This window comes from Bacillus sp. 3255 (genome assembly GCF_031456485.1).
Lineage (GTDB): Bacteria > Bacillota > Bacilli > Paenibacillales > NBRC-103111 > Paenibacillus_E.
Map to the genome: position 1 here is coordinate 56211 of NZ_JAVDUS010000026.1, position 57671 is coordinate 113881.

Consider the following 57671-nt stretch of genomic DNA (forward strand, 5'->3'; position numbering starts at 1 on the left):
AATGCTGAAGAAAACGCCTCTCAAGAACTACATCTACAAGTATCAGTCCGTGAAAACGAACGTCAACGCCATCGTGCAATCTCTGCGCAACGGCAAAGAAACGCTCGAAGAAAATATGGCTTATATGAAGACCTTGAAGAAAAACTCACTGGAATCCGTCTATAACCTGCAAATGCGGATCGCCATGGGCGAGAATTTGAAGCAGCTCTTCGAACAGGAGATTGCCAAGCCGGAGAACGAACACCGCAGAACGCACCTTGAGAGAGGGCTTCGCAAGGTCGTGACGCGTATACAATCGTTCCAAGAGATGGTCATTCTGTACCAGCAGGCCATTGCCGGCACGGACATTATTAACGACAATAACGATAAACTGATTGATGCCGTCGATGCGACCATCGACAAAACGCAAAATCTGCTTACCGTATCCGCGATGATCTCTATGGCCATCGATGATCAAGTGCAGACGATCGATGCCGTCAACTCGGCGAACGCTACCTTGAACAAGATGTTTGAGGACAACTCGCGCTTGCTCAAAGAAACGACGCAGAGAACGAACGAGCTCCTCGGGAAGCCTGGGCTGCAAATGGACTCCATCGAGCGGGGGATGAACGACCTATTTACGGCATTGGATATGTTCGAGCAGTCCAACCGGACGATCATCCAGTCGGCGACGGAGCATACCAAACGCCTCGGGGATATCAGCTCGCAGATGACGCAGCGGCTTGGCTTACTTCCCGGGAACAAACCGGAGGCGGTCAAATCGCCGGAGCTGAGCGGACTTTTAGATTAAATCATGAGAAAAGAGCCTGCGAAGGCTCTTTTTTCTGTGAGCGGTATTTTTTAGAATTTATTTCTCATCTGGCAGCTCTTTCGGCACCAAGTTGTAAATATCCCCGTTTTCAAAAGAGTCGATAAGCCGGTCAAGCCACCGGTAATATCGAATCGCCTCATCGATTTTGGCTATATCCGTTTGCAAGACGGCATGCAGCTCTGTATCGTCCGGGAACTGCTGACCAAGCTGGCTAAGTTCAAGCCTGGATTTGCGGAGAGTGCTAAGATTGATTTCCAACGCTTTGCGCCACTTCAATGAGAAATAATCGGCAAACGTTTGGAACCAGTCCAACTCCACCTCATAAAGATCTTTGCGAGATCCTTTCTCCCAAACTTTATTTACCATTTTCAAATCAACCAGCGTACGCACGCCTGTGCTCATGCTGGTTTTACTCATTTCCATCGCTTCTCCCATGGCGTCCAGGGTCATCGGTTTGTTTTGAAAGAAGAGCAGTCCGTATAAATGTCCGATTGATTGGGAGATGCCATAGAGATCCATATTCTTGCCAATAGATTCAATGACGCGTTTGCGAGCTTTGTGAATAACCAGTTCCTGTTCGGAGCTGATGTTGTGTAGTTGTTCCATGCCATCATTCACCCTGCCTTCATGTGTACAACGTTATTGTAAAAAACAAATTTAATAAAGTAAAGAATGTCATCGAATAGCATACTGGAGCTTGATGGAGAATACAGTTTATAACGTACAGTTTTTTCTGTACAAACGGATTAAACTGAATTTACGGTTGACATAACGCAATTTAGTTCTATACACTTAAGAAGGATGCAGGGCATTAACGCATACAGAAAGGAGTGAGCGTGTGGCAATTATTGATGTGCATCAGGTAACCAAAGTATTTGGGCCAGATCCCAAGTCTGTTCTTCCGCTAATGACCAAGGCGTATTCCAAAGAGCAGATTTACAGGGAAACGAAGCATACAGTGGGGGTCAACGAAGTCAGCTTTTCCGTACAACCTGGTGAAATCTTTGTCATCATGGGGCTGTCAGGCAGCGGCAAATCAACACTTGTCCGGCTGTTAAACAGGTTAATTGAACCTACCAAAGGGATCATCAACATTCTCGGCAAAAATATTGTCGAAATGAACGATGAGGAGCTTCGCCGTGTTCGTAGAGAGACGATTAGCATGGTATTTCAGAAATTCGCCTTATTTCCTCACAGAACCGTTGTGCAGAATGTGGAGTACGGACTCGAAGTTCAAGGGAAGAGCAAGAAGGAGAGGCGCTCGAAAGCGATGGAAGCGCTGAGTCTTGTCGGATTGCAAGAATGGGCGGACAGTATGCCGTCCCAGTTAAGCGGCGGCATGCAGCAAAGGGTAGGACTGGCCAGAGCGCTGGCGAATGATCCCGATATTCTTTTGATGGATGAGGCCTTCAGCGCCTTGGATCCTCTGATCCGCAAAGACATGCAGGACGAACTGCTGGAGCTGCAGGATAAAATGAAGAAAACGATCATTTTCATCACGCACGATCTGGATGAAGCCCTTCGGATCGGAGATCGAATCGCGCTCATGAAGGATGGGAGCGTCGTTCAGATCGGGACACCGGAAGAAATTATGATGAACCCTGCGAATGAATACGTAGAGCGATTCGTTGAAGACGTGGACCTGTCCAAAGTCTTGACGGCCTCGTCCGTCATGCGCAGACCGGAAACGGTTGGTTTGGACAGAGGCCCTAGGGTAGCACTTCAACTGATGCGTGAGAGCGGCATTTCCAACTTGTTTGTCGTTGACCGCGGTAAAAAACTGCTAGGTGTCATCACGGCCGAGGACGCCTCCGAAGCTGTGCGGCTCGGGAAAACGCTCGAGGACATCGTAATCCGGGAAGTTCCCACCGTTTCGCCTGAGCAAATGTTATATGAACTATTTGAAATATGCGGCACTTCGAAATATCCCGTAGCTGTCGTTGATAGAACGAATCGAATTATTGGCGTAATCGTTCGGGGCGCCGTTCTTGGTGCATTAGCCGGACAGCCTGTCATGAAAGAGGAGGGAAACAGGGATGATCAACAAGATACCGCTCGATGAATGGGTGGAGTTCGGCGTAGATCAACTGGAAGCGCATCTGGCTGGCCTCTTTCAATTCATCTCCACTTGCATTGAAGGCTGCGTGAACGCCTTATCGTTAGTCTTTCAGGGCATACCGGTTTTCATACTCATCGGATTCGTAACCATATTGGCTTTTTATTTGGGGCGGTGGACATTCGCCATTTTCGCGGCGCTAGGTCTATGGCTGATTCATAATTTAGGCTTCTGGAGCCATACGATGGATACGTTGGCACTCGTGCTCACTTCCGCACTGATTTCCATCATCATCGGCATTCCCTTTGGCGTCTGGTGTGCACAAAGCGATAAGGTTCGCAGTATCGTCACACCGCTCTTGGATTTCATGCAGACGATGCCGGCCTTCGTCTATCTGATTCCAGCCGTTACCTTCTTTGGGCTTGGAGTCGTTCCCGGCGTCATTGCTTCCGTTATTTTCGCAGTGCCGCCAACGATCAGACTGACCAATCTGGGGATTCGTCAAGTAGCGGAGGACTTAGTGGAAGCCGCGGATGCTTATGGCTCCACACCTGCGCAGAAGTTGTTCAAACTTCAATTCCCGCTAGCGATGCCGTCGATTCTGGCTGGCATCAACCAAACCATCATGCTGTCCTTATCGATGGTCGTTATCGCTTCCATGATTGGAGCTCAAGGCATCGGAGCCGATGTGTATCGCGCTGTCACGCAAATTCGGACAGGCCAGGGGTTCGAAGCAGGCTTAGCCATTGTCGTATTAGCCATACTTCTCGATCGTATGACCCAGTATATGTTGAAAAGAAAAAGGAGCGTGTAAGAATGCTGAAAAATAAAATCAAAGCTATGGCATGTTTAAGTATATTAGCCGTCGTTGTGATGACAGGGTGCGCCAAGGAAGCATCGACATCGTCCGAGGCGAGCATCGGCAGCCAGGTTGACCATGAAATTATCGGAATCGATCCCGGAGCAGGCTTGATGAAGCAAACCGCTCAGGCGATCAAGGATTACGATCTGAAGGAGTGGAAGCTGGTTGAGGGATCAAGCGCGGCCATGACCGCGGCTCTTGATAAGGCTTATAAAGCGAAGAAGGCCATTATCGTGACAGGCTGGACACCTCATTGGATGTTCGCCAAATACGAGCTCAAATACTTGAGCGACCCTAAAGGGGTCTATGGCAAAGATGAAGAAATTCACACCATCGTACGCAGTAATTTGAAAAAGGATGCCCCATCGGCCTATACCATGCTGGATCGATTCGAATGGACGCCGGAGGAAATGGCCGTCGTCATGTCCGCGATCACCGATGGCAATAAGCCGGAAGAAGCTGCGTCCGCATGGGTGAAAGACAATGCCGCCAAAGTGGATGGCTGGGTGAAAGATCTCGCCCAAGAGAAGGGCAAAAAGCTGAAATTGGCCTATGTGGCATGGGATTCCGAGATTGCTAGCACAAATGTCGTGAAAACGGTGCTGGAAGAGAAGCTGGGCTACAAAGTGGATATGCTTCAAGTAGAAGCGGGTCCAATGTGGGCAGGCATCTCGGACGGAAGCGCCGACGCTTTGGTAGCGGCTTGGCTGCCGACGACGCATAAGGATTATTTCGATAAGTTCTCAGGGAAATTTGAGGATTTGGGGGCTAATCTCAAAGGCACTAAATTAGGATTAGTTGTTCCTTCTTATATGAATATTGAATCGATTGAGGATTTGAAATCGAAATAAGGGAGAAAGATGAGCCAGTATGCAGCTGGCTCTTTTTTGTTTGTGATTGTATTGATAAGTCTTCATTAAGATGGATGTTATTGTAAGGGGGAGTTGACAGCGATTCAACGAGGAATTATACTTTAAACAAACGTTTAATTAAAACGGTCATTTAATTTTTAGGGAGTGGTATATCATATGAAGCATGCAGTGGGAGCATTCCTGAAGCAGGCCACGACGAAGGTCGGAATTATTACGGCAATTACGTTTCAATTGCTGTTCAGCTTGATTTGGATGACGGGATACGACGGTGTCACGGACAACACGAAAAATTTGAAGATTGCCATTGTGAACGAGGATCAGGGGTTGGGCAGCAAAGTGGTAAGCAACTTGCAAGGGAACCTGCCGTTCCAGACGGAGCTGATAGCTTCGAACGACCAGGCGCAAGAGATGCTGAATAACCGCGACGTTCAGATGGTCATGCACATCGCAGCGGACTTCTCCAAAAAGCTGCAAACACCGGGGCAAACGGCTCCGATCTCTTATACAATCAATGAGTCGAACCCTTCAATGACGAAGTCCGTCATGCAGGCAGTAGCCGCCAATATTACGGCAACCGTGAATAAAGAAGCTGTAGCGGCAGGAGCTACCGCAGTGCTTACTCAGATGAACCCGAATCTTCCTGCCGATCAAGCGGGGACCATTGCGCAGGGCTTGGCTGCGAAAGTAACCTCCGATATTCAAAGCACGAATAAGGTAAAAGATATGCCTAATCAGATGCTTCCTATGATGCTTGTGCTGGCATCGATCGTAGGTACTATGATTATGGGAATGAATTTCAGCGTTTCTACGAATATACTTGGGGCTTCCGTAAGCAAACGGGGTAAACTGGGAGCACGTTTGGCTTTGACCGTTGTCGCCGCGGTGGTGGTAGGCCTGATCAGCGCCTCGATGGTCGTTGCTTTGGGCGGACATGTGGAGAAGGGGTTCTTGGCGCTTTGGGGATTCGAATCCTTGTTCCTGCTGACCTTCGCTTTTGTTGCTCAGATGTTTTTGACTTTGTTTGGGAACGCAGGTATGCTATTTAACATCGCGATGTTGTCTCTGCAGCTCGTATCGTCCGGAGCCATCGTACCGAGAGAGCTATTGTCGAGCTTCTATCATTCTTTAAGCAATGCTTTTCCCGCAACGTATGCGGTCAACGGATTAATGAACATTTTGTTCGGCGGACCCGGCGTAGGGACAGAGGTTGGGTTCCTGCTTATGATCGCGGCTATTGCACTCGTAGTTGATATTATCGTTGTATTTGCGAAAAAAGCAAAGGCAGCGCCTGCGATGGCCCATCGTTCACAAACTGCATAACATTATTCAGTAGGAAGGGGCGCTATCGTATGGCACAACAAGTAACGGACATGAAGGTGAAGATTGTACTGGCTGCCAAAAAGCTGTTCGCCCAACACGGTTACGATGCTACTAGCGTCCGTCAAATATGTGAGGAAGCCGGGGCCAATGTGGCTCTGGTTTCCTATTATTTTGGCGGAAAAGAGAGCGTTTTCTACGAGATTTTTCATCAGTATTTTCCGTCTCACAAGCTTGGGGACTTCCTGGACATTCAAGACCCTGTAGAAGGAATCAAAGCGATAATCAGAGAAGTTATTTTAATCCGGAATCAGGATCCGCAAATGATCAGCATTTTGCAGATGGAGATCATCACCTTAACCCCGCGGATGGAGAAAATGAGAGATCTGGTTTTCCCCGTCTGGTCCAAGGTGAGAGCACTACTGGAGAAAGGCCGGCAGGAGGGGCTATATCATTTTGAATCGCTGGATAGTACGCTCATGTTTGTATTGGGCTCGATCTTCTTCTATAAGCAAAGAGATTTCTTCGAGCCGTTATTTACGGACCCTCGCCCGGATATCGACATGCTTATTCGACAAACAACAACCTATGTGATGAACGCATTGGGATACCACAGTAAAGGGGAATAATTAATGGGAAAAACCTGTATCGTATGCTTGGGTGAGCTGCTTATTGATTTCGTGCCGGACGTCAACGGACAAGCCTTGGCCGACGTCGCGAGCTTCCAGCGGGCGGCCGGCGGAGCACCGGCCAATGTTGCTGCGGCGGTCGCCAAGCTGGGCGGCGACGCCAGGTTTATCGGCAAAATCGGCCGGGATCCTTTCGGCGATTTTCTCGTACGCACACTGGACGAAGTAGGTGTGCAAACGGCTGTGATCCAGACCGACGAGGCGAAGACCGGTCTGGCATTCGTATCGCTGCGCGCGGATGGTGAGCGCGATTTCTTGTTTTTCCGAGATCCGGCGGCGGACATGCTGCTGCGCGCTGACGAAGTGAAGGCGCAGTGGCTTGAGGACGCTGCGGTCTTTCACTTCGGCTCGGTGTCGCTGATCGCCGAGCCTTGCCGCACCGCAACGCTGGACGCCGCGCGCCGCGCCAAAGCTCTTGGCGCACTGGTGTCGTACGACCCCAATGTGCGCCTGGCGCTCTGGCCGAGCGCTGACGCGGCTCGGTCGGAAATCCTTGCGCAGCTGGAGCTTGCGGATGTGGTCAAGGTCAGCGAGGAGGAGATCGAATTCCTCCTCGGCGTGGACGCGACCACGGGGGCGCAGCAGCTGCTGCAGCGCGGACCTAAAGTGATTATCATCACTTTAGGTCCTGACGGCTGCCGCGTGGTGAGCGCGCGGCAGGACGTCGTGATCCCCGGCACGCCTGTGGCTTCCGTGGACACGACGGGTGCCGGCGACAGCTTTGTCGGCGGCATGCTTTACCAGCTGGCGTCGCTGGGCGTGACGCCAGCTGGTATCGTTGATGCGCTCGCTGAGGCGGGTGTCGCCGAGCGCGTATTTGGCTTCGCCAATCGCGTTGGTGCTATCACTACAACGCGCCGCGGTGCTATACCTGCGCTGCCGACGCTTGCGGAAGTGCAATAAAGCACAATAATTTTTGGCTCGAGTTGGGTAGGGGCTCCGTTTCTCCGCACTGCTCTTTCTGTTGTATCTGCAATGGAAGGGGAGTTGTGCTGTGAGGAATGGGGCTTTTTGTGTTCGGGGCTTGAGGAAGAGCAGAGGCTTGGCTGCGTTGTAGTTGGCGTTTGTTTTTTTCTGTTGTATCTACAAAGTGATGAGGTTGAGGAAGGTGGTCACGAAAGTGAAGGGGGAAGTATTGAGGGGAGAGCCTTGTAACCAAAGGATTGAAAGCGCTTTAATATTTTGATGTGATAATGCTTTAGATGGCTAATTCTGTGATACATACAAAAGGGGATGAAGCAATAGACATGAAGCCATGGAAAGAGATTCCCTGAATGAAAGGGATAGTGCCCGAAGGAGGGCAGCAGAGGTTGTTGTCAGCATGGGCAATTGCGTTCGGGGGCATAGAGCCACATGAATAGGAGTCCCTGAGTGGAAGGGATAGTGTTCGAAGGAGGGGCAGCAGAGGTTGTTGTCAGCATGGGCAGTTGCGTTCGTGGCATAGAGCCCGTGAATAGAGAGTTTCTGAGTGGAAGGGATAATGTCCGAAGGGAAGGGGGAACAGAGAGAGTTGGGACTGTGAGGCGGCTGCGTTTTTAGGGTGCGGTCGGGTCATAGAGCCCAAGGGTAGAGAGTTTTCTGAGTGAAAGGGATCGTGCCGGAAAAACGTAATATTTTTCTATTGAAAAATGGCAGTTTCTGTGATATTTTTATTTTGCGAAGAACGCAAATTTCGGATGAATCTCCGGGGTTTGCGTTTTTTTGTTTTTGTTAGAAAATGCAGCGTTTGAGGGAAGGGAGGTGATAGGTTGAATCGCAGAAGAAGTTTACTGATCGCATTGGTGTCTGCAGTATTGGCGGCGTTGCTTGTATATGGCCTATATTTGCTGCAAGTCCATCAGGTGGAGATGCAGCAGACTGTTCAGGTGGCGGTTCCGAGGGATTTTATCAGGGCGGGCGTTTTGATTCAAGAGGATATGGTGGAGCTTAGGTCTATACAGAAAGGAAGTTATACAAGTAGTATGCTATCCCGATTGGAGGAGATTGTTGGGCAGGAGACGCTGATTCCGCTGGGGAAGGAGGAGCCGATTCTGAAGTGGAAGGTGAACCGCTACCATCTGCTGCCGAACGAATTGCAAGCCACATTTCAAATTCCAAAAGAGTATGTGTTGTCGGTGTCGAATGGAATTCGCGCGGGTGACCGAGTCCGGCTGTATGTGTCGGGGACTGACGGCAGTTCACGGCGGCTTTTTGATGAGAAGGAGATTAAGGTCGCGTCTGTCAAATCATCATCGAACGTGGAGGTGGATAATCCGAAGAATCCCAATCTTCTGTCCAAGGTAGAGGGAGATCAAGAGAAAATGTATGCGTCCCGGTTGGAGGCTAACGGTGCGATTGATCAAATTAACCTGAATTTAACGGAGAATGAGTGGTTGGAGATCGACCGTTTGTGCAGCCCGAAGAAAGCCAAGCTGGTCATTGCGTTCAGCTCCTCTTCGATTTTGCGGGAAGAATGAAGCCTAACTAGAGGGGGGAAAGGTGGGATGGAGCTTGGATGGAAAGTGGAATGTCGGATTACTTTCAACGGATGAACGATTAATTGACGAAATTATTCATGTGGTTTATGAACAGCCCTTGAGCTGGGTGGTGGCATCTACGGCGGCTGAGTTGGAGGCTCGTTTGGCGGAGATGACGTTATCGCATGCGATTATCTCCGATCGGGTGCTTGACTTCGGCGGTCTGGAAGAGCTGCTTGAACGGATGCTGCAGATGAACGGCGAGATGAAAGTTATTGTCCTGCTCTCGAACTATCATGACGTTACAATCAATGAGAAGTATGTCAAAATGTGCAAATGGATGCGGCTGGACTATATTCAGCCAGGGCGCAGCACGGCAGTAATCGCAGACGATATTCGGGCTTGGGTGGATGGTGGAGCAGGCGACCGGGAGCTTCAAGAGCCGGCAGGTAAGCTGATTACTTTCATCGGTTCTACCCCGAATATAGGAACAACGATTGCCTCTTTTGGAGTGGCGTATTTGCTTGCGTTGGAGACCGGCCTTAAGGTTGGCTACCTGTGTTTGAATTTGAAAAGCTCCAAGCTTCACCGTTATTTAGGCAAAGATAAGCAAGTGTTCACGCTCGATGGACTGCGTGCGGAGTTAAAGGCGCAGAGTCTCACGGCGGAAAGGCTGCTGCTTGTATGCGACCAACCCAAGGAAGCGCATGGGCTTCATGTGCTGTACGGAAATATGCTCCGGGAGCAGGCGGAATTTTTCACACCCTCGGAAATTGTACATTTGCTTCGCGTGGCGCGGCGTGCCTTTGATATCTGCATCATTGAGGTTAATGCGTATTGGGACAATGCGGCGACGGTGTGCGGATTATTGGAGGCCGATAGCAAGGTTGTCGTTACTACGGCAGACATCGCCCATTTCCAAGAGGATTTCTCGCGGTGGATCCGGCAGGTTGGTTCGGTTTTTGGGCTCCAGCCGAATAGTTTCGAGTTAATGGCGGTTCAGATGGAGCGGCACTCCAGAAATCATGAGTTTTCGATTAAAGATATTCGCAAAGAAACACAGCTGCCATTGGTCGGGCAAATATCCAGGCATGCGGATGCGCTGTCTCGATGCAATCAAGGGAAGCTGCTTGAGATGTTCAGTCCCAATCATCCCATGTATGAGGAGATCAAAGTTGCGGCCCTGAAGCTCGCAGATTACTACCACCTATCGAGGAAAGTGAATGTTAGGCAGATCACATGGCTGCAGAAGCTGATGGCAGGAAGAAGAACGGCAAGCTGAAGAAGGGGGGATGAGATGAAGGGAGTGAACGAGGAAAGGTTTTCGATTATTACTTATATGCATGAACGAAAGAGCGATGCCAATGATGACGGGTTAGCTTCGAGAATAAGTCCCCAACACCTGTCTGATGGAACTGGCAGGTCCGGCCGTGCGGAGATGGAAGATAGCTTGTTTTATCAATGGGTGCAGGAGATACGGGGCGAACTTGTCGCGATCAAGGGGAGGACGGACGAGGAGAAGCAGAGCTATAACGAAACGCTGAATCGGGCCATTCTCGGATATGAGGAAGAGCGTGGAAAGCTGCTTGCCATGATTGACGATATAGTTTCCAAAAGAAGCCTGAAAGGCAGACCTCCTAGATTTAGCGGATATACGTCGCTGCCGGAGGCGGTTTTTGCAGAAATTATAGGGATGAATGTGCTTGAGCTTGTTTTGAAGCGAAAGGAGGGACTTGAGGAGATACAGGTAGTGGGTAGGCAGATCTTCGAGGTGCGGGGCGGATGCGCTCTTCCTTCTGCTTATACGCTGCCGTCCGTGCGAGAATTGGAAAGAATTCAGCAAAACCTGGTGCTTTTTAATAACGATACGTTGAGTCCTAGGAAAAAGTGGGCGGAGGTCGTGCTGCGGGACGGGTCGCGGGTTACGATGACAGGGTTCGGGTTCACGTCGGAGCCGACGTTGACGATCCGCTTTTACACGGTGAAAAAGTTTGATTTGGCTTCGTTGGCTACTGCAGAGCTTGCGACGATGGATGCACGGATGGAACAACTGATTCGCTGCCTGGTCCGGTCGTATTTCAATATGGTCGTGATTGGTCCGACGAATTCAGGGAAAACGAACCTGATTAAGGCAATCATTGCGGAGATGGATGATAACGAAAGGATTATCACGATCGAATCTAGGTTCGAACTAAATTTGAAGAAGGATTTCCCGTACAAAAATATCGTCGAATATGAAATTGACGAGGAGGATTCCCGGCATTCCGGATTGCAGGCTTTTAAGTTGGCGCTTAGGCAATCGCCGAAACGGATTTGTCATGCGGAAATTCGGGATGAGGATGCGAATCTGTATGTCAGAGCTTGTACGCGCGGGCATGAGGGCAGCATTACATCCGTCCATGTTAGTGAATTGGAGGATGTTCCCGATGCGCTCACGGATATGTGCATGTTGGATGGCCGAGGGATGGATCCTTTGCGGTTAACGAAACGGATCACGGAGTTTGTGACACAAATCGGGATGGAAATGGCTGTCGTTCACGGGAGACGAAAAATTGTGCGGATCGTCGAATATCGTTTCGAGAATGGGGAGGTTTGCGTCACGGATCTCGCAGTTTATGACAAGTCGACAGATGGATGGAAATTTCCCGGGAAATTGTCGCAACCTGCATCGCGGAAAATCAGCAAGTCTGACCAAGAGGGACATGCTGTGCTGTCGAAGCTCGGTTTTATTGAGAAAGAAGGCGAGTAATGGAATGATTGTCGCCAAATATGTCTTTGTTTTACTGCTGTTTCTATTGGTTTTTGTGGTTGTGCGATCCGTTTTACACGCCGCTATCCGACAGCGTGAATCCAGGTGGAGGCTGCAATATGTCAAAACGGCTGCGATTAACCATCGTTTCAGCGAATTTTTGGGAAATAGGAGCCGGCTGTTTCGGCATGTGAGGGAGTTGATGGAATCCGTCGAAACGGGCTTCAGTGTACAAGCGATGCTGATGTTCAGTGTGATTTTATCTCTGGCCGGGCTGCTGACAGGGCTGTTGTTTTTTCAGTCTTTCAAAGGAGTGACGGTGTTGACACTGATTGGCGCATCGTTCCCTTACTTCATGCTTCGGCTCAAATTGGTCAGTATCCGGCTGCAAACCAGGCTGGAGTTTCTGCCTGCAGTGGAAATATTTTATCAGTACTACATGGTGGATCCGAATAAAAATTTGAAGTCCGCATTGAAGTACTGTTTGGAGGAAAATCGTATTTTATACCCGATCAAGCCCGTATTTGAGCAGCTATACCGCAATTTAATGACTCAAAGGGACACGGAGGAGAGTTTGCGTATTTTCTCGCTTACACTCGGCCATACCTGGGGGGATTATTTCATTGGTATTGTACGCGTTGCTCTGGCAGAAGGATGTTATGTCGGGGATAGCTTGAAGGATTTGATAGCCGCCATGAGAAAAGCGCAGCGTTTCGATCAAATGGAGCGCAACCGGTTATTGGAGATTCGGATTGCCAATTTCTCGCCGATTTTGTTTCTCGGTTTGTTTCTGTTTATTAATTTCAAGGTTAATGCAGACAATGCTTATTTGTATTACATTGTTGACCCGGTAGGGCGAAATATGCTGCTCGATGCGCTTTTGTTAATTTTCGTATCCTTTTTGATGGGGATTTACTTGTCAATGCGGAGAATGTGAGGTCCGGCATGATGCCAATCGCATCTAATTTGCTGCTATTCGTATTTGTTTTGATGGCTCTATATCACGGTTTTCATCTTGTTCCTGTCCGTGTGAGAAGGTGGAGACCTTTAGAGCGCATGACCTTGGTGAAGGACGCGAAGCTCCCGTCCTGGTTGTTTAAGCTGTTAGGTTTGAAAGCGAAGATGGTGGAAGAGAAGCAACAGCTTCTGTTGGGCTGCGGCATTCGCATAAACGGCGGCCTATATGAAGGCGTTAGAAGACTTCTGGTATGCGGCGCATTCATGATGATCGGCGCAGGATATGCCGCGTGGAAGCGGCCGATGTTCACTTTACACATAGAACCCGCCTTTGTTATGGCAGGAGGTGCGTGCCTGCTCGTTCTTCTGTTATTCGATAGAAGGGTATTGATGCAATTGAAGGCCAGAAGGGCGCATCGCATTGTTCGGGAGATTTATGTCATTAGTCATCATTTGCTGTATTACAATGAATCCCGAATGAGTTTACACACCAAGCTGTCGCTATGCTCGTCTCAGGTGCGGACAATCCGGACGCAGTTCGGACTTCTGCTGAATGAGTGGTACGAAGGTTCTGAGGCGGCGATTGTGCGGTTTAAAATGAGGCTCGGAACTGACGAAGCGCACAGCTTCGGGGAGACGCTGAATGCGCTAAGACTGAACGAGCATGCCCGTTATTATGAGCTGCTGCAACAGCGCGTTCAGGATTACAAGGAAAAGATGGATCTCGTCCGGGACAGCCGAAAGGAAACTGTGTCGTATGTGTTGTTCGTGCTTGCCGGCCTGCCGATTATGAATACGTTTCGGGTATTCATGTATCCGTGGATTGCGGAAGGCCAACGTTTATTTGATGCGATTAATTAAGGAGCGTGAGGGGTAGGTATGAGAAATATTTTGATCACCGTTATGATGCTGATTGTGGTGGCTTTTCTTTTTACGACAATTGTCAACGACGGTTCGACAGGGTTAAGACGGAATATTTCAACACACGGCAGCAAAGCGAATACGGAAATTTCGGCATTGAAACCTTAGGCATAGAGGACATTTTGTTATGAGGTCGATTCTAATGACGGTAATGCTGATTATGGTGGTAATCGTAATTTATAACCATTCGCTTGGGGGAAGCGCGGGTACGCGTGCCCAGGTGCATACGAGCGGTGCAAGATTGAATGGGACGATTGAGCGGATTGATCCATGAAGCAGATTTTGGTGTTCGTTCTGCTTGCTGCAGTGATTTGCTGGCTTATGTTTGCACCGGTGTATAAGCATGTGCTGATTGTCAGGCAGGCCGTTTTGCAAAAGGAGGTTGACTATTTGCTGGAGATTGGTGCTAATGGAATGCACGGTTATATTGATAGCGTGATGATTCGGGATTCGAAAGCCCGTATGGAGGCCAGAGGGTTCATTGCTGAAGATCTCGTGTACACCGTTGACACGACGGACGGTAACTGGGGCACAGACCGCAATTCGCCGGTTAGGCGAGGGACCGGATTGCGGCTAAAGTTGACGTATCCGTATCATCGACTTTTCGTCATTGACCGATTGATCGGCATACCCGTTCCTTCCGAGCTGGACCGGATGGGAGCAAGCGGCATGAAGATGAGCGAATATGTGCCTTAAGGTTTGAGGGGATGCCATGTATAAGCTACTGTTGATGGTGCTGCTGAGTGCAGTCATCATGTCGATGTTTGCCTTACAAGCGGATGAGGAAGTGGCGTTGCACACGCTGTTTCGCGGCAAGCACGCTTTGAACCGGGCAGTACATGCCGCCGCCCAGCAAAGCGATCAGTCGAAGCTGGCCAGAGGCATTCCTGCGATCGATGAGAGCAAGGCAAAAACTGCGGCTCTGCAATATTTGCAGGCGAATCTGAGGCTGGACGCAGCGAATGATCCGCTGCCCGGAACGTTTCTGCAGCAGAGAGTTGAGGTGGAGGTATTTAAGATCGTTAATGACGGGGAAGTCTTTCCATATACATATACCAATCCGGTTTATGGGTATTCGGTCACGCTGGAGCGGCCTGGCGTCATCATGTTCATTCGTTTGAACTATCCGCGGACCTATACAATCATGCAGCCGATTACGTGGACGATTAAGGGGTCTGCGGAAATGGTCTTTTGAATGTATAATAGAAGGTGAGGTGTACATTAGGCCGAGTTAGGAGAGGTAGGCATGACAATTTATCGACAAAGGCAGCAGCTGCTGCAGGTGGAGCTGTTGAAGCGGGGGTGGTCGGGCTTCCTGGTCACTCACCACGTGGATATATATTATTATTGCGGTTCGATGCAAACGGGGTATTTGTTCATCCCGGCGGAGGGCGAGGCGCTGTATCTCGTCCGCCGCAGCCTGATCCGCGCTTCGGAGGAAGCGTTTGCGGACGTACAGTCGCTGGGGTCCTGGAAGACGCTGGCTGAGCGTCTTCGCGCGCGCAGCGCGAACGGCTCCGCAGCGGACACCCCGCTGCGGGTTGCAACCGAGCTGGACGTTCTACCGGTCCAGCTGTATAGCAAGCTCCAGACCGCGCTGCCCGGCGCGGTCTGGGAGGACGGCTCGCTGCTCGTGCGCGAGCAGCGAATGATCAAATCGCCGGACGAAGTCACGGCGATTCGCGAGGCCGCGCGCATCGTCGATGCGGCGCTGGAGGCGGTCATCCCCCTCGTGCGCGAGGGGATGGCGGAGTTTGAGCTGATGGCGCTCATTGAGCATCAGCTCCGGCTGCGCGGGCACCAAGGGCTGATGCGCATGCGCGCGTACAATTCCGAGTTGATCACCGGAATGGTGGCGGCTGGCGCATCGGCGGCGGTGCCCACTTATTTCGACGGGCCGGCCGGGGGCACGGGGCTTCACCCGTCCAGCCCGCAGAGCTCAGGCCGCGCGCTCATACGCCGCGGCGAACCGATCCTCGTCGACATCGGGTGCATGACGGACGGCTATTTAATCGATCAGACGCGCACGCTGGTGATCGGCGATTTGGACCCGGAGCTGCAGAAGGCTTATGACGCGGCGGAGGCGGTACTCCGTGCTACGGAAGCCAGGCTGCAGCCTGGGGCGATCGCCGAGCATCTGTATCTGCTCGCGCTGGATCAAGTGCAGGAAGCGGGGCTGAGCGACCACTTCATGGGGTACGGCGCCGACCAAGTGAAATTCCTAGGTCACGGCATCGGGCTCGAGATCGACGAGCTGCCCGTTCTCGCCAAGGGCTTCAAATATCCGTTGGCCCCCGGCATGGTCATCGCGATCGAGCCTAAGTTCACCTTCCCCGGGCGCGGTGTAGTCGGCATCGAGGACACGTATCTGATTACGGATACCGGCTGGGAGAAGCTGACGGTATCGCGGGGCGGCTTGATCCGGGTTTGAGTGGAGTGGATGCCGCGTATCGGCTGACCAATAGACTTGCAAATAAACCCGGAGATGGATGAACATCCCCGGGTTTATTGTTGTGCCGTTTTGTTTTTTCTAGGCAAGCAAGTATACTAGACGCATATTAGACGGAATAAGGGGACACGGACGTGCGACATTGGATACCGCAAACTTTAAAGTACAGGCTGTTCTTAGCTTTCCTGTTAATTATTCTACTGCCGATCATCCTTCTGAACATGACGCATGTTCAAAAGTTCGAGACGTTAATGAGAGAGCAAGTCAGTTCGCAAAACCTCGAACAGATGACAACGATTACGTCGTCATTGGGAAATTTATTAAGCGTTTCCGAGAAAACGTTTACGCTCATTGAACAAGATTCTTTCCTGACGGCGATGCTCAAAAATCCGGAATCCGGCCTCTCCTATACGGCTGTTCAGCAGAAGCTGAAAATCGAAGAGAAATTCAATGCCATTAACAATAGCGTGTTTCTAGCGAATTCTTATGTGTATTACACCATTCTAGATGCCGATCGGCATGTGTACATGTCGTATGGACCTAACCGTATTCTAAATTATGAGACAATTGCTGCTCAGCCGAGAGTGCAGGAGGCTTTCCAAGGGAAATCGTTGTCCAGCTGGCTGCTGGAGGAAGGGGGGCCTGACTCTGTGTTTGGCATTAACCCTTCCTTGCTGACGATGTATAAAGTGCTGCGGGACGAAAATAATCGCATCTACGCCGTGATCCGCATCGGCGTTGACTTTCGCAGCTGGCTGAGAAGCGCCATTCCCAGCCAAGTTAACGAAGAGCAGTACGTCTTGGCTTCCTCGGAAGGCCAAATCCATGCGCGCAGCTCGGAGGGAAATAACGACGCGATCCCCAATCCGCTTCAAGTCGCGAGTTGGGAGCCGACGGGCTCGCAGGTGGAGAATAATCATATTATCAGCTATTCGAAAATTCCGAATTTGAACTGGTTCTTGATCAAGAGTGTTCCAACGAAATATTTATTCCAAAAAGTAAATCAATTGCAGCAATCATACATCTTAACAACGCTGTTCATTGCGGTGCTGTTCATTGTGATGACCTTTCTCATATCGACGACCATCACCCGGCCGCTGCAGCTGTTGCAGCGCAAAATGTCCGACGTGGTGCGCCGGAATTTGAAGATCCAACTGCCTGAGGAGAGCTACAAGGGAGAGATTCTCACCTTTGTTCAGGCTTTTAACAACATGGTCCGGGATGTGGAAAATCTGCTGCACCGGCTGAAGGAAGAGGAGCGCAACAAGGAATCCATGCGGTTCCAAATGCTGCTCTCGCAGATGAATCCGCACTTTTTGTTAAATACGTTAAATACGGTGAAATGGCTGGCTATCGAGATTGGCAACAAGCAAATTCCCGAGGTATGCGAGTCGCTGGGGAAGCTGCTGGAGGCGGGGATTCGGCTAGACGTGGATTTGATTCATCTGGAGCATGAAATCGAGCTCGCTCAAAGCTATATCAGCATCCAGAAACTTCGTTACGACCGGGAATTCGATGTGGCCATTTCCTACGACCCGGAGCTCAGATTTGCCCTCGTCCCCAAGCTAAGTTTGCAGCCGCTGATTGAGAACAGCATTTACCACGGGTTTGCGAACTTGGACAGAGTAGGCCGAATCGACATTCGGTTCCGCAGGGAGGAAGATGAGCTCGTCATCGAGGTTGAGGATAACGGCGTCGGGCTGAAGAACAGCGGCAGCCTCTCTTCGACCAAGAAGGGAAACGGCATTGCACTGAAAAATCTGGAAGAGCGGCTGGCGCTCTTGTACCGGAAGCAGGGGAAGATCACGCTGGAGAGACTGGAGATGGGAACGCTCGTAAGGCTTCGCATGCTTCTCCTGCTGTCGCCACCATATTTGAAGGGGGAAAGCTTGCATGTGGACGGTTCTCTTGGTTGAGGATGAGGCCTTCGTAAGACGCAGCATTCGCAAAGGGATGCCGTGGGAGGCTAACGGCTTTAAAGTGATCGGGGAGTGCGGCAACGGGCAGGAAGCTTTGGATTTTATTCGCGCGTACCAGCCGGATCTGGTGATTTGCGATATTATGATGCCGGTGATGAACGGCGTTGAGCTGCTCGCCCAGGTACGCGAGGATCAGCTCGGAACAAGCTTCATTATGCTCACGGTCATGAACGAGTTTGCCTATATTCAACAAGCGATGGAGCTTGGAGCCTCCGGCTATGTCCTGAAGCTGTATTTGACTCCCGATAAAATGTCCGAAGCGCTTGCAAAGGTGAAAGTCGAGTTGGAACGCAGTACCCGTCTAATGACGAAAGAGTTGGACGATTATTGCGAAGCGCTGTATCACGTAACCCCCGCACAAGAGCGGACCGCAGCCGGCCCTAATCAGTTTGACGAAACGTTTCGTCCGAATATGCTGCTTCTTATCCTGCATGGTCAAGCCGATTTCGATAAAAAGGATTTGGCGCGTCTGCCGGTCTTGGACTTGGAGCATGCTTCTCCTGGCAGCAGGGCTCATCTGTATACGAAACATGGCTTAACAACGGTGTTCCTCAGCATGCCTGAAGGTATCCGGCCTAGCCTGCAAACCGGCGAGCAGCGCAGCTGCGATGCCATTGTCGTTGTTGCGTCCGGATTCAAGCCCGATGACCTGCAGCAGGTATGGCAGGGGATGCTTGTCCGTGTAACGGAGTTATGGTATGGCGGCCGGAAGGGCGTCTACCTCTATCAGCCGAAAGTGGAGAGCCCACAAGGACATGCTTCTTCCAATGTACCGTGGCTGCTAGAGAAGAATCTGATTCAGGCGTTCGAACAAAGAAATCAAGCTAATTTACTTCACGCCTGGCAGGAGATTTGGTCGTGGATGGCGGAGGCCCAGCTGTCGGTGCTGCGGGTGAAGGAGTTCGCTATGCGGCTTGACCGTCTGTTCGCGGATCTTGCCGGCGCTCCGGTCTCACAAACCCAGGTGTATGCAGAGGCGGTTTCGCATGAAGCGGCCGGCTTGCTATTCAAGCATAGGATCGAAATGTATGTGGCATACTGGAAGGAATCTAGTTATGAAGTTACGGACCATGCCGAAATTAATAAAGTCATCGCCTACCTGAACCAGCATTATGAGGAAGATTTACCTCTATCTTTGCTCGCGGGGGTTGCCATGATGGACGACAAGTATCTCAGCGTTCTGTTTAAGAAAAAAACCGGGAAAACGATCACCGAATATTTGACGGGCATTCGTATGGAGAAGGCGTGCGAGCTGCTGCTGCAAACGGATGAGCCCATCGCACTTATCGGTGCTAAGGTCGGCTTTTCCAATGAGAATTATTTTGCCCGGATTTTTCGCAGGGAAGTCGGCAAGCCCCCAAGCGTGTTTCGGCAGCAAGGCTGAAATCAAACTTTTGTGCTATAAGAACAAGAATTTGTTCCTTCGAACTGAATAGCCCTGATGCTATAGTTACCTTATAGCCAGACGACATCAGAAATTCAGGAGGGTCAAATGAAGAAGAATATGAAAACCACCATGCTAAGTCTTCTGTCCGCAACGGTCTTGCTGAGCATCACCGCAGGGTGCGGGGCATCCGGTGAGAAGGCGGTTGGCTCCAATACGTCAGGTGCGGCTCCCGATGCGAAGAAATCCGTGACATTAACGTTGTGGGGCGGTGTGCCGGCAGAATCCGGTCCGCAGGCCGTGATTGATAATTGGAATGCCAAGAACCCTGATGTTCAGGTCAAATATGAGCGGTTTGTGAATGACGATGCCGGAAATCTGAAGCTGGATACCGCGCTGACAACGAATCAAGGCATTGATTTGTATGTGAACTATGCGTTGCCTCTGTTGACGAAGCGGGTTGAAGCGGGGACTGCTCTCGATTTGAGCGAATTTAAGGATTACAACATCGATGAGAAAATGGGCGCGGACGCGAAGGACTGGAAAGTGAAGGACAAGTATTACGGACTTCCTACCAAAAAGAACGTCTCGTTCATCTGGTTGAACAAAAATGCACTGGATGAAGCTGATCTTGCTGTCCCTTCCTTGGATTGGACAATGGAAGATCTGCAGCAGTATGCCGCTAAGCTGAAAAAAGGCACACGTTGGGGCTTCACGCAGCATATCTCCGGCTACACGAATTTCTTCGACGGTTCGAATGCGGGAGCAGGGTTTACGAAAGCGGACGGCACCTCCAATTTGGACGAGCCTTCGGTTCGCAAAGCGTATGAGTCGATGTTTAACATGATGTATACCGACAAATCGATGCCGCTTCTCGGCGAGCAGATTACGAGCAAAATGCCGACGGATACGATGTTCCTGAAAGGTGAAACCGCGATGCTGGGCGCAGGCGAGTTCGTTTTCCGCTCATCCAACAACATGAAAGACTTCCCGCGCGACTTCAAGATTGCTTTCGCTACCGTTCCGAAAGTAACGAAGGATCAAACGACTTTTAAATATCCGGGCGGACTTGGCGATGTGATCTCCATTAACCCGAATTCGAAGAATAAAGATGCGGCCTGGAAGTTCCTGAAATGGTACGCAGACGGGGGCATGCTGCCGCTTGCATCCGGCGGACGCCTCCCATCCTCGAAGGATGCGAATGTGGAAGAAGCCTTGAAATTGCTGCTGGGCGACAATGAGAAGACCTACGATGTCGACTCGCTCAAAAAAGTCGTATTCGGCAAGTTCCCGACATTCACGGCGACGATTCCTCAACAAGTTGTCGATGCAAGAAGAGAAGAATACGAGAAGTATTTCTTGAAGGCACAATCTTTGGACGATACCTTGAAAAATACGGTCAAACGCCATAACGATTATTTGGCTAAAAATAAGAAATAAGCTAGAAAAAAGGGGAGCTGCATCAGGCAAAGAGGCACCTCCCCTTTTTCGTTCAAAAAGGAGGGGCTAGACGCATGAACTGGGCAAAAAAACAACAGAGATTAGGCTACTTGTTCATTTTACCTAATATGTTGGGCGTCATTTTATTCTTTGTGATTCCTGCGATTTTCTCATTGGGCATTATGTTTACGAATTATAAATATACATCCCCGGATATCCAATGGGTGGGACTGGATAACTTTACGAGACTGTTTCAAGATCCTATTTTTTATGTTTCTTTGAAGAAAACGGCACTATTCCTTGCGGCAGTCCCGATTTCCATCGGTTTGGCGTTTGTGGTAGCCCTTGTGCTAAACCGCAGTGTGTATGTCAAAAGCCTGCTTCGGGCTATGTTTTTCATGCCCTACATTACAAGCGGTGTCGCCGTATCGTTCGTCTGGATGCTGTTGTTTCAACCGACGCAAGGACCGATTAACGGCTTTCTTCGCTCTATAGGGATTGAACACCCGCCGGGCTGGATGTCGACAACGACATCTTCCATGTATGCGATAGACATCATATGGGTGTGGTTTTTACTCGGGTACAATATGATCATTTATTTGGCTGCTATTCAAGAAATTCCGCAGGAGCAGATGGAAGCGGCCAAAATTGACGGCGCTAATACGTGGACGACGGTATGGAAAATTATTTTCCCGTTGGTCAGTCCCTCTACGTTCCTGCTGCTGATTACAGGACTTATTACGTCTATGAAAACATTCGGAATGATTGAAGCGGTCACGCAAGGGGGACCCGGCGGCAGCACGACGATTTTATCCCTCTTCATCTATCACAACGCTTTCCGCTATTACGAAATGGGATATGCCTCCGCCATCTCATGGGTGCTGTTCGCCATCATTTTTATTATAACAATGGTTCAGTGGGTCGGTCAGAAGCGCTGGGTTCATTATTAAGTCAATCGACCGGGGTGATACAAATATGGAGATGAAATCAACGAAGATCCTTACAACGATTATTATGCTTTTTCTGGGCTTTTTCATGATCATGCCGTTTCTGTGGATGATCAGCACCTCGTTCAAAACGCCGAACGAAGTGTTTCAATATCCGATCCAGTGGATTCCCGATAAAGTGACATTAGAACACCATATGAAAGTGTGGACAGGCAAGGAAAGTTTCGTTACGTATTACTGGAACTCTTTGAAAATCGCGGTCATTTGCACGATCGGGGCTACATTCTTATCGTCACTGGCTGCCTATGGATTCTCGCGCGTTGAATTCAAAGGAAGAAACGCGTTATTCATGTTCTATCTGTCCATGATGATGGTGCCGCCTCAGGTGTTATTTGTTCCTAAGTTTATTCTGTTTGATAAAGTGGGCATTTATAACACGCATTGGGCTTTGATTTTACCTGGATTGTTCACAATATTCGGCGTATTTCTGATGAGACAGTTTTTCATGTCGATTCCTCATGAGATTACGGAGTCCGCATTCGTGGACGGGGCGGGGCACTTCCGCATTTTCTTTCAGCTGATGCTGCCTCTGGCCAAACCGGCGCTCGCGACGCTGGCCATTATCGATTTCTCCTGGCATTGGAACGATTACGAGAACGCGCTCGTTTTCCTGTTAGATCGCGATCTGTACACGGTGCCGCTAGGGATGCAAAACTTCATTCTGGAATTCAATATCGATTATAACGGGATGATGGCTGCGACGTCTGCAGGTATTGTTCCTATGCTGCTCGTATTCTTGATCGGACAGAAATATATTATTCAAGGCATAACAGGTTCTGCGGTAAAAGGTTAATGCCGTTCCGGGACGGACATTGTACATCCGCATAGCACAAAGGGCTGACCCAGGTAGATGTGTCTACTTCGGATCAGCCCTTCGTGTTTAATAGAAGGATGTTAAATTTTCTCGATAACCTTATCGATCAAGCCATAAGCTTTGGCCGCTTCGGCATCCAAATAGTAGTCGCGGTCCGAATCGAGTTCGATTTTCTCAATCGGCTGTTTCGATGTATCCGCTAGAATGCGGTTCAAGGTTTGGCGCGTCTTGAGAATGTGCTGGGCGCGAATATGGATGTCGCTGGCCTGCCCTTGGGCGCCGCCCCACGGTTGGTGGATCATGACTTCGGCATTGGGCAGCGCGAACCGTTTGCCCGGTGCTCCGGCGGTTAACAGAATGGCGCCCATCGATGCCGCCATGCCGACGCAGATTGTAGACACGTCAGGTTTAATGAAGTTCATCGTATCGTAAATGGCCAATCCCGCAGAAGTGGAGCCGCCAGGCGAGTTGATGTACAGTGAAATGTCCTTCTCCGGATCCTCGGCGGAAAGGAACAGCAGCTGCGCAATGATGGCATTGGCTACCTGGTCGTTCACTTCGGTTCCAAGGAACACGATTCTGTCTTTGAGCAAGCGGGAATAGATATCGTAAGAACGCTCGCCGCGCGAGGTTTGTTCAACAACCATAGGTATGAAACTCATAGGAATCATCCTTTCTGTTATTAAGGTGGTTAATACGATTAAGCAGCGGCCATTCCTTGTACCGTGCTGCGGTGTGCAGGCAGTTGTTGGCCAAATCCGGACGAGATGACGATGAGACGAACGGGCTCCTCACCATGCAGGGAAGGGATTTCGCGAACGGTGATGGTAGCTTCAGACTCTTGTACGCCTTGGCGGCGCTTAGCGTCGAAGGGAATGACCTGGGTGTTCGAGCTGTTCGTTTGCTTCGGGCGTCGTGCAGACCGTTCCCATGTTATCACAGGCGTCGGCGGTGCCACAGGCGGCGCAGGCGACACAGGGGCCGTAGGGGCTTCCTCTTTGGGCGGTACATTCGTTTCTTGTTCACGTTGATTGCTCATCGCAGTGGCCTCCTCATTCTTTCGGTTTGGGATACACGGCTACTAGTACATGGTAGGACTCATGTTCTTCTTCACCCGCAGGGGCGGAATAACGCTCTACAAGCTGCTGCACCATGGCGGCATACTCCTCGACGAACGCTTGACGCTGCTGCTCATTGGGTAATTGAACTTGCAGTTGAAGCGTTGCGCTGGGAATGGTTGCCCCGACATCGGACTGCTCCATCAGCAGCATGGCGTCCCTCCGAATTCGCTCCGAAGTAGTGACGAGATGGGCTAGCGAGCTTTGATCCTTCAGCTTCTGCACCGTTTCGGGCTTCATGCTGAGCGAGTCTGCCAGCACGAAGGTCTTGGCGATGGATCGGTAGAGCACCTCCACGAGATTGCGGACTTGGCGAGTGCCGACTCGCCGAACGAGTCCGGCTTTCTCCAGCGCCTTCAAATGGTAATTGATACGCTGGGCCGTCTCTCCCAATGTCCGAGCGACCTCAGCGGCGGATCCCGGTTCGAGAAGCTGTGCGATAATTTCGCCGCGAATCGGGTTCAGCAGGACCGTGGCCTGTTCCGGGGACTCGATGTAATAGCTGTCTTGAATATCGTTTAGCATGGAGAGGTTGCCTCCAATACAATGAATATGTTACGTAAAAACATTTTATTACGTGGGGGATGGAAAGTCAATGGGCGCTGTTGTCGGGTTGGTTGTTGACGGGTGACAAATAAGTTTTGAAGTAGACAATAAAGTTATGAAGTGACAAATAAAGTTGGATATTTCCAAGTTGGATTACTTTGCAATTGGCTCGCTTGATATCTGGAGCGGGACGAAACGTGAGCCATTGTTAATGCACCAGAAGTGGTGGTCTATAAACATGACGTCAAATACCCATATTGCCAAGAATAGGGAGTACGAACACAATGGGCGACTTTGAAAACGGTCAAAATGTATTGATTGATTACGGTTCATTTCAAAAAGTAGCGACTTATTTAGCCTCAGACAACGGCAATAATGTATTTGTCGATACAAGTGGAAAGTTTGTTTTAACAGATCGCTATTTAATGAAAGGCTCTGTAAGCATAACAGCAATTGAAGAAGATTAAGAACTCCGTTGTCACTAAAAGATAAATCATGCTTCAACGGCTATAAGAAATTTTGGCCACTTAAGTGATGGTTTGCGTGAAGTCGAAGGACCATATGGGTTTATTAGTCACGCGTGTGGGAGGAGGTGAAGGGATTAAATTAACGGGCAGCATAGCGTGGAAGAAAATTGTTTACAGGAATATCCGGACATTATATACTTTAATACATAAAAGCGTTTAAGTGATAAAGTGTGATTTAGGAGGCGCATCTGATGAAATTCATCGTTTCAGCGAGTGTAATTGTACTCAATGAAAATAACGAAATTCTATTAATGCGAGGTCGTCGTGGATGGGAGATGCCACAAGGATGTGTCGAAGAAGGGGAAACTATTCGGGAAGCCGCTGTCCGTGAAGTGAAAGAAGAAACAGGAATCGAAGTTGAATTAATTAATTTCTGTGGATTGTATCAGAACATAACTCGGGGGGTATGTAATAACATTTTTACAGGTAAACCAGTTGACGGTTCATTAACAACAAGTATTGAGAGTGATGAGGTAGGTTACTTTTCATTGGAAGAGGCAAGGAAAATGATAACTTGGGGTAATTTCATGGACAGAGTAGATATGGCGTTAAACAATCAAACTCATCCTTTTCTCGTTGAATTTCGAGAATCATAAAAAGAAATGTACTCATCTTAAGTTCATCATTAAAGAAACGGCGAACGATAGCTTCATAGTAAAGGTCAGGCAATGCTCTGCCTGCGGAGGTGAATCTGCAATGCGGATTTTTCACAATCTTCTATACCGCCTGAATCGGGTAGTTCTAAACAACATTCACAGTAGGGGAGAAGAGTAACTATGGATGGCGTACATTTTGTTCTGGGGTCACCGAATGGCTATATTCAAGAACCGGGAATCGTTCGAAAAGCGGGAGAGTGGATCGCCAAGTTCGCCAAATCCATTTTATTCAGCGGAATGGTCGGCGGACTCGGGGAGGATAACTGCCGCTCTGCAGCGGCCCATGCCATTCATAACGGATTGACGGTCATCCCGGAGACACACGAAGCTTATCATGGAGAAAAAGTGGCATATGGAATTCTCGTTCAGGTCGTACTTGAAGATCGCTCGAAGCAGGAGATTAAGGAGCTTTGTGATTTTTACAGATCGATCGGGCTGCCGCTTAAGCTAAATGAGCTTGGTATCCATCGCGAATTATCACAGGAAGAATTGAATGAAATTTCGAGAATTTCCCTTCTGCCAGAAAGCACAATGGGGAATATGAACTTTCCTGTTACTTCAGACATGATCATTCGCGCTATTCGTACAGTAGAGAGTTTTTAGATGCAAAGGGTCCACATCATCCAATTTGAAAAAAAGCTTGAGAAATCAGGCCTTTTTTTGGGGGAATGGCTTCGCGCGCCTGTATCCATTACTACATTTTATCATCCTACAAAAACGTTTTATGAGGAGCTCTCCTTAATAATGGTATGATGGTAGGCAAACGGAAGAAAAGGGAGTGCTTCTTTGATCGACAATTCTTGGAAACGTAATCTTTTCGTACTGTGGGTAGGGACTTTTCTCGTTAGTATGGCCTATACGGTATCCATACCGTTTATGTCAATATTTTTGCAGGATGATCTAGGTGTACGAAGCCATCTGGAGCTATGGACAGGTGTCGTATTCGCCATTACGTTTTTAGCCGCGGCACTGATCGCTCCGTTCTGGGGCTCCATGGCCGATAAGTATGGCAGGAAGCCTATGATGCTTCGCGCAGGGATTTGTCTGTCGATCGCGTATTTTCTATATTTCATCGTCCAAAATCCTTATGAGCTTATCCTTGTAAGAATTATGGAAGGTTTACTTGCGGGATACATTCCGTCCGCCATCGCCGTGGTAGCCACCAATACGCCGGAGAAACATGTTGGTTATGCTCTTGGCATCATCTCCACTTCCAGCGCAGCTGCTTCCGTATTAGGACCGCTTGTGGGAGGGGTTGTAAGTCACCTGATCGGCACACGTGAAACTTTTTTAATGGCCGGCGTGATGGTACTGATCGCCTTTATCATTGCATGGGTTTGGGTCAAGGAGCCTTCCTTTATTAAATCCGAAGCGAAGCGGTCCGCAGTGCTTAACGACCTGAAGGATGCGGCGGCCAATCGGACGCTCGTTTCCGCGCTGTTCATTGTCTTCATTACATCGACGTCGATCATGATTGTGGAGCCGCTGCTTACGATCTATGTGCTTGAGCTGGGCTCCAGCCAGTCGTCCGCATCGCTTTATGCAGGTATTATTTTCTCTGCGGTAGGCATCGCTACATTGATCGCAGCGCCGCGTTGGGGCAAGCTCGGAAGTAAGTGGGGCTACGAGAAGGTGCTGTTCATCGGGCTCATCGGCGGTGGGATCGGAAATTTACTGCAATTATGGTTTCATGATCTGATCGGATTCGGTGCTTTGCGGTTTGTATACGGCCTCTTTTTCGCTGGTGTATTTCCGGCGCTTAATGCCTTTATCGCTATCCATACGGAACCTGGCTTTCGCAGTCGCGCTTTCAGTCTGAATCAATCGGCCAATCAACTAGGCCTGCTGATGGGTCCGCTAATTGGAGGCTTTCTCGCAACGCAATTGTCCATTCCCGTCGTGTTCGTTATCAACGGCAGTCTGTTATTGCTGGTGGCTGTTCTGCTTAAGCTTCCGAAGTTTGCTTTCCAGCCCAGTCCATCCGCATTCAAGGAAATGTCGAAATAAGCTTATTTAGAAAAAATAGCAGGAGTATCTTTTTAGGTGAGCCACTATTCTCACGAGAAATCTTTGGGATGGACAGTTGTTGATTTTATCATCGATTCTCTCCAGCGTCTTTTCAAGCTCCTTCATTTGATCGATAACTTTCCCGCGATACGTTTCTATAAATCCTCGTCTTGCTGTTATTGTAGAGACTTCACTATTCTGCAACGCGACAAACTGCTGCATCTCCTGAATAGGCATCCCAATCGCTCAGTTTATAAATGAGGTCGATTGGCTAGACATCTCAGAAGAGATGTCCATGACCTCCTCTTTTCACATGCGTATTACAGAAAGCAAGACTATTGACTCAGCTTCTTTAATATGTATAATAAAAATGTACAATTTATGGAATCAACAAACTGTTAAACTGTGGTTATCCCACTCTCATTATTGATGAGCCGGTTTTCGTATCTCTTGCAGATATGAACCGGCTCTTTATTTTTTGCCAAAGGAGAATTCAAATGTATCTTTTCAATCAGATCAATGAATACTTTGATCCTTTCTATCAGATCCAAATTCAGGTGTTTCCATGGGAGATGGAGCTGATCCAGACTTCTGCTGTTCGAAGGCTGAAGTTTTTATCCCATTACGGAACAGGCTCGTTCATCACATCCGCTAAGCATAGCAGATTTGAACATACGATTGGAGTCTGGACAATTGTTTCTACTTTCTTCCCGAAGGATGAGGAGTTGCGCATTGCCTCCCTACTTCATGACATTGGGCATCTGCCTTTCTCACACGCGGTAGAAAATACGCTTGGTTTTAACCACCATACAATTACAGAAGAAAGGATCTATGGGAATGAAGTCTCAACTATATTGAAAAAGTATGGATTTTCACCCGATCGCATCATTGAAATCTTAAATATTGATTCTCCGCTCTCACATAAAACACCGTTTTTAAGCGCGGATCATTTGGACAGCTTTTTACGTGATTCATACATGCTTGGGGGGGCATCAATCCATCCGGCTTCTATTTTGAAGCGCATCCGTTTTAATGGTAATTTTGTTGAGGCGGATCTAGCTACTAGCAAAAGTATTCTGAGCGCGATTCATTACGATCATATTACTTTTCTTCACCCGCTTACGTTAGCATTGGATGCGCTTTTGTCTAAAGCAATCGCGATCTTCGCTAAAAATCAACGAGTGGGTTTACAATTTATTGTTCCTCTGACCAATAACGAATTACTTGATCTTCTACTGAGTTCTGGGATCGAAGAGGTCCGGAAAATAATGTCAATAATAATGTGTTATCCTGAGAAAGTAGTCATTCATTCCGGGGATTTTGAAGGTGCCGAGAAGGTTGAGGTACGGAAGGTGTATGATAAGACGCCTCTCGTTGACGGGAAAGCGCTTATCTCAATCTGTCAAGAGAGCCGAGAGCTGATAGATAATATTTGTTCTTTGAAAAAGTGTTATTATTATTCTTACTCGTAACAAATACGACAGAATTAGCAAAGCTCGAACTTAAGCTGCTGTTAACACAGTACGAGTTGCATTAAAGGTATTGGTCGGGTTAGCATAGCTGGATTTCTGGCTGAAGTTGGCGACATTGTGCGTTACCGGCATCCTAATCAAATCATAAAGCTAGCGGGCTTGAACTTAAAAGAAAATACGTCCGGTAAACACAAGGGACAGACAAAGATCACCAAGCGTGGTCGTAAGCGGCTACGAGCACTACTATTTCGCGTCATCATGCCACTGGTGGCTAAGAACCGAGCATTTAAGGCCTTACATCAGTACTACACCAAACGGTCAGATAATCCCTTGACAAAGATGCAGTCGCGCATTGCGCTATGCAATAAGCTGATTCGAGTTCTCTTTGGTGTCCTAAAAAAGGGTCATCGGTTTTGTGAAAAAAAGATGTTGCAGGATATCCCCCAATTCACGGCAGTGTCGTTAGCGGCTTAGATTCAATGTTTTCATAGAAGTCGAAATATTAGAAGGGATAGACAATTGAAGCACATCAATAGACCATTGCACTGGGAGACTATAGTTCAATCAAGAAATGAAGGCAGCAAGAGCGACGTATAGGATAATGCACAGGGTCTAGGAGTGATGAACATGTCTGTACCTGATGTAGAAGCGAAAATAACTTTTTTAAAGAATGGCGTAAGAACAAGACCTGTGTTCACAGGGTACCGTCCTAACCATCTGGTTACTGACAATTATCTAACTTCTGGAGCACACCATCATTATGAAAAAGACAAAGTTGAAATGGGTGAGACTGTATTAGGAACGATTACCTTCATTTCTCCAGAAGCTTATCCGAATACTTTGTGGATTGGTAAAATAATAAATATTCAAGAAGGGTCTAGAATTGTAGGCCATGCCGAGATTACAAAGGTTTTCAATTTACAATTGTTAAAAAATTGACAGCAGTAGAATCGGATGATTAACCTAACGGGAGAACGATAGTTGAATAAGCAACCAGGTTAAAGCTGCCGATCTGATCGGCAGCTTTATTACGTTAACTGGCAGGAATATGCAACTTTCTCTTTTGTTATAATGTCTAATATTATGTAGAAAAAACAAGGAAGTCGGTGGTGGGAAATATGCGTAGGACCTTGAATTTTAAATTAATTTTGCCAAGCATCCAAATCATTCTCACTATTATTTCTGTACTAATAGATCAAAGTTTCAACCATGGGCGTGGCGAGGGTGTTAATCAAGTAACAGCCAATTATGTAAGCAATATCGAATTTTTCATTAAGTTCTTACTTGGATACGATGATATCGTCAATTACAATTTCAGATTAATCACAGTATTATTGGCTATTGGCTTTTGGTATTTAGTCGGCTTTGCGGTTAATAAATCGATAAAACATTTCAGATAAAAACTATATTAGTCGTTCAACTAACGAATACGATAGCAATAACTAGGGGTTATAATTTGGGTTTGAACTTTACAACGAAAGGATGAATTCTCTGTGGATCTCCAGGTGAAAAATATTTCGGATAACCAAGTAGCGGATTTTTGTTCAATTCTAAAAGAAGTAGTTATGTGGCTGCATACTCAAGGTCAAGGTATGTGGAGTCTTGAACAGGTATCCAGGGAAAAAATATTAAGTGAGTATTCGATTGAAGAAATGTTTCTGGGTTACATGGAGGATGTTCCTGTATCAACAATGATTCTACAGGAAGAAGATGATGTATTTTGGCCATCAGTGGTTAAAAATGAGTCGCTTTTTCTACACAAGCTTAGTGTACGACGTCAGTTTGCCAATTTTGGATTGGCTAGGGATATGGTCAAGTGGGCAAAACAAGAGGCACAGAATCGGAATAAAAGATACCTCCGATTGGATTGTGCAGCTGATAGACCTAAGTTGTGCTCATTTTATGAGTCCATTGGTTTTAGTAAGGTAAGGGAACAAGTGTTGTTTAGAACGTATCCAACAGCCTTTTATGAAATAGAAGTTTGATTATCATCTAGGCATTGAACTATGTCGGATTCGAGCGCATGCTGAAGCTACATCGGAATTTGATCACCATGCATGCCTATAACGTCGCCAATCCGGAAAAGTTAAGACATCAATAGATTCACTACTTTAATGCTCGAAGGGAGCTGCCGCCGTCAGCTCCCTTGCGTGAAAAGACAGATGCGTAAAGGGATCTGAGAGCCCGAATAGGCGCTTTAAGCAGCGTTCTTCTGGACCTCAGCCAAGAAGAACACTTCCGTCAAGAAACTCGTGGCTATATATGTCCGAAATTCTGTCCAGTACACGCTGCGCATGTTCTACAAATTTCAAGTCCGCAATCCGACTTTTTAACAAAAATACGCCACTCTCATTGCGGTGTTTGCCGAGGGCCCCCTCATATAATTGATCGGCGCCGTGGGTAGGCGGAGAGGAAAGAACCTTAAAAAGCAGTTCAAACCATACGGGCATTCCCGAGTCTTTTCCTTTTCTTAGAGTATTGTTTAGTCCCGGGTCAACGCTGCGGATCTTGATGCCTTCCTTGGCAAGTTGCGGCGCCACGGCTTGTGTCCACAACGATAGCGCCATCTTTGAGGCCGCATAAGGGCCGACCATTTTACGGAAAATTTTGGGATGCTCTAAGTTTTCGATTGAGAACTCCTTCGTAAATCTAAGCACCTGTGATGAAGTGTTAATAACCGTTTTTAATCGACCGTTTTTCAACAGTTCCTTCAATTCCATCAGAATGATGTAAGGAACGACCGTCAATAATTCATAATGCTTTTCGCGGCCTTGTTTCGAATAGCTCAGCTCACTTAAGCCACCTCCGGCGTTGTTGAACAAAATATCGATCTGCCGCTCCTTTCCTTTGATCTCTTCCAAAGAGCGTCTCAAGCTGTCATAATCGGCGAGATCCGTCACTTTATAGGCTCGAAGCGATCCGTTCTTGAGGGCATTTCGAATGAACGTATCGTCCGCCGGAAAATCGGAACGGTTCAAAGTAATCACCTGCCAGCCCTGCGACAGAAATTTCCGGGCTAATGCCAATCCGATCCCCTGGCTTGCGCCTGTAATCAGTGCGATATGTTCTCGTTGGTTCGTATTCAATGGATGTCCCCCCTTCATATTTCAAAACTCTCCGCTTATTTGAGCACATCAGTCGGCGGCGGGCAGGAGAATCAGTTTGCCGTGGGCACGCTTGCTCTGACTGATCTCCAGGGCTGTACGCCAGTCGTCGAGTGAGAAAGTCCGGGCGACCGGGATCGTGAACTTGCCCTCTGCGGTATACTGGGCAAAGTCGCCGACAACGTCATAACGCAGGGTGTGTACTTCTCCGTAGCTGGCGCGAACGCCAAGTTCGGCGGCCGCGGCAAAATCGCTGACGGTTAGCACGCGCTGGGGAAGCCCATTGACGATATGAATCAGATCTTTCATGGCTCCCCCGATCGGTGCGGCATCCAGGACGAGGTCAACAGGCTGCTTCGCTAGTTCTGCTACTCGCTCAACTAATCCATCACCGTACGAGGTCACCATCGCTCCCATGGCGCGGAGTTGGTCGGCGTAGGTGGAACCAGCGGTTGCGACCACATGAGCGCCGCGCATAAGGGCAATCTGGACGGCGGCGAAGCCTACGGTTGTGCCGGCTCCGTGAACGAGTACGGTCTGGCCCGACCTCACCCCGAGAGTATCAATCCCCCGGTAGGCGGTTTCGACCGCCATTGGCAGCGCTGCAGCCTGTACAAAGTCGAGTCCGGCCGGCATGCGGAACCAGTAGTACATAATCGCTCGGTCGGACGCGCCGGCGCTCGATCCGTCCATGAAATCTGCGGCACCAAGGACGGCATCGCCAATGGCGACATTGGTTACGCCTTCTCCAACTGCGTCTACAATCCCCGACACGTCCAGTCCAATACCGCGAGGAACCGGCAGTTGACTGGCAAAGTGTCCTCGGCACATCGCCCAGTCAACCGGATTTAACCCGCAAGCGCGTACGCTCACGCGAATGCGTCCCGGTCCTGGTTCTGGGATCGCCGCCTCCTCCAAATGTAAGACATCGGTCGGCTCGCCGTAGTCGCGGAAGCGGATCGTCCGCATGGTAACAGGGTTAGATGCCTGATTCTTCACATCTTTGCTCAAATTGTCCATTGCGATGTTCCCTCCATTTCTGCTCAGATCTGGGAGCCGCCTCCGTCAACAGGGAACTCAGCCCCAGTGGTATAGGTGGCGTCAAAGGCTAGGAAGGCTACGACTTTGGCGACCTCGACTGGATCGCCCAAACGCAACATCGGGATCTGCTGCGTCATCTGTGCCTTTGTCTGTTGGGCAGCTTCTATCGGCATTGACTTCTCCAAAATACCTGTATCAATGACGCCAGGACTGACTGCGTTGACGCGAATATTTCGAGATAATAACTCGCGTGCCAGACTTCGAGTCATGGAGCGCAGCGCAGCTTTACTAGCTGCGTACGCACTGAGCATGGGGAGACCCACTACGTTCACGATTGACGTAGTAAGGACTACCCCGCTTCCTGCGCTCAGGAGCGGAACGAGTTTTTGTACGGTAAAGTACGGCCCTTTGGCGTTGATTGTATGTATCTCGTCGTATGCTTCTTCGGTCGTTGACTCGAAAGAAGTAAAGCCCGTGACACCTGCGTTAACGAACAGGGCGTCTATTGTTCCAAATTCAGCCTTCACTCGATCGGCTAACGCGTCGATATCCTTCAATGAGGCGGCATCGCTCAAGAACGGGATTGCGTTGTAGCCGAGTTGTTGTCGAGCCGCGTCAAGCGTCGCCTGAGTACGTCCAGTAATCAGAACGCGTGCTCCTTCATCCACTAGCAACTTCGCTGTCGCGAGGCCGATTCCGCTGCTACCTCCCGTGATCACGACGTTCTTGCCGGAGAATTTGCCTTTGCCGATTGGTTCCATTTGAATCGTCCTCCCTTTGTATAATCCGCAATCGGATGATTAGGTACAGGAACGATTATACAACAATTAATTAACAAAATAAACTACTTTAATTAAATTAGTTAATTTAATTCATTTGATTATGGGTGTAAATAAAAGGCGGTAAATTTGTTATAATGTGTTTGACACGTATCAAAGGGAGGCACTAATTTGTGAGAAAAGCCGCGAGTGTGGAGACATATGTCGAAAAAATAAAACCCGTTATAAGAAGAACAAAATTCAGCCAACTGAAAGTCGACGATCTCGCAAAATATATGGATATCAGCAAAGTGACACTATATAAGCATTTTGCCTCCAAAGATGACATCATCGAACAAGTTGTAAATTACTACATTGATTACTCGAAGCAAGCCGACACCGTGGTCAAAGATGATTCCGTCTCTTTTTTGGATCGGTTTCAAATCACATTTGTACAATCTTTGATGTGTGCCGCGTATATCTCCGATTTGTTCTTGCAAGATCTGAAGGAATTTTATCCGCACCATTTGGAGAATCTGTCTTTTGCCCTGCAAAGTCGGAATAAAAGCTTACAAACATTTTTTGAATCCGGAATGGAGCAACAGATTTTCAACAGATTGAATGCCGTGTTGTCTATGGTTCAAGATGACGCTGTGCTGCGACGCTTTATCGAGCCATCATTTTCGATTCAGTATGATATCACCTTGAAACAAGCAATTATGGATTTCTACCACATGAAGAAGTATCAACTGCTAAAACCTGAATATCTGAACCGAATAGACGACTCCGATATGGAAAGAAAAATCGTTCATATTCTGCAAACAATCTCATAAGCGAATCGCCTGAGCATGTCGAAGCGGGGAATGAGGGTTAGATCCATTGTGAAAAACAAATAGCCCCTACAGCGTTTAGCAGTGTAAGGGGCTAAAAAACTCTCCTGCACGTTAAAAAACCGCCATTAACACGTAGTGTTTGACCCGTTACCCACTGCGATTCTTCGCTCGCAAGAAAGAGGATCACGCCTGCAATGTCTTCGGTCTCCCCGAGACGGCCGAATGCGTTCATGTTAGCAAGCCCCTCGGGTGTTTTGCCAACCGTGAACAGCTCGGTATTGACAGGACCTGGCGCTACGACATTAATCGTGATAAGTCTCTTTCCAAGCTCTTTGGCCAAATGGCGCTTAATTGTTCGACGGCTCCTTTAGAGCCGGCGTACGGACTGTAAGCCGGAAACATCTGACCGGTCGCCGAAGTGGAGAAGTTGATGATGCGGCCATTGGGATTTAGAATGCTTGGCCGCAAGCTGGCATGAAAAGTAGATCCCTTTGACATTAATCGCAAACAACTGGTCGTAATCCGCTTCCTTTACATCGCCAATAGGTTTTGTGACGACGATCCCCGCATTATTCACTACAATATCTACTTTGCCGGCAAGCTTCTTATCCATTTCCGCGAATCCCCTTTCTAATGTGGTTTAGAGGTTAAAGGGGAACATCAGGCAAACGGGTAATCCACAACGGCGACCCCTTCGACAAATGGGCCGATGGATTGCAATAAATTTTGATGCAGGGGGTGCTGAACATAATTCCGGCAAGCCTGCTGATCCTCAAAAGTAACTCGGATCCCCAGCGTAAAACCTTGTGCGTGGTCGATTTCCTCCGTCATGTTAATCCCGGCACTAAGATCGACGATTCCCGGAATTTTCCCCTTAAAGTCATGCGCACGCATGACCGCCCTTTCTTTCACTTCAATAGAAACATCGGGCTTGAATTTCAATAGTACGATATGCTCAAACATCTTACTCCCTCCAAGGTTCCTGAATATTGTTCGCTTTGCAACTGCTTCAATCGGGACTACGAGATCTAGGTACTTTATCGTAGGTTCGTACGTTCGATCCCCCTTCTCATTAAGCTTCTCATGAACCAGGCCGATGTACGCTTCATTCCCCGGCAACAGCTGCGAGGAGATGCCGGACGAGAACAGAATGTCGCGCAGATGGACTTGCGCTTTAATTGATCCCAACAATCCCATGGAAGATCCTACTTTATCCATTCTTGCTATTCTCCCTAAGGAAGACATAGACTAGTGTATATGGGATTAACGAGGCTAGGGAGAGATCTGGTTATCGTAGGATTGCGAATCCTATTTACATGAATAGAAAGGAGGCATGGAGGTCATGGCGAACAGATTGGACCGTTATGAGGAATTGTCTCGTTTTTTGCGTTCACGCCGTGAACGAATGACCCCCAAGCAAGCAGGATTGCCGGGGTCCGGACGAAGACGAACGCCCGGGCTTCGCCGCAGCGAAGTCGCTCTGCTGGCAGACGTGGGATTGGATTGGTACACCTACTTGGAACAAGGGCGTCATATCAACGTATCCGCCGAGGTTCTTGATCGAATAGCGGAAGTGCTTCGACTAGAAGAATCGGAACGCAGGCATCTGTATCATCTTGCCCGTAAGGAATTTCCCTTGATCAATACGCAGCAACCCTCTAAGGTAACGACGGAACTTCAACGTTTTTTGGATAGCCAAAACCTGTCCCCTTCGAATGTCATGGATGCGCGAATGAACATCATTGCCTGGAATGAAGCTTACTGCGCATTGAATGGGGATCTCGCGGCTATTTCGGATAGGGAAAGGAATTTTGTCTGGATGACGTTTACTTCTCCCCGTTTCCGCTACGTTAAAGGAGAACAATGGGAACTGCATGCGCGACGGATCGTAGCTAATTTCCATGCTGGTTATGGGCGTCACGGTGACGATCTATGGTGGTCCGAGCAATTTGAGGCGCTGTCGCAAGCTAGCAGGGAGTTTCGGGAATTTTGGGATTCCCAGGAGGTTCTCGATGCCATCGATGCTCCCAAGACGCTGCATTGTCCGAATCTTGGGAAATTGAATTTTGATCTTGTATCGTTTCAGTATTTGAACGATGCAAACTTGACCGTTTCTATCCACGTTCCCCATCAAGACGGCACGGTAGAAAAAATGCAGCGGTTGTTAGGTGACTATCGGAGCCGTCATTCAGGGCTGCTTGAATCTTCTCAAAGAGTTTAGTATGAGACAACCGAAACTTAGGTAGACATGAATCAAGGCACCCAAGGGGGTGCCTTTTGATTTCTTTCTATAAGTGGGTAAAATACTTTTCCAGCTTAGACCTTGTTGCTGTGAGAGGCATGTAAATCATCACTCTCATATCAGGATCATTGGGGATTTGCAGGGTAATATGATCAAACTCCAAATGTCCCATGTCAGGATGCACCACTTCTTTAAATCCTTCAAGAGAAAGGATAGTGACAAAAAACGTGAGGTGGATGGAAGCATAGCGAATATGATTGAATCCTTGAACCATTTCGGTATTGTTAATGACGAAGGACCAACAACATTGAAATATGAGTCAGGGGAGTATGGACCGACAGGTGGTTAGTTGAGCTTAACCTGACATATTATTGTCAAGTTTTAACGGATATACTGAAACCTAGAGGTGAGCGGATGCAAATCAGCAGATTATTTCAAGTGGTTTATATGTTATTGGAAAATGGCACCGTTACGGCAAAAGAGCTGGCCGAGCGATTCGAGGTATCTGTCAGAACGATCTATAGAGACGTCGAGGCCTTAAGCCAGGCTGGAATTCCAATCTATACCAGCCAAGGAAAAGGTGGCGGCATTTCCCTTTCCGACAGGTTTGTCCTGAACAAATCTTTGCTTTCCGACAAGGAGCAGGATGAGATCCTTTTTGCCTTGCAAAGCTTGTCCGCGGCCCAATTCCCTGATTCCGGCGAGGTTTTCTCGAAACTGAGCAGCCTGTTTAGGAAAAACAGCACCAACTGGATTGAAGTGGATTTCTCCTCTTGGGGGAGCGGGCAAAGACAAAAAGAGCTATATGCATTGCTGAAACAGGCCATTCTGGAGCATAAAGTGATTTCGTTTACCTACTTGAGTGCGACTGGAGAACATAAAAGCCGGAGAGCCGCGCCAGTGAAACTGCTTTTTAAGGACAGAGCCTGGTATGTAGAAACCTACTGCTTCGAACAAAACGCTTTAAGAACCTTCAAGATTACCAGGATGTCGAATGTTCGGCTTTCAGACGGGGACGGGATTGAGCTTCTTGAGCTTCAGCAGGGCTGGCCATCCGGGACTTCTCCTGCAGAAGATTCGGTTAAAAAACCTCTGAGGATCCCTCTGGTATTAAAAATAGAATCGGCTGGAGCCTATCGCATCGTGGATGAGTTTAAGGAAGAGGACATTTTGAAACAGGAAGACGGGTCTTTCCTGGTCACTTCAGATATGCCTCCCGGCGAATGGCTTTATCATTATCTTCTTTCCTTTGGACATTTACTGGAAGTCATTGAGCCGGAGACTGTCAGGCTGGAAATGAAAAACCGCACGACCAAAATGGCCGAAAAATATTTGAGATAACTGGACATGCTGCTGTCAGGTTCTGTTGATTAAACTAACCTTGTACCCAACATTCGAAGGAGGAATCAGCAAAACGATGGAAAACAGCCCGTACTTATTGGATATGAGCAAAGAATTTGCAGGTAAACGAGCCCTGGTGACCGGCGGAACCCGGGGGATCGGCAGGGCGATCGTCCAACGGTTGCATGCAGCAGGAGCTGAAGTTATAGCTACGGCAAGATCATTGCCCGAAGCATTGCCGGAGGGGGTAGGGTTCATTCAGGCCGATGTCGGACTTCCGGAAGGCGTGGATCATATCATTCAGGAAACGTTTCATAAATTCGGCGGTCTGGATATTTTGATTAACAATGTGGGAGGTTCCTCAACTAGCACGGCAGGGGCGTTAGCTTTAACAGATGAGGATTGGCACACGACGTTTAACGCCAACCTGTATTCATCCGTCCGCCTGGACCGTGGATTTCTTCCTTACATGGTTGGGCAGCAAAGCGGAGTAATTGTCCATATATCTTCGATCCAGCGCAAGCTGCCGGGCAACATGACGATGCCTTATTCAGCCGCCAAAGCTGCGCTCGTTAACTACAGTAAAAACCTGGCGACCCAGTTTGGCCCTGAGGGAATAAGAATCAACGCATTGGCGCCGGGATTTACCGAAACGGAAGCAGCGGAACGGTTGATCGAGAGAATGGCTGAACAAGCGGGAACCGACTATTTAGCCGCACGCCAGCAATTAATGAACGAGCTTGGCGGCATTCCTCTCGGCCGGCCGGCCAAACCTGAGGAGGTTGCCGAGCTTGCCGCCTTTCTGGCATCAAGCAGAGCTTCTTCTATTACGGGTTGTGAGTATGTCATTGACGGCGGAACCATCCGCACCGTTTAACGCTTCCAATAAACCCGATCCGGATAGCTATTGGGGAACGGTAGTTGAATAGCTTTTATGAAAAAAGTGCTTCAAAACTTATTTGTCACCCGACAGTTATTGTTGGATGACAAATATGTTTGAAGTGGACAATAACGTTTTGAAATGACAAACAAGTAACCTCCCAAAATTACCCTCGTCCTTTAGCTTGATTATGTGAAGGAAATAGCTATAATTACGTTTAAGGGATTAAACGAATGAACTAAAGAGGTGGATTGAATGAGCCAACAAACCGAGCATGTTCTACAACAATTTAAAGATTGTATCCCATTATTGGAAGTGCTGACGGATGAAAACCGTCAAGCCATTATTATACTGTTGGCGGAGAACAAATTAGGACTTAATGTTAATACAATATCAGGCCATATGAATTTATCTAGACCGGCTGTATCCCATCATTTAAAGGTGCTGAAACAGTCTGGTTACATTAAAGCCGAAAAAAAGGGCGTAGAAAACTATTATGTATTGACCGTCCGCAAACCGCTTGAACAACTCAAATCCTTGATTTCTGCCGTTGAACACGCATGCAATTGGTCCAATGATTACCCTAAGACTTGAAGGGAATACTTTAGGGAGAAACTTATAATGCACAATTGGTCCATTTGTTTAAACTAATAATCACAAAGGAATGATTTGAAATGAAGGCCATGATCATTGAGAAATACGGGGAAAACGTTCCATTAGTATTGTCTGAACAACCACTGCCTGCTATCGGGGAACATGATGTTCTGGTGGAAATTCATGCAGCAAGCTTAAATCCAATTGATTTTAAGATTAAGGAAGGGAAAATGAAATTCCTGTTGAATTACAGGTTTCCTCTAATCTTAGGAAATGATTTTTCCGGTGTTGTAGTCAAAGTCGGTGATCGGGTGAATACGTTTAAACCCGGAGACGAAGTTTACGGAAGACCCCGCAAAAACCGAATCGGAACATTAGCCGAATATATTGCTGTTCATGAAGAAGACATTTGGCTGAAGCCGCAGAATCTAACCTTTGAAGAGGCAGCATCGATACCGCTGATTGGCCTTACGACTTACCAAGCTTTTGTTGATATACTAAACCTTCAAAAAGGCCAAAAAATCTTGATTCACGCAGGTTCGGGAGGCGTAGGAACCTTCGCCATCCAACTGGCCAAGCTGTTAGGCGCTTTTGTTGCCACAACAGCGAGCGAAAAAGGCTATGAATTGGTCAAATCGTTGGGGGCCGATCTAATTATTAATTATAAAAAAGAGAATTTTGAAGAAATTCTTACCGGATATGATGCTGTTTTTGATACTTTAGGTGGAGAAGCCTTAGAAAAATCATTCCGCATACTGAAGCCTGGCGGACAAATCGTATCCATCTCCGGAATGCCAAACGGCAGATTTGGAAAAGAGGCGAATTTGGGTTGGGTGAAAACAACAATTTTGTCCATCGCGAGCCGTAAGATCAAGGCCCTAGAGAAGAAGAGCCAAACGAGATATCATTTTCTTTTCATGAAACCGAGCAGAGAACAATTGAGAGTTTTAAAGGGATTTATTGAAGGAGGTCTCATTAAGCCGATTATTGACAAGGTGTACCATTTGAATGATGCCGGTCAAGCATTTAATTACCTTGAGTCCGGAAGGGCTAAAGGAAAGGTAGTCATTCGAATAAAGTAATTATTTCGGAAAAAACAATGTGCTTTATTTTGTGGAGATTAAGGGGGGATTATGCAAGAACAATCTCATTTGAAAAGCTTTAGTTCACAGTAAGAAATGATTGTTTCATTTCGCTGACCAACTAAGTGATTGGCACAAAGTGCCTGCTTATATTACTTTTTAAGTGAGCACAATATATATGCAAAAAGCCTGAGAACGAAATTTCCCCACAAAACAGGCTGATTTTTTTTGCTAATTTGAACAAAATAGAAAGGTGGTAAACTTAATGTCCGATAAAACTAAAACGAAGATAACCAAATCTCAGCGAACCGTAGATAAGGAACTGAAATCCCGAACTCGAAAATCGCCTGACCAGTCCGCACAAAATAATACACACGATCAACCAGGTGATGCTTAGAGTGAATGAATGAGTATACGCGGGATAAATTATTTGTGAATATAATTACATGAAAAAGCCAGCAGACCCTCGAGTTTGCTGGCTTATTATATTTAAGTTCGGATTGAGGCCGTCCGCTTCATTGCATATAATGAAGGTACCACCCTTCGGGGAGATCGTTAAGGGAGGCTGCGATGAACGAGACCGCATTTGACGAACCATTATTTACAAGCTTGAAGCCGGGCTTAACCTCGTTCTGTTACCGAATGCTAGGCTCCATGGACGATGCGGACGATGCCGTTCAGGAAACGAGTATTCGGGTCTGGCAGAGCTGGAGCACGTTCAGACAGGATTCCTCGTTCAAAACTTGGGTCTATCGGATTGCCTCCAACCTGTGCTTGGACAAGCTGAGACAATCCAAACGCCGCGCGCTTCCCGTTGACCTGTTCGACCCGGCCGTCGCCATCGTCGAACCGCGCAACACGCTGCCGGACTCTGCTTGGATCTGGCCGTCTCCCGACTTTGGGGGCAATCCGGAGGATCGGCTCGTCCGCAGAGAAACCCTTCAACTGTGCTTCATCGCTCTCCTGCAGACCTTGCCTCCGCGGCAGCGAGCGGTACTCATTTTGAAAGATGTATTTGAATGGTCCTCCAAGCAGATCGCGGAAACGTTGGCGATGTCGCCGGCAGCGGTGAACAGCGCCTTGCAAAGAGCACGGGAGACGATGGACAGGGCGCAGCTTCGCTCGGATGAGCTCAGCAGCATGGACGTTCAACCGGAGCAGCAGCTGCTGTCCAGGTATGTGGAGGCCTTCGAGCAATTCGATATTGCTGCGCTCGTCGCGTTGTTCCACGAGGAAGGCAGCATGTCGATGCCGCCCTTCGAGATGTGGATCCGCGGCAAGGAAGATTTGGCCGCCTTCTATTCGCTTACTCGCTGGCATTGCGAGGGTTCGCGATTTGTGCCCATTACGGTGAATGGAGGTTATCCGGCGTTGGCCCAGTATATGCCGGGCAAAGAGGGCTCTGGCCTGGTACCCTGGGGCATCCACGTCATCGAAACCAAAGAAAATCAAATCCTGCACGTTCAAAACTTCATTCATACGCCATTATTTTCGCGATTTGGGCTGCCTGAGCGAATTGACCGATGAATTTCGTCATTGGCTTACGTCTATATTATTGAGAATAACCAAACGACGAATATCATGAGAGAGGTGTCTATTCAAAATGGAAACGAGTCAACCGACGAAAGTAACCGTGCAAGCCGTCATTCAAGCCCCTGTCGAGAAGGTATGGTGCTATTGGACCGAGCCGGATCACATCACGAAGTGGAATCAAGCGTCCGAGGACTGGCATGCGCCGCGAGCCGAAAACGATCTGCGGGTCGGCGGCAAGTTTCTGACACGGATGGAAGCGAAGGATGGCAGCATGGGCTTTGATTTTGGCGGCGTCTACGATGTCGTGAATCGGCATGAGGCGATCGGCTACACCATGGAGGACGGAAGAAGAGTGGATGTTGCTTTCTTCGATCAAGGGGATGAGACGAAGGTCATTGAAACGTTCGACGCGGAAAGCTCCAATCCCGTCGAGTTCCAGCAAGCAGGCTGGCAAGCGATCATGGACAATTTCAAAGCCTATACCGAACAAAATTAATCATCGCGAAGAAGACGCCGGGGAAGATGCCCGGCGTCTTTCTTTTTGAACCCTAGTACGAGCGTGCTCTCCGTTAGCCTTAACCTTGTGCGGCATCCGTGTTCATATAGTTAATGGCCCACAGATGGCCGTCCAAGTCCACGAAGCCCCAATGATACATGAACCCATGATCTTCAGGATCAGCGTGCAATTTCCCGCCCAAGGAGACCGCGGTATTCACGATTTCATCGACCTTTTCCCGGCTCTCGAAGGCCAAGGCGATCGTCATCTGCGCGTACTTGCTCGTATCGACGGATTCCTTCTCCGTGAGCGTATTAAAGAATGCTTGATTGATCAGCATGACCTGCAGGTTGTCGCCGATCACGATGGCTACCGAATTCTCGTTATCGGGGAATTGCGGGTTGAGCTCGAATCCGAGTCCGGTGAAGAACGCTTTCGATTGTTGTACGTTTTTTACAGGCAGGTTGAAGCTCGTGAATGCGGACGTTAATGCCATTTTCAAAACACCTCTTCGTCAAATTAGTTTGTGTTCATTTATGCCTTCGTTTATATAGACGACAGCCAATCCGGGAATTCATCGGTCTCATGGATTGGGAAGCGTAAATTTTGAAAAATAACTTGGTATGGAGTTCGGATACCCGCCATTCCCGTAAGGTTGCTTATTCTTATTGTGAAGGGATGAAGATTGAACGTCTCTAAAAAGGAATTCGTCTGAATATATGACAATTAAAGGGGGTTAAACAATGAATAGGATTGTAGTCGTAACGGTAGGTAAAACGCATAGTGGTAAGACGACCTTCGCTAAACAGTTAGAATTGCACTTGAAAAACTCAGTTACTATTGATCAAGATAATCACGCATCTTTTATTAACGCTTACTATAAATCGTTACGTCCGAAAGAAGGTCCAAATACGCTGAAATACACAATTACTCAAACGATAGTCGACTACGCAGTCAATCAGACCGATTCTCACCTCGTTCTATGCAATTCTAATCTTGCACGAAACGGTCGTATGGAGGTACTAAACTATTTTCGAAAGAATGGATTTATAACCATTCTTGTCTATTTTAATATTCCAGATCATGTACTACAAGTTCGAGTAACAGAAAGTCAGCGAAGCAAAGACATTTTTAGGAGTGCCTCAACGTTCGGGGATGTACTTGCTCGACAACAAAAGAGCGAAGTTCTTACCCCAGAAATAAGCGAAGCTGACCACCTCTTTGTCGTTACCCGTAATGAAGAAGATGTACCGATTGTTATTAATAAAATTTGTGAAATCGCCGAAGATAAGTAGATTATGGGACAGAGCGCCGCGGCTGGCAGCTGACCCTTGTTTCATTGAATAAGTGGGCAGTTTTGCACCACATGGTTGTCTTCAAAAAGAAAATTTAAATTTTTACTTGAACCTTACGTAACGTAATGATTTATAGTGAACGTAACAGCAGGACGAAACACGGGCCAACGGCCGAAAAATCGCACAAAATAAATTCGAAATTGGAGGAGAAATAATCATGAGAAAACTCGTATTGTTCATGCATGTGTCGCTGGACGGGTATGCGTCGGATACGAACGGAGGACTCGATTGGATCCCGTATGACGAGGAAATCGAGAAATACGCCGAGGAGGTCGTAGCCGAAGTCGGCTCTCCCGTATACGGACGCACGACGTATCGGATGATGGAGAGCTACTGGCCCACGGTACTGGACAACCCGAATGCGTCGAGGCACGATATGGAACATGCCAAATGGGTGCAGGATGTTAAGAAGATCGTCATTTCCAGTACGATGGACAAGGCGGAATGGAACAATACGACGCTGATCAAGGACAATATCGCGGAGGAAATCAAGGCGCTCAAGGAGCAGCCTGGCAAAAATCTCGTTATCTTCGGCAGTCCGGGAGCGGCGAAGACGCTGCTGGAGCTCGGCCTGATCGACGAGTTCCTGCTGACGATTTGTCCGGTCGTCCTTGGCGGCGGAAAATCGGCATTCGACGGCGGCGAGAAAATCAGGCTCAAGCTGCTATCCAGCCGGACGCTCAAGTCGGGGATTATCGCGACCCGCTATGAGTTGGAGAAATAGCCCTCGCCACTCAAGCCTTTATTTATATCCACGAAGAAGCCAGCAGCCCATTGGGTTTGCTGGCTTCTTGCATTCTCTGCGATGACAGTATGTAGAAAGGCTGCGTGTATTTTAGTTTGTTGTCTTGCAACTCTGAAGAAGAGAAGCTAGTATTTATAGTAAATTCTTTTCCAGAAAGGGAGGGTGGCTAATTATGAAAATTCCTTTTATTTTACGCCTTCTCGATAGCCGCAAAAGCGCACTTTCGACGATCATCGCTTCGAATTTATTTATACTTTTGGTACCGCTTGCAATGGGCGTATTCTTGTACAGCAAGGTTGAGCAAAGCCTGGAGAAGAGCACGACAAGAACTAATGTAGCCATGCTCGAGCAGCTTAAGCTGTCACTTGATAATAAAATTTCGGAAGTGGATACGTTAATGCGCCAGGTTGTGTTTGACCCGAAGCTGGATTACATGCTTAAAATTCCGGTGGATGCCAAAGACGTGGACAAGTATGAATTTATTCAATTCATGCGCGACAAGATGAGCAAATATCACAGCATGACTAGCGATTTCATCCTTGATTACTATGTTTTCTTCGCAAACAGCGATACGATTGTGAAATCGGATCTGGTGACGGACTCCCGCACCTTTTATTCCATCTACTACCCTTATAAAAACTTGACCTATGACAGCTGGCGCCAGCTGCTGGCCAAGGAGCATAAGATGTCCTATCTGCCGTTAGATTCCTTATCCGAAGGTACTGATCAAGCCCCCAAGCAAGTTATCACCTATATGCAGTCGTTGCCCGTGCAATCGCAATCTCAAAATCTCGGGAGCTTTATCGTGCTGATTGACGGCAATCACGTCAAGGAACTGTTCGCGCAGATGGAATCGGCCAGCCATAGCTCCATCTATATCATTGACGGCGCAGGAAATACGATTATGAGCAACAGTGAACTAGCGTTTCCTCCTGAGCTCCTGACACGCATTCAAGAAAGCAACGGACCGTTCGATTACCGGCTCGGGAATGTCGATCAAGTGGTTTCGAGTACGTCTTCGCAGAAAGCAGGGTGGAAATATGTGTCCATTATGCCGAATGACGTTTTTATGCAGCAGGTGAATCAGATCCAGCGCTGGTCGCTCGGTTTATTTATCCTTTGTCTCATTTGCGGGCTGGTTGCTGTCAGTATCGGAGCATACCGTACGTATAAGCCTCTGCAGAGGACCGTTAATGCGATTATGCGAGGAAAAGAAATGATCGGACGCCCTGCTGCGAACGAATACGAGTTTATTCAACAGACCGTGGAAGGCTCTATTCATGAAGAGAAAAATTTGCGCAGTACATTAGCTCAGCAGGTTCCGTTCATCCGCGCTAACTACTTGTCCCGTTTGCTGAATGGTTATATGGATCTGCAGCTCTCGGATGAAAGCAGAGACTCACTCCAATTTATGAATCTAGCCTTTATCAGCGAAAGCTTCACCGTTCTCCTTGTGAACATTGAGGATGTTCATTTCTCGGAGGAACAAGCTGAGCGGCAGTGGGCACATGCCAGGTTTATCGTATCCAACATCGGAACGGATCTCATTGGGGTCCATCATAAAGGCTTCCACGTCGAGCTTGATCGGGATCGCATTGCCTTTCTCGTGAACATATCGGCAGAGCACAAGCATACGGCTGAGAGCACGATTCGCGAAATCGCAGAATCACTCCTTAGCATCATTTCCCAGAGATTTCAAATCGATATCACGATCGCGGTTGGCGGTATTCATTCCGGGCCCAAAGCCATTCGCGATGCGTACCCGGAAGCGCTCGCAGCTCTTGAATACAGGTTAATCCTTGGCAAGCATACGGTGATCCATTTTCAAGATATTCTCGAGGTTAAGCACCATTATTATTATCCGCTTGAAATTGAAATACAGCTCATTAATTTTGTCCGCAGCGGGGATATTGAAAATGTGAAGAAGCTGCTCGATAAAATTTACTCGATGAATTTCGATTCCGGACATATTTCCCCCGAGTTAGGGAAAGCCCTTTTCTTCAACGTGACGAGTACGCTCTTGAAAATTGTGAACTCCACGCATACGGATCAGGTGGAAGTGCTGGGCGCGGACTTCGATCCGATCAAGGAAGTGTTCAGCTATCCAACCGCGCAAGGCATGTACGCCAAAACCATAGACCTGTACGAGATGCTGACCCGTTCGTTTAATATCGATCGATCCGATCACAGTACGCAGCGTCTGGAGGAAGTCATTAGCCTTGTCCATGACCATCTTGGCGACCCGAGCCTTGGCGTTGCACAATTAGCTGAGAGTATTCAAATGACACCGCAATATCTTTCGACTTTTTTTAAAAAGCATCATGGACAAAACCTGCTGGATTACATCACCAACAAACGAATGGAGCAAGCGAAGCTGCTGATGAAGCATAGGGAACTCACCATTGTTCAGATTGCCCATAAGGTCGGCTACAACAATGATGCCGTGTTCATCCGGGCATTCAAAAAGCTTGAGGGCGTAACGCCTGGCAAATATCGTGAGGCGATGTTGGCGGAAATCGTTGGATCAGATTAATAATAGGCAGCCTCTAGGAGGCTGCTTTATTCATATAACGGCAACTGACGATTTGTAAGACGGACTGATGATTTCTCAGAATGGGCTGATTTCTTACGAAAGTGCAGTGCAAATGAAAAGTCGGCAGTATTCAGAACTGTGCAGGTGAAGCATACTTAGGTGCAGGTGCCGGGTGACCGGTACCGGCTAGGCTCCGGTTATGATGAGAAAAGGGAGGCAAGAAAAATGAAGAAAAGTTTGAGATCGATTGGTTCTGTTCTTGTGTTATCTGCTGTTGTCGTGTCGGCAGCGGCTTGCAGCAGTAATACGGAAAGCGGGCAATCCTCCGCATCGCCGCAATCCGGCAGCGAAGCCCAGCCGCCCAAGTTGACGAAATTGACGTATTGGGTTCCCAACCACACCGCAGCTTCCTCACAAATGAAAACGTATGCAGAAATGGGCATGTATAAGGAACTTGAAAAAGTAACCGGCGTGAAGGTTGAATTCCAGCATCCTCCGATCGAGGCTTCGCAGGCGCAAGAGCAATTCAACTTAATGATTGCGAGTGGCGGGCTTCCGGATGTCATTGAAGCAAGTTGGGGGGCGACAAGCGGTGCGGTCATTCGTTATCCCGGCGGGCCGGAAAAAGCGATCCTGGACAAAAAAATCATTAAGCTGAATGAGTTGATCGACCGGTATGCACCGAACTTGAAGAAGCTGCTTGCCGACCATCCCGACTGGAAGAAACAAATTTCAACGGATGAAGGCAGCATTTATGCATTCCCGTTCCTGCGCGGGGACGATAAAGTCAGGGTGTTCTTCGGCCCGTCGATTCGCCAAGATTGGCTGGATAAGCTGGGACTGAAGATGCCGGAGACGATTGACGAATGGTACAACGTCTTGAAGGCGTTTAAAGAGAAGGACCCGAACGGCAACGGCAAAGCGGATGAAATTCCGATCTATTTGGATAAAAACTTGTTCGCAACCGACGCGCCTTTCCTCGGCGCATGGGGCATCAACTACAGCTTCTATCAGGATGGAGGCAAGGTCAAGTACGGCCCGATCCAGCCGGCGTACAAGGAGTTCTTGGCTACCATGAACAAGTGGTACAAGGAGGGCCTGCTTGATAAAGATTTCGCAGCGCCGAACGATAAGCTGTTTGACAACAAAATGACGACCAACCTCTTGGGGGCGACCGCGTCCTTTAACGGGGGAGGAATCGGCAAATATGCAGGACTCATGAAAGATAAGGATCCCAAATTCGATCTGGAAGCGGCGCCTTATCCCGTCTTGAAGGCTGGCGATAAAGCGATCTGGGGACAAAAGGATTTTGCCTATAACGGGGTTGGAGCAGCGATCACGACAGCTAACAAGAATCCGATCGAAACCGTGAAATGGCTGGATTATGCGTACGGGGAAAAAGGGGATTTGCTCTTCAACTACGGGGTGGAAGGCGCCAGCTACAAGATGGAGAACGGCAAAGCGACGTTCCTGCCTGAAATACTGAATCCGCCGGCAGGCACCAGCATCCAGCAAGCCATTGCCAAATATAACCGCGCAACGTGGAGCGCTCCTTTCGTGCTTAGCGATAATTTCCAAATGCAGTATCTCGCGCTTCCACAGCAGAAGAAGGCCTTGGAAGTTTGGTCGAAGCCAACCGCCGAGCGCAAAATCCCGCTTGTTTCTCCGACGCAGGATGAAAGCAGCAAGTTCGCTTCCATTGTCACTGATATCCAAACGTACCAAGATGAGATGCTCTTAAAATTCATCATGGGCGTCGAACCGCTCGATCAATTCGATCAATACGTGAAAAAGATTCAAAGTATGGGGATCGATGAGGCGATTAAAATTCAGCAGGGCGCACTCGAACGTTTCAATAAACGTTAAGGGAAGCGTAGAACAGGGAGAGGGGATGAGGTTTATCCCCCGTCCTCGCCTAGAAACAGAGAAGAAAGGATAGGGAGAAGATGAGGCCAAGTACGGTTAATGGTAAGCCTGGAAATGCCGTAACAACAAAGAAAATCAACCGCGATCCAACCGTTCTGCAAACCATACGTGCGGATGTAAAACGGCACGGGTCCATCTATGCGATGGCTATTCCCGTTATTGCTTATTATCTCATATTTCACTACGGGCCCATGTACGGCTTACAAATTGCTTTTAAAGATTTCTCGCCGGCGAAAGGGATTATAGGAAGTCCTTGGGTCGGATTTAAACATTTTGAAAGCTTTTTTAACGGGATCTATTTCTGGCGGTTAATCAAGAATACGATTCTTATTAACTTATACGATCTCCTGTTCGGCTTCCCGGCGGCTATCGTTCTCGCATTACTGCTGAATGAAATCCGTCAAAGCGTATTTAAGCGGATGGTGCAGTCCATCTCCTACCTGCCGCACTTCATCTCCATCGTGGTTGTGGCCGGGATGATGATTGATTTCTTGAGCCGAAACGGTCTGATCAATCAAATCTTGGGAATCTTCGGCATCGAAGCGATCGATTTCTTGAAGGATGAGAACTGGTTCCGCTTTCTGTTCGTTTCGTCCGGTATTTGGCAGGGAATCGGTTGGGGCTCGATCGTTTATTTGGCGGCAATGGCCACGATCGATCCAACCCTGTATGAAGCGGCCAGGATGGATGGCGCAAACCGCTGGAAGCAAACGCTGCATATCACGATTCCGGGCATCATGCCGACAATCGTCATCTTGTTTATTCTGCAAATGGGGAATATGCTGACGGTCGGCAGTGAGAAGGTGCTCTTGCTTTATAATCCGCTTACCTACGGAACGGCGGACGTTATCTCGACCTATGTCTACCGTAAAGGGGTGTTGGAAGCAAGCTACAGCTTTACCGCAGCGGTCGGGCTGTTCAACTCGGTGATCAGCTTCGTGCTCATTGTAGCGGCCAACAGCTTCGTCAAGCGGATCAGCGAGAACAAACTGTGGTAAGGAGATTCGCACATGAAACCAACCAGAGGAGAGCGAACATTCGGTTACTTCAATGCGCTCTTGATGCTCATACTTTGCGCAGTAACCCTGTATCCGTTCCTGTATGTAGCGTTCGCTTCGCTTAGCGATGCCACATCGCTGCTGCAGCATCGGGGAATTATGCTCAAACCGGCGGGCTTTGATCTTGGCGCCTACAAAGCCGTTTTCGAGAATCCGATGATTGTGAAAGGATACCAAAATACCCTATTGTACGTTGTGCTTGGTACAGCCATCAACCTGTTAATGACGTCGATCGGCGCTTACGTGCTGTCCAGACCGAACCTTTATTTTAAAAATATGATCATGTTTGTGATTGTCGTGACGATGGTGTTCCACGGGGGGCTTATTCCGAGTTACTTGCTGGTGAACTCGCTCGGGATGATGAATACGATGTGGGCTCTCCTCATTCCTGGCGCAATCAATACCTTCAATATGATTATCATGCGGACTTCGTTTCAAGGCATCCCGGTCAGCTTGGAGGAATCGGCTAGAATGGACGGCGCTAACGACTGGACAATTTTATTTCGTATCGTCATTCCGCTTTCGATGCCGGTGATCGCCGTCATGATTTTGTGGTATGCGGTAGGGCACTGGAATTCCTACTTTAGCGCGCTGGTCTATTTGCGGAACCGTGAGGCGTATCCTCTTCAGCTTGTGCTCCGGGAGATTCTGATCTCCAACAATACGGATTCCATGATGGCCGGCGGGGGCGATGACAAATATGCAATCGGAGAAACGATCAAGTATGCTGCAATTATGGTCTCGACACTTCCTATCATTTGTTTATACCCGTTCCTTCAGAAATACTTTGTCCAAGGCGTATTGATTGGGGCTATTAAGGAGTAAATTTGAAACATTTCACCAAGAGACTTCAGGCAGAAGGAGAGGTTCCAGTGAGAGGCGTTACATTCGAGAATGCTCCGAGCAGTTGGAATGAGGCTTTACCGCTTGGCAACGGGCATTTTGGCGGTATGGCCTATTATGAAGACAACCAATTAACCCTAGCGCTCAATCATTACGAGGTTTATTATCAGAAGCTTCATTGCTACAGTAAAAAATACCGGAATAGTGAAGGCCGAGATTTTACGCTTCAATACGGACGTACCTATGACGAGCTGAAGAAGCTGGCTGCAGCGATGTACCGAAATCCCGAACAGGAGCCTGTCTTTCTGTACGGCGATGTGTTATCCGCTAACAGCATGTATAGAAAGTATGGCAAGCCTTCCGGCGGAGCATCCCATTATCCGACTGGAGAAATTCACCTCATGCCTTCGGCGGAGCTTGTAGAACCCGAACATTATTCCCTTAGTCTGGATGTTGAAAGGGCTGTTGTTCAGTTACAAGTGAAGCAAGGCCAGGATCAGCTCAGCATAGACACGGTCATTTCCCAGGACGGCGATTATGTTATTACCACAGTCAACCAGACGAAACCGTCATTATTATCATCAGTTGCGATGGCTGTTCCCCAGGGAAGATATGTGGATATGAAGGTGGAGTATCATCAATTGGATGATGCAACATTCTACTATATGGGGTCCTTCTATCCTGACGGTGAAAATAAGGAGCAGTACGGTCCGTTTTCCTTCCTTGTGATGATGAGAATCATCGGAGCCAAAGGCAGCGTTATCGCCGGCTCCCAAGAGGGTCTTCACATGGATCTGCGGGATGCGGAAGCAACGATAACCTTGCTCACAACGGTGGTAACGGAAGAGGAAACGAAGGAACTGCTCGCCACCGCTCTGATGAGGTTGAATACTACCGCCTCGCATGTGCAGAACCTCATAGCCCATCATCAAGCGCATTGGGAGAGCTTCTGGTCTCGCTCTTCCATCGACTTGCCGGATAAAATGGTTGAAGATCTCTGGTATATCAACCTGTATGCAATCGCCTGCTGCAGCGGAAAAGGCGGCAGAATGCGCGGGCAAGCGTGCGGATTGAACGGCTTATGGGACATTAAGCAGCCAACCAAATGGGGCAGTATGTGGTATTGGGATGTGAACATTCAAGCCGCATTTTGGCCGCTCTATACGGCGAACCACCTTGAAGTGGCCGAAGCGTTTAACGAGGGATTGCTCTCTCATGTTCAGCTTGCCGAGCAAATGGCGAAGCAATTCTATGGTCTGGATGGCGTTGCAGGGGATTACCCGCATGCGCTGTATGTCAGCATCTGGCCATGGTGTGCGCAATTCCTTTGGGATTATTACCGGTATAGTATGGACATGGCATTCTTAAAGGAAAAGGCGTATCCGCTGTTTAAGCAGCTGGCCGTATTTTTCGAAGGCTTCTTGCAGATTGACGCTGAGACGGGACGGTATCATATCTTCCCTGATATCTCGCCGGAACAAGGGCCATTGACCCGTAACTCGACTTGCTCCTTGGCCGCCGTTAAATATTTGATGCAGATTGCTATAGAATCGAATCAATTGCTGGGCGAAGCGGAAGCTGACCGGCTTAAATGGAGTCATATTGCGGATAACCTGGCTTTGTATCCAACAGCGGACTCCAAGCTGTACGGCGATGTGCTGGCAGATTCCGAATGGGCGCCTGCTGACCTGCATCTGCGCCATCCTTCACTTCTTATGCCGATTTACCCGATTGGAGAAATAGGTAAAAATAGCGACCCCACGTTGAGGAAGAGAGCTGAGAATACACTTCGCTATGCAGCGAACCGGACGGAATTCGGCATGTTTCAGTTCGGTTGGCTTTCCTGCGCCGCATCCAGATTAGGGAAGGGCAGCACGGCGCTAAGGCTGCTGTATGAGCAAGGAATTGACCTGTCGCTCAGGTGCAACGGCTTGTTTGCGGAAGAGACGGAGCGCTGGATGAACTATTGCAATATCACGAATGAACCGTTATACCATCCGCATATGATGGAGGCTTCCGGGGAGATGGTCGCTGCCGTGAACGAAATGCTGCTGCAAAGCTACGATGGGGTGATCGACGTGTTTCCGGCGCTGCCCTCCGGGGAGGCTGAACCCGAGCGTTGGGTAGGATTGTACGCCCATGAGGCAGAGAAGCTGGGCGGACGCTATGAGAAGTGGAGCCAATGCTCCTTCCGCGGCTTGCTGGCCGCAGGCGCATTCGAGGTAAGCGCGGAGCTCAAGGACGGCCGCACGGCGTGGGTTTATGTGCGCAGCAAGGCAGGTCATCGGGCGGTGGTTCGCAACCCGTTCCCGTGCAATGACAGGGTGGCGGTTGTCAGGAAAAGCGAGAATGCCTGGAGTCCTATTCAATATGGGGAGGAGAATGGACGGATTTCATTCGAGACGGAGAAAAACGGCGAGTACGCGCTGTATCCTCATTCGAAACCTATAACGATGGAGCCGTTTGCACCCAGCCCCGATCATGTGCCCGAGCAGCGGACAACTCCGCTTGTTCACACAGCCCATACCCAGAGGCGCGTGTTCCTTGGCAAAGATAAAGACACGCAGCATTATAGGCTGCTCGACCATTTCACGTTCGACTACTATGCCGGCAATTCCCGTGAATCAAGGCTGGCCGCTTACCGGTTAGACTTCGGCGTGGGCTCGCATGTGCTGGACAAAGATTATACCCAAGCACTGCCTAGGCAGATTCATAAGGAAGGTGTTCTAGGCCAAACGTTCCGCCAAATATCCAAGGAGTCTGTCTTCCATCCGTATTCAGGCATCGGCTGGGAGACCGCGGAAGCCCTCATTGCCGAGGATCGCGGCGAGCCGGATGAGCTGCGCAGGGATTTTATCGGAGGCAAATGCGAGGCGACGCTGCTGGTGGAGCTGCCCAGGGGGAGGTATGATCTGGTCTTCGTAACGGGAGATCAAGCTGCGCCCTCTTACACAGAGGTCGAGATCGTCGGCCAATGTGCGTGGAAGCCTGAGCGTGTTCTCAAGGCCGGCGAATTTGCAACAGACATGCTGCCTGTCATACAGAGGAAGGATGGATACGTGAAGCTGAGATTCAGCACCAACGCAAGCTCCCAGTGGCGCGTGAATGTACTGATTATCAATAAAAATTACACATATGTATAAGGAGGGAATACCCTGGGCACGACGAACGTCGCCGCTGCGATCAGCCTTAACCTTATGAACGGACGAGGAGAAAAGCTGGAAGTTGATTGACGCTAATCTGACTCGTGCCGAAACGGCTGCTCTTGTACGCCGCATGCTGCAAGCTGCAAAACTGATTAATCCATAAATTTCCCCGATAAGGGCTGTCCCTGGCAAATCTGCCATTGGGGCGGCAAGAAGAAGAGGGTGTTCCCAGGTCATATTCATGGCTTTTGGGACACCCTCTTCGTCTCGAATCCGGCTGCATGCCGGCTACATCGGTAAATGTATATGAAAAAATATATACATTCCCCTCTAGGCCGGCTATATCGGTAATCCGTATGAAGTCATACAGACTTCTCAGACAGCCTCTTCTTTAATTTTAACGTTTCAATTTAAACTTAATCTGCCGTTAATTCCTTTGTAAGAACATCACATTCCCACTTTTTCTCAGCATTACAAACTCCTGCATTATAAATGGTTGAATTAAAGTAATGGAACCCTGAAATAAAAATGAGGATTTGCTCTGATTCAGAACGCAAGTGGACTTCTTTACACTTGATGCAATAGTACATTGGGTCACCTCGTAATAAACGCATTAAAGATGTACAGCATTATTCGGCAAGATAAATTGTCTAAACACGGGGTTCTACAGTAGTTTCTATAACAACTTTTATTGAATTTTGCCTCTTTTCGCAACAACTCGAACAAGCACCTGTATGATAAATTTGAGCCCGAGATGCGAGAAATCTCAAAAGTCTTTTTGCTCCTGCCCGCGTAGCATTTCCCTGCTCGAGGAGTCCTATTATGTAGCTCTGGGAAAAAAATTACAATGTAGAAACTTAAGGATTCTGGTTTGCTTTTTTTGGTAAAAAAATTGCCTGTCTCAACAAACCGAGCCGTCTACGCTATAAACCGTCCCCAATCATTCATCAAATAAAATAAGACAGCCGTCGTATGGATCGGTTGTCTTAAGGATCTAAGTATTCGTAACCAAGTATTTGCCTCGTGAGCTTTTGTATTCGTTTAACGCAGGTTTGCTAGCAAATAATTAAATTTCGATACAATCGTCACGTTGTCTACTGCGATTTTTGCCAGCAAGTTCTGATAATATCCAGTAGGCATAGCAGCTAACAGCTCTCCGGCAATCAGGTTAGTTTTCCATTTATTGAATATAGCCGTCTTTAATCCTTCTTTATATGATGCCGGTTCTTTATACACCGTTGTAGGTGGAGATGCCGGAACTTGGCTTCCTGTAAATGCAAAATAAATCTCCCGTAACGTTTGCAAATGTGCTCGTTCATTTTCATGTATAGAAGTAATTACACCGCGGTCTTCCTCGGATGGGGAAAGCTCAAGCAGCTTCTGGTAGAACTTTTCAGTGTTGCTCTCGTTAGCTACAGCTTCTTGAATAGCGTGCAGCGATTTCTGCAGGGCTTGATATGGCGGCTGCATGCCATTTGGGCGATAATTCCACCACATTAAATCGTAGGGAGCATATATAGCGGCATTCGGTGCGTCATAAGTACGATAATACAAAAAAACACCTCCCTTATTAAGGATTTTCTTCATCATATGCGGATTACGCCTAAGAGTTAAAGAAAGTGCAGGAGGTTTTTAAGTCGAAAAGGACGTATTTGTAAACGCGGTGGCGATTGCTTTCACGCTATACGTGCGGATCGTGATAATGATTCTTCATCTAAAGCAGATAATGCAGAACAATAAGAATGGGGAACCCCGATAAATTAAGGTTCCCCAATAACAGGATTAATTGTTGTAAGAGCCCAACAAAAATGTGAATTAGAAAATATTAAAACTTATATAAATAAGGGATATTAACTAACCCAGAAAAGCGATAGAACGTTTTACTTTCTTTGCAAATTCAATAGGATTATCAATCGACTCCCAGTGAATATACATAAGGCGCGGGTTCTCGAACAGCCAGTGATTATGGACTGCAGTTACTGTAATCCCGTTATTGCGAAGATTGGTCAACAAACGATTGACTTGGTTTTGGAAGAGAGCCGTTTCCCCCAAACAGAGTGCGCGACCCGATTTGTCCAATGATTCAAAAGAGAACAGTTGATAGCGGACTAAAGGAGATGTAGTACGTCTTCCTAAAATGGCAGCGTTTACTCTCCGATTTCTAGTAACAAAACAAACGGGACCTTTTGTAATTTCATGCTCCGTTGCACCTAAAATGGTTGAAAACCGATCACATAGTCTTCTAAAGGCAGGACTTACTTGCACTTGTTTCGCCATACGTAATCATCCCTTCATAATAAAATACGAATAAAACTCAACGGCAATTAACCCAAGAATGCAATAGATTCCTTGGTTCTTCTCGCAAATACGACAGGATTCATGATGGCTTCCCAGTGCATATACATTAATCGAGGATTTTCTTTTAACCAGTGATTATGAATCGCAGTTACTTTTATCCCGCGTCTACGGAGGTTCGTTATTAAACGGTTAACCTGATCTTGATGAACGGCAGTCTCACCCAAGCATAGTGCACGACCCGAGCTATCCAGCGATTCAAACGAGAACATTTGCATTTGAACTAGCGGGGAGCGCGTTCTTCTTCCTAAGATCGTTTCTTTTAAATTCGTCATTCGCGTCACAAAACAAACAGGACCTGCTTCAATTTCCGATTCTCCTCCTAAGATTCTGCCAAACTGCATACAAAGTCTTCTGAATTGCGGACTTAATTTCACTGATTGTGCCATATAAATCCTCCTTTAGTCATGTTCAGCATAGCGTATTCTTAATGGAGAATAGCGAATTGGACTAATCCCTATGGATTCAAAAATGTGCGAATTCCATGGAACAGAAAAAACACGAAAAAAAGCACTCTGAGTATAGAGTGCCTTTATGAAAACTGAACTTAAATGTTTTCAGTTATTCTTCGCTATTTTCAAATTTCTCTCGAATCTTCCTCCGCTGTTTCCTTTTATCTATCCATATGACTTGTTTAGCGATGGTATATCCGATTAGATAGGCTGCCGCTGAAGTGTTTCCATCCACTGTAAAAGGGATGATTGAAGCATCCGCAAC

Annotated in this window: 58 protein-coding genes and 2 pseudogenes (2 of these 60 cut by a window edge); 45 read left to right on the forward strand and 15 right to left on the reverse strand. The window is 48.1% G+C overall.

Annotated elements, in window-relative coordinates; all coding sequences use genetic code 11:
• Positions 1-790 carry the 3' portion of a toxic anion resistance protein gene (locus J2X61_RS31485; protein ID WP_274472830.1) on the forward strand. 299 nt of this gene lie to the left of the window's left edge, so 790 of the gene's 1089 nt are visible here — the last part of the coding sequence; its start codon lies off the left edge, out of view; it ends in the stop codon at positions 788-790.
• Positions 791-847: 57 nt separating this feature from the next.
• Here the strand turns inward: J2X61_RS31485 and J2X61_RS31490 are convergent, their stop codons facing one another.
• Positions 848-1417: a GbsR/MarR family transcriptional regulator gene (locus J2X61_RS31490; RefSeq protein WP_310193819.1), complete on the reverse strand. Its 570-nt coding sequence runs from the start codon at positions 1415-1417 to the stop codon at positions 848-850.
• Between the two features lie 232 nt (positions 1418-1649).
• Here J2X61_RS31490 and J2X61_RS31495 point away from each other — a divergent pair, with 232 nt between their 5' ends.
• From J2X61_RS31495 to J2X61_RS31595, 21 genes are all read left to right on the forward strand, one after another.
• Entirely contained in the window at positions 1650-2873 is a 1224-nt protein-coding gene (locus tag J2X61_RS31495; RefSeq protein WP_274472832.1) for a quaternary amine ABC transporter ATP-binding protein, read from the forward strand.
• Positions 2848-3681: an ABC transporter permease gene (locus J2X61_RS31500; RefSeq protein ID WP_310193824.1), complete on the forward strand. Its 834-nt coding sequence runs from the start codon at positions 2848-2850 to the stop codon at positions 3679-3681. The genes J2X61_RS31495 and J2X61_RS31500 overlap by 26 nt, the downstream gene beginning before the upstream one ends.
• Before the next feature lie 2 nt (positions 3682-3683).
• Positions 3684-4580, forward strand: a complete 897-nt coding sequence (locus J2X61_RS31505; RefSeq protein ID WP_310193827.1) for a glycine betaine ABC transporter substrate-binding protein — start codon at positions 3684-3686, stop codon at positions 4578-4580.
• Between the two features lie 177 nt (positions 4581-4757).
• Positions 4758-5921: a YhgE/Pip domain-containing protein gene (locus J2X61_RS31510; RefSeq protein ID WP_274472834.1), complete on the forward strand. Its 1164-nt coding sequence runs from the start codon at positions 4758-4760 to the stop codon at positions 5919-5921.
• Between the two features lie 29 nt (positions 5922-5950).
• Positions 5951-6547: a TetR/AcrR family transcriptional regulator gene (locus J2X61_RS31515; protein WP_274472835.1), complete on the forward strand. Its 597-nt coding sequence runs from the start codon at positions 5951-5953 to the stop codon at positions 6545-6547.
• Positions 6548-6574: 27 nt separating this feature from the next.
• On the forward strand, positions 6575-7510 hold the full coding sequence (locus J2X61_RS31520; RefSeq protein WP_310193833.1) for a PfkB family carbohydrate kinase: 936 nt from the start codon (positions 6575-6577) through the stop codon (positions 7508-7510).
• A gap of 845 nt (positions 7511-8355) precedes the next feature.
• Positions 8356-9063, forward strand: a complete 708-nt coding sequence (locus tag J2X61_RS31525; protein ID WP_274472837.1) for a CpaB family protein — start codon at positions 8356-8358, stop codon at positions 9061-9063.
• A gap of 34 nt (positions 9064-9097) precedes the next feature.
• Complete coding sequence (locus J2X61_RS31530; RefSeq protein ID WP_310193836.1) at positions 9098-10345, forward strand: CpaE/TadZ family protein; 1248 nt, start codon at positions 9098-9100, stop codon at positions 10343-10345.
• 57 nt (positions 10346-10402) lie between these two features.
• The gene (locus tag J2X61_RS31535) at positions 10403-11812 is read left to right on the forward strand and encodes an ATPase, T2SS/T4P/T4SS family (RefSeq protein ID WP_310193839.1); all 1410 of its coding nucleotides are present in this window, start codon (positions 10403-10405) and stop codon (positions 11810-11812) included.
• 4 nt (positions 11813-11816) lie between these two features.
• Positions 11817-12749, forward strand: coding sequence for a type II secretion system F family protein (locus tag J2X61_RS31540; protein WP_310193842.1), 933 nt, complete (start codon positions 11817-11819; stop codon positions 12747-12749).
• Between the two features lie 119 nt (positions 12750-12868).
• Positions 12869-13630 carry a hypothetical protein gene (locus tag J2X61_RS31545; protein ID WP_310193845.1) on the forward strand — a complete coding sequence of 254 codons (762 nt, stop codon included), beginning with the start codon at positions 12869-12871 and terminating at the stop codon, positions 13628-13630.
• A gap of 18 nt (positions 13631-13648) precedes the next feature.
• The gene (locus tag J2X61_RS31550; protein ID WP_310193847.1) at positions 13649-13798 is read left to right on the forward strand and encodes a hypothetical protein; all 150 of its coding nucleotides are present in this window, start codon (positions 13649-13651) and stop codon (positions 13796-13798) included.
• A gap of 34 nt (positions 13799-13832) precedes the next feature.
• The gene (locus J2X61_RS31555) at positions 13833-13964 is read left to right on the forward strand and encodes a hypothetical protein (protein WP_310193850.1); all 132 of its coding nucleotides are present in this window, start codon (positions 13833-13835) and stop codon (positions 13962-13964) included.
• The gene (locus J2X61_RS31560) at positions 13961-14386 is read left to right on the forward strand and encodes a hypothetical protein (protein WP_274472844.1); all 426 of its coding nucleotides are present in this window, start codon (positions 13961-13963) and stop codon (positions 14384-14386) included. Before J2X61_RS31555 ends, J2X61_RS31560 begins: the two co-directional genes overlap by 4 nt.
• A gap of 16 nt (positions 14387-14402) precedes the next feature.
• Complete coding sequence (locus J2X61_RS31565) at positions 14403-14885, forward strand: hypothetical protein (RefSeq protein WP_274472845.1); 483 nt, start codon at positions 14403-14405, stop codon at positions 14883-14885.
• 51 nt (positions 14886-14936) lie between these two features.
• Positions 14937-16121 carry a M24 family metallopeptidase gene (locus tag J2X61_RS31570; protein ID WP_310193852.1) on the forward strand — a complete coding sequence of 395 codons (1185 nt, stop codon included), beginning with the start codon at positions 14937-14939 and terminating at the stop codon, positions 16119-16121.
• Positions 16122-16273: 152 nt separating this feature from the next.
• Complete coding sequence (locus tag J2X61_RS31575) at positions 16274-18055, forward strand: cache domain-containing sensor histidine kinase (RefSeq protein ID WP_310193854.1); 1782 nt, start codon at positions 16274-16276, stop codon at positions 18053-18055.
• Entirely contained in the window at positions 18033-19502 is a 1470-nt protein-coding gene (locus J2X61_RS31580) for a response regulator (protein WP_310193857.1), read from the forward strand. Before J2X61_RS31575 ends, J2X61_RS31580 begins: the two co-directional genes overlap by 23 nt.
• A gap of 108 nt (positions 19503-19610) precedes the next feature.
• Positions 19611-20942, forward strand: a complete 1332-nt coding sequence (locus J2X61_RS31585) for an ABC transporter substrate-binding protein (RefSeq protein WP_274472849.1) — start codon at positions 19611-19613, stop codon at positions 20940-20942.
• A gap of 74 nt (positions 20943-21016) precedes the next feature.
• Positions 21017-21892 (forward strand): carbohydrate ABC transporter permease, encoded by an 876-nt coding sequence (locus tag J2X61_RS31590; RefSeq protein ID WP_274472850.1) that lies wholly within the window; start codon positions 21017-21019, stop codon positions 21890-21892.
• A gap of 25 nt (positions 21893-21917) precedes the next feature.
• Positions 21918-22742, forward strand: a complete 825-nt coding sequence (locus tag J2X61_RS31595; RefSeq protein WP_274472851.1) for a carbohydrate ABC transporter permease — start codon at positions 21918-21920, stop codon at positions 22740-22742.
• A gap of 101 nt (positions 22743-22843) precedes the next feature.
• On the opposite strand, the gene clpP is transcribed toward J2X61_RS31595, so the two are convergent.
• Genes clpP through J2X61_RS31610 form a run of 3 tightly spaced genes read right to left on the reverse strand, consistent with a single transcriptional unit; the run spans position 22844 to position 24406 of the window.
• Entirely contained in the window at positions 22844-23425 is a 582-nt protein-coding gene (gene clpP, locus J2X61_RS31600) for an ATP-dependent Clp endopeptidase proteolytic subunit ClpP (RefSeq protein ID WP_274472852.1), read from the reverse strand.
• Positions 23426-23463: 38 nt separating this feature from the next.
• Positions 23464-23802 carry a hypothetical protein gene (locus J2X61_RS31605; RefSeq protein ID WP_310193861.1) on the reverse strand — a complete coding sequence of 113 codons (339 nt, stop codon included), beginning with the start codon at positions 23800-23802 and terminating at the stop codon, positions 23464-23466.
• Positions 23803-23815: 13 nt separating this feature from the next.
• The gene (locus tag J2X61_RS31610) at positions 23816-24406 is read right to left on the reverse strand and encodes an ArsR/SmtB family transcription factor (protein WP_310193864.1); all 591 of its coding nucleotides are present in this window, start codon (positions 24404-24406) and stop codon (positions 23816-23818) included.
• Positions 24407-24711: 305 nt separating this feature from the next.
• On the opposite strand from J2X61_RS31610, the gene J2X61_RS31615 reads away from it, so the two are divergent.
• From J2X61_RS31615 to J2X61_RS31650, 8 genes and pseudogenes are all read left to right on the forward strand, one after another.
• On the forward strand, positions 24712-24894 hold the full coding sequence (locus J2X61_RS31615) for a hypothetical protein (RefSeq protein WP_274472866.1): 183 nt from the start codon (positions 24712-24714) through the stop codon (positions 24892-24894).
• 251 nt (positions 24895-25145) lie between these two features.
• Positions 25146-25550, forward strand: coding sequence for an NUDIX hydrolase (locus J2X61_RS31620; RefSeq protein WP_274472867.1), 405 nt, complete (start codon positions 25146-25148; stop codon positions 25548-25550).
• 180 nt (positions 25551-25730) lie between these two features.
• Positions 25731-26213 (forward strand): iron-containing alcohol dehydrogenase family protein, encoded by a 483-nt coding sequence (locus tag J2X61_RS31625; RefSeq protein ID WP_310193867.1) that lies wholly within the window; start codon positions 25731-25733, stop codon positions 26211-26213.
• A 183-nt stretch (positions 26214-26396) separates the two neighbouring features.
• Positions 26397-27617, forward strand: a complete 1221-nt coding sequence (locus tag J2X61_RS31630; RefSeq protein WP_310193869.1) for an MFS transporter — start codon at positions 26397-26399, stop codon at positions 27615-27617.
• Positions 27618-28114: 497 nt separating this feature from the next.
• Positions 28115-29089 carry an HD domain-containing protein gene (locus J2X61_RS31635; RefSeq protein ID WP_310193872.1) on the forward strand — a complete coding sequence of 325 codons (975 nt, stop codon included), beginning with the start codon at positions 28115-28117 and terminating at the stop codon, positions 29087-29089.
• A gap of 60 nt (positions 29090-29149) precedes the next feature.
• A pseudogene (locus tag J2X61_RS31640) lies at positions 29150-29563 on the forward strand (transposase); the annotation flags it as partial.
• A gap of 153 nt (positions 29564-29716) precedes the next feature.
• On the forward strand, positions 29717-30028 hold the full coding sequence (locus tag J2X61_RS31645; RefSeq protein WP_310193875.1) for a hypothetical protein: 312 nt from the start codon (positions 29717-29719) through the stop codon (positions 30026-30028).
• Between the two features lie 554 nt (positions 30029-30582).
• The gene (locus J2X61_RS31650) at positions 30583-31074 is read left to right on the forward strand and encodes a GNAT family N-acetyltransferase (protein WP_310193878.1); all 492 of its coding nucleotides are present in this window, start codon (positions 30583-30585) and stop codon (positions 31072-31074) included.
• 234 nt (positions 31075-31308) lie between these two features.
• Here the strand turns inward: J2X61_RS31650 and J2X61_RS31655 are convergent, their stop codons facing one another.
• Genes J2X61_RS31655 through J2X61_RS31665 form a run of 3 tightly spaced genes read right to left on the reverse strand, consistent with a single transcriptional unit; the run spans position 31309 to position 33995 of the window.
• Complete coding sequence (locus tag J2X61_RS31655) at positions 31309-32175, reverse strand: SDR family NAD(P)-dependent oxidoreductase (protein WP_310193881.1); 867 nt, start codon at positions 32173-32175, stop codon at positions 31309-31311.
• A gap of 48 nt (positions 32176-32223) precedes the next feature.
• Positions 32224-33213: an NADP-dependent oxidoreductase gene (locus J2X61_RS31660; protein WP_274472873.1), complete on the reverse strand. Its 990-nt coding sequence runs from the start codon at positions 33211-33213 to the stop codon at positions 32224-32226.
• 23 nt (positions 33214-33236) lie between these two features.
• Complete coding sequence (locus J2X61_RS31665) at positions 33237-33995, reverse strand: SDR family oxidoreductase (RefSeq protein ID WP_310193884.1); 759 nt, start codon at positions 33993-33995, stop codon at positions 33237-33239.
• Positions 33996-34186: 191 nt separating this feature from the next.
• Here J2X61_RS31665 and J2X61_RS31670 point away from each other — a divergent pair, with 191 nt between their 5' ends.
• Positions 34187-34825, forward strand: a complete 639-nt coding sequence (locus tag J2X61_RS31670; RefSeq protein WP_274472875.1) for a TetR/AcrR family transcriptional regulator — start codon at positions 34187-34189, stop codon at positions 34823-34825.
• Between the two features lie 91 nt (positions 34826-34916).
• Here J2X61_RS31670 and J2X61_RS31675 read toward each other — a convergent pair.
• Positions 34917-35444: pseudogene (locus J2X61_RS31675) on the reverse strand (SDR family oxidoreductase); the annotation flags it as partial.
• Between the two features lie 41 nt (positions 35445-35485).
• On the reverse strand, positions 35486-36043 hold the full coding sequence (locus J2X61_RS31680; protein WP_310193887.1) for a Dabb family protein: 558 nt from the start codon (positions 36041-36043) through the stop codon (positions 35486-35488).
• A gap of 124 nt (positions 36044-36167) precedes the next feature.
• On the opposite strand from J2X61_RS31680, the gene J2X61_RS31685 reads away from it, so the two are divergent.
• The gene (locus J2X61_RS31685; protein WP_310193890.1) at positions 36168-37046 is read left to right on the forward strand and encodes a helix-turn-helix transcriptional regulator; all 879 of its coding nucleotides are present in this window, start codon (positions 36168-36170) and stop codon (positions 37044-37046) included.
• Between the two features lie 67 nt (positions 37047-37113).
• On the opposite strand, the gene J2X61_RS31690 is transcribed toward J2X61_RS31685, so the two are convergent.
• A complete protein-coding gene (locus J2X61_RS31690) occupies positions 37114-37341 on the reverse strand; it encodes an MmyB family transcriptional regulator (protein ID WP_310193893.1) in 228 nt (75 codons plus the stop codon).
• A gap of 140 nt (positions 37342-37481) precedes the next feature.
• On the opposite strand from J2X61_RS31690, the gene J2X61_RS31695 reads away from it, so the two are divergent.
• The 6 genes from J2X61_RS31695 (at position 37482) to J2X61_RS31720 (ending at position 42993) form a co-directional block, all read left to right on the forward strand.
• On the forward strand, positions 37482-38408 hold the full coding sequence (locus tag J2X61_RS31695; protein WP_310193896.1) for a helix-turn-helix transcriptional regulator: 927 nt from the start codon (positions 37482-37484) through the stop codon (positions 38406-38408).
• 76 nt (positions 38409-38484) lie between these two features.
• Positions 38485-39285 (forward strand): SDR family oxidoreductase, encoded by an 801-nt coding sequence (locus J2X61_RS31700; protein WP_274472878.1) that lies wholly within the window; start codon positions 38485-38487, stop codon positions 39283-39285.
• Between the two features lie 258 nt (positions 39286-39543).
• A complete protein-coding gene (locus tag J2X61_RS31705; RefSeq protein WP_274472879.1) occupies positions 39544-39882 on the forward strand; it encodes an ArsR/SmtB family transcription factor in 339 nt (112 codons plus the stop codon).
• An 80-nt stretch (positions 39883-39962) separates the two neighbouring features.
• The gene (locus J2X61_RS31710) at positions 39963-40964 is read left to right on the forward strand and encodes an NADP-dependent oxidoreductase (RefSeq protein WP_310193899.1); all 1002 of its coding nucleotides are present in this window, start codon (positions 39963-39965) and stop codon (positions 40962-40964) included.
• Between the two features lie 570 nt (positions 40965-41534).
• Positions 41535-42491 (forward strand): sigma-70 family RNA polymerase sigma factor, encoded by a 957-nt coding sequence (locus tag J2X61_RS31715; protein WP_274472881.1) that lies wholly within the window; start codon positions 41535-41537, stop codon positions 42489-42491.
• Between the two features lie 76 nt (positions 42492-42567).
• Positions 42568-42993, forward strand: a complete 426-nt coding sequence (locus J2X61_RS31720; RefSeq protein ID WP_310193902.1) for an SRPBCC family protein — start codon at positions 42568-42570, stop codon at positions 42991-42993.
• 79 nt (positions 42994-43072) lie between these two features.
• On the opposite strand, the gene J2X61_RS31725 is transcribed toward J2X61_RS31720, so the two are convergent.
• Entirely contained in the window at positions 43073-43489 is a 417-nt protein-coding gene (locus J2X61_RS31725; protein WP_274472882.1) for a VOC family protein, read from the reverse strand.
• Positions 43490-43736: 247 nt separating this feature from the next.
• On the opposite strand from J2X61_RS31725, the gene J2X61_RS31730 reads away from it, so the two are divergent.
• The 7 genes from J2X61_RS31730 to J2X61_RS31760 all read left to right on the forward strand — a co-directional run bounded on the left by J2X61_RS31730 (position 43737) and on the right by J2X61_RS31760 (position 54596).
• Positions 43737-44288 carry an AAA family ATPase gene (locus J2X61_RS31730; RefSeq protein ID WP_310193904.1) on the forward strand — a complete coding sequence of 184 codons (552 nt, stop codon included), beginning with the start codon at positions 43737-43739 and terminating at the stop codon, positions 44286-44288.
• Positions 44289-44505: 217 nt separating this feature from the next.
• Entirely contained in the window at positions 44506-45072 is a 567-nt protein-coding gene (locus J2X61_RS31735; protein ID WP_274472884.1) for a dihydrofolate reductase family protein, read from the forward strand.
• A gap of 193 nt (positions 45073-45265) precedes the next feature.
• A complete protein-coding gene (locus tag J2X61_RS31740) occupies positions 45266-47626 on the forward strand; it encodes a helix-turn-helix domain-containing protein (RefSeq protein WP_310193907.1) in 2361 nt (786 codons plus the stop codon).
• 225 nt (positions 47627-47851) lie between these two features.
• On the forward strand, positions 47852-49492 hold the full coding sequence (locus J2X61_RS31745) for a type 2 periplasmic-binding domain-containing protein (protein ID WP_310193910.1): 1641 nt from the start codon (positions 47852-47854) through the stop codon (positions 49490-49492).
• Between the two features lie 80 nt (positions 49493-49572).
• On the forward strand, positions 49573-50550 hold the full coding sequence (locus J2X61_RS31750) for an ABC transporter permease (protein ID WP_310193912.1): 978 nt from the start codon (positions 49573-49575) through the stop codon (positions 50548-50550).
• 12 nt (positions 50551-50562) lie between these two features.
• Positions 50563-51435: a carbohydrate ABC transporter permease gene (locus J2X61_RS31755; RefSeq protein WP_310193916.1), complete on the forward strand. Its 873-nt coding sequence runs from the start codon at positions 50563-50565 to the stop codon at positions 51433-51435.
• A 47-nt stretch (positions 51436-51482) separates the two neighbouring features.
• Positions 51483-54596 carry a glycosyl hydrolase family 95 catalytic domain-containing protein gene (locus J2X61_RS31760; protein ID WP_310193918.1) on the forward strand — a complete coding sequence of 1038 codons (3114 nt, stop codon included), beginning with the start codon at positions 51483-51485 and terminating at the stop codon, positions 54594-54596.
• Between the two features lie 1044 nt (positions 54597-55640).
• On the opposite strand, the gene J2X61_RS31765 is transcribed toward J2X61_RS31760, so the two are convergent.
• From J2X61_RS31765 to J2X61_RS31780, 4 genes are all read right to left on the reverse strand, one after another.
• On the reverse strand, positions 55641-56189 hold the full coding sequence (locus J2X61_RS31765) for a ferritin-like domain-containing protein (protein WP_274472890.1): 549 nt from the start codon (positions 56187-56189) through the stop codon (positions 55641-55643).
• A 264-nt stretch (positions 56190-56453) separates the two neighbouring features.
• Positions 56454-56876, reverse strand: a complete 423-nt coding sequence (locus J2X61_RS31770; RefSeq protein ID WP_274472891.1) for a DUF1259 domain-containing protein — start codon at positions 56874-56876, stop codon at positions 56454-56456.
• A gap of 47 nt (positions 56877-56923) precedes the next feature.
• Positions 56924-57343, reverse strand: coding sequence for a DUF1259 domain-containing protein (locus J2X61_RS31775; protein WP_274472892.1), 420 nt, complete (start codon positions 57341-57343; stop codon positions 56924-56926).
• A 172-nt stretch (positions 57344-57515) separates the two neighbouring features.
• Positions 57516-57671 carry the 3' end of a GMC family oxidoreductase gene (locus J2X61_RS31780; RefSeq protein ID WP_310193921.1) on the reverse strand. The gene runs 1473 nt beyond the window's last position, so only the last 156 of its 1629 coding nucleotides appear in the window; the start codon falls outside the window, past its right edge; it ends in the stop codon at positions 57516-57518.

What these genes read in the sequence shown, in the direction of transcription:
- J2X61_RS31490 (WP_310193819.1), bottom strand. Translation starts at nt 1,417, where the DNA reads ATGGAACAACTACACAACATCAGCTCCGAACAGGAACTGGTTATTCAC.
- J2X61_RS31500 (WP_310193824.1), top strand. Translation starts at nt 2,848, where the DNA reads ATGATCAACAAGATACCGCTCGATGAATGGGTGGAGTTCGGCGTAGAT.
- J2X61_RS31505 (WP_310193827.1), top strand. Translation starts at nt 3,684, where the DNA reads ATGCTGAAAAATAAAATCAAAGCTATGGCATGTTTAAGTATATTAGCC.
- J2X61_RS31510 (WP_274472834.1), top strand. Translation starts at nt 4,758, where the DNA reads ATGAAGCATGCAGTGGGAGCATTCCTGAAGCAGGCCACGACGAAGGTC.
- J2X61_RS31515 (WP_274472835.1), top strand. Translation starts at nt 5,951, where the DNA reads ATGGCACAACAAGTAACGGACATGAAGGTGAAGATTGTACTGGCTGCC.
- J2X61_RS31535 (WP_310193839.1), top strand. Translation starts at nt 10,403, where the DNA reads ATGCATGAACGAAAGAGCGATGCCAATGATGACGGGTTAGCTTCGAGA.
- J2X61_RS31540 (WP_310193842.1), top strand. Translation starts at nt 11,817, where the DNA reads ATGATTGTCGCCAAATATGTCTTTGTTTTACTGCTGTTTCTATTGGTT.
- J2X61_RS31545 (WP_310193845.1), top strand. Translation starts at nt 12,869, where the DNA reads ATGACCTTGGTGAAGGACGCGAAGCTCCCGTCCTGGTTGTTTAAGCTG.
- J2X61_RS31550 (WP_310193847.1), top strand. Translation starts at nt 13,649, where the DNA reads ATGAGAAATATTTTGATCACCGTTATGATGCTGATTGTGGTGGCTTTT.
- J2X61_RS31555 (WP_310193850.1), top strand. Translation starts at nt 13,833, where the DNA reads ATGACGGTAATGCTGATTATGGTGGTAATCGTAATTTATAACCATTCG.
- J2X61_RS31560 (WP_274472844.1), top strand. Translation starts at nt 13,961, where the DNA reads ATGAAGCAGATTTTGGTGTTCGTTCTGCTTGCTGCAGTGATTTGCTGG.
- J2X61_RS31565 (WP_274472845.1), top strand. Translation starts at nt 14,403, where the DNA reads ATGTATAAGCTACTGTTGATGGTGCTGCTGAGTGCAGTCATCATGTCG.
- J2X61_RS31570 (WP_310193852.1), top strand. Translation starts at nt 14,937, where the DNA reads ATGACAATTTATCGACAAAGGCAGCAGCTGCTGCAGGTGGAGCTGTTG.
- J2X61_RS31580 (WP_310193857.1), top strand. Translation starts at nt 18,033, where the DNA reads ATGTGGACGGTTCTCTTGGTTGAGGATGAGGCCTTCGTAAGACGCAGC.
- J2X61_RS31585 (WP_274472849.1), top strand. Translation starts at nt 19,611, where the DNA reads ATGAAGAAGAATATGAAAACCACCATGCTAAGTCTTCTGTCCGCAACG.
- J2X61_RS31590 (WP_274472850.1), top strand. Translation starts at nt 21,017, where the DNA reads ATGAACTGGGCAAAAAAACAACAGAGATTAGGCTACTTGTTCATTTTA.
- J2X61_RS31595 (WP_274472851.1), top strand. Translation starts at nt 21,918, where the DNA reads ATGGAGATGAAATCAACGAAGATCCTTACAACGATTATTATGCTTTTT.
- clpP (WP_274472852.1), bottom strand. Translation starts at nt 23,425, where the DNA reads ATGAGTTTCATACCTATGGTTGTTGAACAAACCTCGCGCGGCGAGCGT.
- J2X61_RS31605 (WP_310193861.1), bottom strand. Translation starts at nt 23,802, where the DNA reads ATGAGCAATCAACGTGAACAAGAAACGAATGTACCGCCCAAAGAGGAA.
- J2X61_RS31610 (WP_310193864.1), bottom strand. Translation starts at nt 24,406, where the DNA reads ATGCTAAACGATATTCAAGACAGCTATTACATCGAGTCCCCGGAACAG.
- J2X61_RS31615 (WP_274472866.1), top strand. Translation starts at nt 24,712, where the DNA reads ATGGGCGACTTTGAAAACGGTCAAAATGTATTGATTGATTACGGTTCA.
- J2X61_RS31620 (WP_274472867.1), top strand. Translation starts at nt 25,146, where the DNA reads ATGAAATTCATCGTTTCAGCGAGTGTAATTGTACTCAATGAAAATAAC.
- J2X61_RS31625 (WP_310193867.1), top strand. Translation starts at nt 25,731, where the DNA reads ATGGATGGCGTACATTTTGTTCTGGGGTCACCGAATGGCTATATTCAA.
- J2X61_RS31635 (WP_310193872.1), top strand. Translation starts at nt 28,115, where the DNA reads ATGTATCTTTTCAATCAGATCAATGAATACTTTGATCCTTTCTATCAG.
- J2X61_RS31645 (WP_310193875.1), top strand. Translation starts at nt 29,717, where the DNA reads ATGTCTGTACCTGATGTAGAAGCGAAAATAACTTTTTTAAAGAATGGC.
- J2X61_RS31660 (WP_274472873.1), bottom strand. Translation starts at nt 33,213, where the DNA reads ATGGACAATTTGAGCAAAGATGTGAAGAATCAGGCATCTAACCCTGTT.
- J2X61_RS31665 (WP_310193884.1), bottom strand. Translation starts at nt 33,995, where the DNA reads ATGGAACCAATCGGCAAAGGCAAATTCTCCGGCAAGAACGTCGTGATC.
- J2X61_RS31680 (WP_310193887.1), bottom strand. Translation starts at nt 36,043, where the DNA reads ATGGATAAAGTAGGATCTTCCATGGGATTGTTGGGATCAATTAAAGCG.
- J2X61_RS31685 (WP_310193890.1), top strand. Translation starts at nt 36,168, where the DNA reads ATGGCGAACAGATTGGACCGTTATGAGGAATTGTCTCGTTTTTTGCGT.
- J2X61_RS31690 (WP_310193893.1), bottom strand. Translation starts at nt 37,341, where the DNA reads ATGGTTCAAGGATTCAATCATATTCGCTATGCTTCCATCCACCTCACG.
- J2X61_RS31695 (WP_310193896.1), top strand. Translation starts at nt 37,482, where the DNA reads ATGCAAATCAGCAGATTATTTCAAGTGGTTTATATGTTATTGGAAAAT.
- J2X61_RS31700 (WP_274472878.1), top strand. Translation starts at nt 38,485, where the DNA reads ATGGAAAACAGCCCGTACTTATTGGATATGAGCAAAGAATTTGCAGGT.
- J2X61_RS31705 (WP_274472879.1), top strand. Translation starts at nt 39,544, where the DNA reads ATGAGCCAACAAACCGAGCATGTTCTACAACAATTTAAAGATTGTATC.
- J2X61_RS31710 (WP_310193899.1), top strand. Translation starts at nt 39,963, where the DNA reads ATGAAGGCCATGATCATTGAGAAATACGGGGAAAACGTTCCATTAGTA.
- J2X61_RS31715 (WP_274472881.1), top strand. Translation starts at nt 41,535, where the DNA reads ATGAACGAGACCGCATTTGACGAACCATTATTTACAAGCTTGAAGCCG.
- J2X61_RS31720 (WP_310193902.1), top strand. Translation starts at nt 42,568, where the DNA reads ATGGAAACGAGTCAACCGACGAAAGTAACCGTGCAAGCCGTCATTCAA.
- J2X61_RS31725 (WP_274472882.1), bottom strand. Translation starts at nt 43,489, where the DNA reads ATGGCATTAACGTCCGCATTCACGAGCTTCAACCTGCCTGTAAAAAAC.
- J2X61_RS31730 (WP_310193904.1), top strand. Translation starts at nt 43,737, where the DNA reads ATGAATAGGATTGTAGTCGTAACGGTAGGTAAAACGCATAGTGGTAAG.
- J2X61_RS31735 (WP_274472884.1), top strand. Translation starts at nt 44,506, where the DNA reads ATGAGAAAACTCGTATTGTTCATGCATGTGTCGCTGGACGGGTATGCG.
- J2X61_RS31740 (WP_310193907.1), top strand. Translation starts at nt 45,266, where the DNA reads ATGAAAATTCCTTTTATTTTACGCCTTCTCGATAGCCGCAAAAGCGCA.
- J2X61_RS31745 (WP_310193910.1), top strand. Translation starts at nt 47,852, where the DNA reads ATGAAGAAAAGTTTGAGATCGATTGGTTCTGTTCTTGTGTTATCTGCT.
- J2X61_RS31750 (WP_310193912.1), top strand. Translation starts at nt 49,573, where the DNA reads ATGAGGCCAAGTACGGTTAATGGTAAGCCTGGAAATGCCGTAACAACA.
- J2X61_RS31755 (WP_310193916.1), top strand. Translation starts at nt 50,563, where the DNA reads ATGAAACCAACCAGAGGAGAGCGAACATTCGGTTACTTCAATGCGCTC.
- J2X61_RS31765 (WP_274472890.1), bottom strand. Translation starts at nt 56,189, where the DNA reads ATGATGAAGAAAATCCTTAATAAGGGAGGTGTTTTTTTGTATTATCGT.
- J2X61_RS31770 (WP_274472891.1), bottom strand. Translation starts at nt 56,876, where the DNA reads ATGGCGAAACAAGTGCAAGTAAGTCCTGCCTTTAGAAGACTATGTGAT.
- J2X61_RS31775 (WP_274472892.1), bottom strand. Translation starts at nt 57,343, where the DNA reads ATGGCACAATCAGTGAAATTAAGTCCGCAATTCAGAAGACTTTGTATG.